This is a genomic window from Streptomyces sp. NPDC004721 (assembly GCF_053601495.1).
In genome coordinates, this window is record NZ_JBSGBZ010000042.1 from 1 (window position 1) to 55,653 (window position 55,653).

The 55,653-nt window shown below is 72.3% G+C and carries 55 protein-coding genes, 1 tRNA gene and 1 riboswitch (1 of these 57 only partly in view); of the genes, 27 read left to right on the top strand and 29 right to left on the bottom strand.

The features are described 5' to 3' along the window. The first annotated feature begins 452 nt into the window (after positions 1-452). Entirely contained in the window at positions 453-2,426 is a 1,974-nt protein-coding gene (locus ACWEK3_RS30260; protein ID WP_453251071.1) for a HelD family protein, read from the top strand. On the opposite strand, the gene ACWEK3_RS30265 is transcribed toward ACWEK3_RS30260, so the two are convergent. The 3 genes from ACWEK3_RS30265 to ACWEK3_RS30275 all read right to left on the bottom strand — a co-directional run bounded on the left by ACWEK3_RS30265 (position 2,414) and on the right by ACWEK3_RS30275 (position 5,711). Beyond that, a complete protein-coding gene (locus tag ACWEK3_RS30265; RefSeq protein ID WP_453251051.1) occupies positions 2,414-4,129 on the bottom strand; it encodes a CPBP family glutamic-type intramembrane protease in 1,716 nt (571 codons plus the stop codon). The genes ACWEK3_RS30260 and ACWEK3_RS30265 overlap by 13 nt on opposite strands. 89 nt (positions 4,130-4,218) lie before the next feature. Next, the gene (locus tag ACWEK3_RS30270; RefSeq protein WP_453251052.1) at positions 4,219-4,941 is read right to left on the bottom strand and encodes a copper homeostasis protein CutC; all 723 of its coding nucleotides are present in this window, start codon (positions 4,939-4,941) and stop codon (positions 4,219-4,221) included. A gap of 89 nt (positions 4,942-5,030) precedes the next feature. Further along, on the bottom strand, positions 5,031-5,711 hold the full coding sequence (locus ACWEK3_RS30275) for a maleylpyruvate isomerase family mycothiol-dependent enzyme (protein WP_453251053.1): 681 nt from the start codon (positions 5,709-5,711) through the stop codon (positions 5,031-5,033). 203 nt (positions 5,712-5,914) lie between these two features. Here ACWEK3_RS30275 and ACWEK3_RS30280 point away from each other — a divergent pair, with 203 nt between their 5' ends. Continuing rightward, the gene (locus ACWEK3_RS30280; RefSeq protein ID WP_453251054.1) at positions 5,915-6,559 is read left to right on the top strand and encodes an HD domain-containing protein; all 645 of its coding nucleotides are present in this window, start codon (positions 5,915-5,917) and stop codon (positions 6,557-6,559) included. 27 nt (positions 6,560-6,586) lie between these two features. Beyond that, positions 6,587-7,654, top strand: coding sequence for a GNAT family N-acetyltransferase (locus ACWEK3_RS30285; RefSeq protein WP_453251055.1), 1,068 nt, complete (start codon positions 6,587-6,589; stop codon positions 7,652-7,654). Here ACWEK3_RS30285 and ACWEK3_RS30290 read toward each other — a convergent pair. Together ACWEK3_RS30290 and ACWEK3_RS30295 are read right to left on the bottom strand one after the other, a co-directional pair. Next, positions 7,636-7,914, bottom strand: coding sequence for a DUF4031 domain-containing protein (locus ACWEK3_RS30290; RefSeq protein ID WP_453251056.1), 279 nt, complete (start codon positions 7,912-7,914; stop codon positions 7,636-7,638). The two genes, ACWEK3_RS30285 and ACWEK3_RS30290, sit on opposite strands and share 19 nt — an antisense overlap. Positions 7,915-7,939: 25 nt before the next feature. Then, complete coding sequence (locus tag ACWEK3_RS30295; protein ID WP_365416774.1) at positions 7,940-8,323, bottom strand: hypothetical protein; 384 nt, start codon at positions 8,321-8,323, stop codon at positions 7,940-7,942. A 194-nt stretch (positions 8,324-8,517) separates the two neighbouring features. On the opposite strand from ACWEK3_RS30295, the gene ACWEK3_RS30300 reads away from it, so the two are divergent. The 7 genes from ACWEK3_RS30300 to ACWEK3_RS30330 all read left to right on the top strand — a co-directional run bounded on the left by ACWEK3_RS30300 (position 8,518) and on the right by ACWEK3_RS30330 (position 13,859). Then, on the top strand, positions 8,518-9,144 hold the full coding sequence (locus ACWEK3_RS30300; protein WP_390723729.1) for a DUF3887 domain-containing protein: 627 nt from the start codon (positions 8,518-8,520) through the stop codon (positions 9,142-9,144). Between the two features lie 37 nt (positions 9,145-9,181). After that, entirely contained in the window at positions 9,182-9,400 is a 219-nt protein-coding gene (locus ACWEK3_RS30305) for a PLD nuclease N-terminal domain-containing protein (RefSeq protein WP_450544875.1), read from the top strand. Further along, positions 9,397-10,404, top strand: coding sequence for an ABC transporter ATP-binding protein (locus ACWEK3_RS30310; RefSeq protein WP_453251057.1), 1,008 nt, complete (start codon positions 9,397-9,399; stop codon positions 10,402-10,404). The genes ACWEK3_RS30305 and ACWEK3_RS30310 overlap by 4 nt, the downstream gene beginning before the upstream one ends. Beyond that, positions 10,401-11,168 (top strand): hypothetical protein, encoded by a 768-nt coding sequence (locus tag ACWEK3_RS30315; protein ID WP_450544872.1) that lies wholly within the window; start codon positions 10,401-10,403, stop codon positions 11,166-11,168. The genes ACWEK3_RS30310 and ACWEK3_RS30315 overlap by 4 nt, the downstream gene beginning before the upstream one ends. A gap of 50 nt (positions 11,169-11,218) precedes the next feature. Further along, positions 11,219-12,163, top strand: a complete 945-nt coding sequence (locus ACWEK3_RS30320; RefSeq protein ID WP_361412688.1) for a MurR/RpiR family transcriptional regulator — start codon at positions 11,219-11,221, stop codon at positions 12,161-12,163. 91 nt (positions 12,164-12,254) lie between these two features. Next, the gene (gene murQ, locus ACWEK3_RS30325; RefSeq protein ID WP_450544870.1) at positions 12,255-13,190 is read left to right on the top strand and encodes an N-acetylmuramic acid 6-phosphate etherase; all 936 of its coding nucleotides are present in this window, start codon (positions 12,255-12,257) and stop codon (positions 13,188-13,190) included. Positions 13,191-13,274: 84 nt separating this feature from the next. After that, positions 13,275-13,859, top strand: a complete 585-nt coding sequence (locus tag ACWEK3_RS30330; RefSeq protein ID WP_453251058.1) for a hypothetical protein — start codon at positions 13,275-13,277, stop codon at positions 13,857-13,859. Between the two features lie 208 nt (positions 13,860-14,067). On the opposite strand, the gene ACWEK3_RS30335 is transcribed toward ACWEK3_RS30330, so the two are convergent. From ACWEK3_RS30335 to thrC, 6 genes are all read right to left on the bottom strand, one after another. Beyond that, complete coding sequence (locus ACWEK3_RS30335; RefSeq protein ID WP_453251059.1) at positions 14,068-15,543, bottom strand: MFS transporter; 1,476 nt, start codon at positions 15,541-15,543, stop codon at positions 14,068-14,070. A 236-nt stretch (positions 15,544-15,779) separates the two neighbouring features. Then, positions 15,780-16,922: an NADH:flavin oxidoreductase gene (locus ACWEK3_RS30340; protein WP_453251060.1), complete on the bottom strand. Its 1,143-nt coding sequence runs from the start codon at positions 16,920-16,922 to the stop codon at positions 15,780-15,782. A gap of 200 nt (positions 16,923-17,122) precedes the next feature. Beyond that, entirely contained in the window at positions 17,123-18,745 is a 1,623-nt protein-coding gene (gene groL, locus ACWEK3_RS30345; protein ID WP_365436971.1) for a chaperonin GroEL, read from the bottom strand. Positions 18,746-19,126: 381 nt separating this feature from the next. After that, entirely contained in the window at positions 19,127-19,330 is a 204-nt protein-coding gene (locus ACWEK3_RS30350; protein WP_004986573.1) for a cold-shock protein, read from the bottom strand. 430 nt (positions 19,331-19,760) lie between these two features. After that, entirely contained in the window at positions 19,761-20,036 is a 276-nt protein-coding gene (locus ACWEK3_RS30355; RefSeq protein ID WP_361412694.1) for a MoaD/ThiS family protein, read from the bottom strand. Further along, positions 20,033-21,316, bottom strand: coding sequence for a threonine synthase (gene thrC / locus ACWEK3_RS30360; RefSeq protein ID WP_450544862.1), 1,284 nt, complete (start codon positions 21,314-21,316; stop codon positions 20,033-20,035). Before thrC ends, ACWEK3_RS30355 begins: the two co-directional genes overlap by 4 nt. Before the next feature lie 18 nt (positions 21,317-21,334). Further along, a riboswitch (SAM riboswitch) is annotated at positions 21,335-21,504 on the bottom strand. Between the two features lie 130 nt (positions 21,505-21,634). On the opposite strand from thrC, the gene ACWEK3_RS30365 reads away from it, so the two are divergent. Together ACWEK3_RS30365 and ACWEK3_RS30370 are read left to right on the top strand one after the other, a co-directional pair. Then, entirely contained in the window at positions 21,635-22,615 is a 981-nt protein-coding gene (locus ACWEK3_RS30365; RefSeq protein ID WP_453251061.1) for a glucosyl-3-phosphoglycerate synthase, read from the top strand. 83 nt (positions 22,616-22,698) lie between these two features. Further along, the gene (locus tag ACWEK3_RS30370; RefSeq protein ID WP_453251062.1) at positions 22,699-24,129 is read left to right on the top strand and encodes an alpha,alpha-trehalose-phosphate synthase (UDP-forming); all 1,431 of its coding nucleotides are present in this window, start codon (positions 22,699-22,701) and stop codon (positions 24,127-24,129) included. A 12-nt stretch (positions 24,130-24,141) separates the two neighbouring features. Here the strand turns inward: ACWEK3_RS30370 and otsB are convergent, their stop codons facing one another. Next, positions 24,142-25,017 carry a trehalose-phosphatase gene (gene otsB, locus ACWEK3_RS30375; RefSeq protein WP_453251063.1) on the bottom strand — a complete coding sequence of 292 codons (876 nt, stop codon included), beginning with the start codon at positions 25,015-25,017 and terminating at the stop codon, positions 24,142-24,144. A 53-nt stretch (positions 25,018-25,070) separates the two neighbouring features. Then, a complete protein-coding gene (locus ACWEK3_RS30380; RefSeq protein WP_141360135.1) occupies positions 25,071-25,313 on the bottom strand; it encodes a DUF3263 domain-containing protein in 243 nt (80 codons plus the stop codon). Between the two features lie 203 nt (positions 25,314-25,516). Here ACWEK3_RS30380 and ACWEK3_RS30385 point away from each other — a divergent pair, with 203 nt between their 5' ends. The 3 genes from ACWEK3_RS30385 (at position 25,517) to ACWEK3_RS30395 (ending at position 28,656) form a co-directional block, all read left to right on the top strand. Then, the gene (locus ACWEK3_RS30385; RefSeq protein ID WP_453251064.1) at positions 25,517-26,461 is read left to right on the top strand and encodes an ROK family protein; all 945 of its coding nucleotides are present in this window, start codon (positions 25,517-25,519) and stop codon (positions 26,459-26,461) included. After that, positions 26,461-27,603, top strand: a complete 1,143-nt coding sequence (gene nagA, locus ACWEK3_RS30390) for an N-acetylglucosamine-6-phosphate deacetylase (protein WP_384428839.1) — start codon at positions 26,461-26,463, stop codon at positions 27,601-27,603. Before ACWEK3_RS30385 ends, nagA begins: the two co-directional genes overlap by 1 nt. A gap of 120 nt (positions 27,604-27,723) precedes the next feature. After that, positions 27,724-28,656: a 1-phosphofructokinase family hexose kinase gene (locus tag ACWEK3_RS30395; protein WP_450544882.1), complete on the top strand. Its 933-nt coding sequence runs from the start codon at positions 27,724-27,726 to the stop codon at positions 28,654-28,656. Between the two features lie 3 nt (positions 28,657-28,659). Here the strand turns inward: ACWEK3_RS30395 and ACWEK3_RS30400 are convergent, their stop codons facing one another. Then, positions 28,660-29,568 (bottom strand): carbohydrate-binding protein, encoded by a 909-nt coding sequence (locus tag ACWEK3_RS30400; protein WP_450544849.1) that lies wholly within the window; start codon positions 29,566-29,568, stop codon positions 28,660-28,662. Between the two features lie 117 nt (positions 29,569-29,685). Next, positions 29,686-31,344, bottom strand: a complete 1,659-nt coding sequence (cdgB, locus tag ACWEK3_RS30405; RefSeq protein WP_450544847.1) for a diguanylate cyclase CdgB — start codon at positions 31,342-31,344, stop codon at positions 29,686-29,688. A gap of 417 nt (positions 31,345-31,761) precedes the next feature. On the opposite strand from cdgB, the gene ACWEK3_RS30410 reads away from it, so the two are divergent. Continuing rightward, positions 31,762-32,280 carry a flavin reductase family protein gene (locus tag ACWEK3_RS30410; protein WP_361412704.1) on the top strand — a complete coding sequence of 173 codons (519 nt, stop codon included), beginning with the start codon at positions 31,762-31,764 and terminating at the stop codon, positions 32,278-32,280. 43 nt (positions 32,281-32,323) lie between these two features. Here ACWEK3_RS30410 and arfB read toward each other — a convergent pair whose 3' ends face one another. Then, positions 32,324-32,761 carry an alternative ribosome rescue aminoacyl-tRNA hydrolase ArfB gene (gene arfB, locus ACWEK3_RS30415; protein WP_361412705.1) on the bottom strand — a complete coding sequence of 146 codons (438 nt, stop codon included), beginning with the start codon at positions 32,759-32,761 and terminating at the stop codon, positions 32,324-32,326. Between the two features lie 165 nt (positions 32,762-32,926). Between arfB and ACWEK3_RS30420 the strand changes: the two genes are divergently transcribed. Both ACWEK3_RS30420 and ACWEK3_RS30425 read left to right on the top strand, forming a co-directional pair. Further along, complete coding sequence (locus ACWEK3_RS30420) at positions 32,927-33,502, top strand: TerD family protein (protein ID WP_361412706.1); 576 nt, start codon at positions 32,927-32,929, stop codon at positions 33,500-33,502. 133 nt (positions 33,503-33,635) lie between these two features. Beyond that, positions 33,636-34,151: an N-acetyltransferase family protein gene (locus ACWEK3_RS30425; RefSeq protein ID WP_450544844.1), complete on the top strand. Its 516-nt coding sequence runs from the start codon at positions 33,636-33,638 to the stop codon at positions 34,149-34,151. Positions 34,152-34,187: 36 nt separating this feature from the next. Here the strand turns inward: ACWEK3_RS30425 and ACWEK3_RS30430 are convergent, their stop codons facing one another. After that, positions 34,188-35,603, bottom strand: a complete 1,416-nt coding sequence (locus tag ACWEK3_RS30430; protein ID WP_450544842.1) for a M1 family metallopeptidase — start codon at positions 35,601-35,603, stop codon at positions 34,188-34,190. Positions 35,604-35,643: 40 nt separating this feature from the next. Here ACWEK3_RS30430 and ACWEK3_RS30435 point away from each other — a divergent pair, with 40 nt between their 5' ends. After that, entirely contained in the window at positions 35,644-36,144 is a 501-nt protein-coding gene (locus tag ACWEK3_RS30435; RefSeq protein ID WP_450544840.1) for a hypothetical protein, read from the top strand. 51 nt (positions 36,145-36,195) lie between these two features. On the opposite strand, the gene ACWEK3_RS30440 is transcribed toward ACWEK3_RS30435, so the two are convergent. Next, positions 36,196-36,873 (bottom strand): pentapeptide repeat-containing protein, encoded by a 678-nt coding sequence (locus ACWEK3_RS30440; protein WP_390874938.1) that lies wholly within the window; start codon positions 36,871-36,873, stop codon positions 36,196-36,198. A gap of 103 nt (positions 36,874-36,976) precedes the next feature. Here ACWEK3_RS30440 and ACWEK3_RS30445 point away from each other — a divergent pair, with 103 nt between their 5' ends. Continuing rightward, the gene (locus ACWEK3_RS30445; RefSeq protein WP_450544838.1) at positions 36,977-38,476 is read left to right on the top strand and encodes an MFS transporter; all 1,500 of its coding nucleotides are present in this window, start codon (positions 36,977-36,979) and stop codon (positions 38,474-38,476) included. A gap of 24 nt (positions 38,477-38,500) precedes the next feature. Here ACWEK3_RS30445 and ACWEK3_RS30450 read toward each other — a convergent pair whose 3' ends face one another. Beyond that, positions 38,501-39,154: a rhomboid-like protein gene (locus ACWEK3_RS30450; protein ID WP_450544836.1), complete on the bottom strand. Its 654-nt coding sequence runs from the start codon at positions 39,152-39,154 to the stop codon at positions 38,501-38,503. Positions 39,155-39,463: 309 nt separating this feature from the next. On the opposite strand from ACWEK3_RS30450, the gene ACWEK3_RS30455 reads away from it, so the two are divergent. From ACWEK3_RS30455 to ACWEK3_RS30465, 3 genes are all read left to right on the top strand, one after another. After that, on the top strand, positions 39,464-40,354 hold the full coding sequence (locus tag ACWEK3_RS30455; RefSeq protein ID WP_453251065.1) for an aminoglycoside phosphotransferase family protein: 891 nt from the start codon (positions 39,464-39,466) through the stop codon (positions 40,352-40,354). A gap of 90 nt (positions 40,355-40,444) precedes the next feature. After that, the gene (locus ACWEK3_RS30460) at positions 40,445-41,503 is read left to right on the top strand and encodes a right-handed parallel beta-helix repeat-containing protein (RefSeq protein ID WP_450544833.1); all 1,059 of its coding nucleotides are present in this window, start codon (positions 40,445-40,447) and stop codon (positions 41,501-41,503) included. A 52-nt stretch (positions 41,504-41,555) separates the two neighbouring features. Continuing rightward, complete coding sequence (locus tag ACWEK3_RS30465) at positions 41,556-42,584, top strand: methyltransferase (RefSeq protein ID WP_361412713.1); 1,029 nt, start codon at positions 41,556-41,558, stop codon at positions 42,582-42,584. A 131-nt stretch (positions 42,585-42,715) separates the two neighbouring features. Here the strand turns inward: ACWEK3_RS30465 and ACWEK3_RS30470 are convergent, their stop codons facing one another. From ACWEK3_RS30470 to ACWEK3_RS30500, 7 genes are read right to left on the bottom strand one after another with little or no spacing between them, the layout of a single operon-like run. Then, entirely contained in the window at positions 42,716-43,039 is a 324-nt protein-coding gene (locus ACWEK3_RS30470) for a TcmI family type II polyketide cyclase (protein ID WP_361424673.1), read from the bottom strand. Between the two features lie 19 nt (positions 43,040-43,058). Next, the gene (locus ACWEK3_RS30475) at positions 43,059-43,541 is read right to left on the bottom strand and encodes an SRPBCC family protein (RefSeq protein ID WP_376406201.1); all 483 of its coding nucleotides are present in this window, start codon (positions 43,539-43,541) and stop codon (positions 43,059-43,061) included. 2 nt (positions 43,542-43,543) lie between these two features. Beyond that, positions 43,544-43,801, bottom strand: coding sequence for an acyl carrier protein (locus ACWEK3_RS30480; RefSeq protein ID WP_141360117.1), 258 nt, complete (start codon positions 43,799-43,801; stop codon positions 43,544-43,546). A gap of 44 nt (positions 43,802-43,845) precedes the next feature. Beyond that, the gene (locus tag ACWEK3_RS30485) at positions 43,846-45,096 is read right to left on the bottom strand and encodes a ketosynthase chain-length factor (protein ID WP_450545880.1); all 1,251 of its coding nucleotides are present in this window, start codon (positions 45,094-45,096) and stop codon (positions 43,846-43,848) included. Then, positions 45,093-46,361 carry a beta-ketoacyl-[acyl-carrier-protein] synthase family protein gene (locus tag ACWEK3_RS30490; RefSeq protein ID WP_376551435.1) on the bottom strand — a complete coding sequence of 423 codons (1,269 nt, stop codon included), beginning with the start codon at positions 46,359-46,361 and terminating at the stop codon, positions 45,093-45,095. Before ACWEK3_RS30490 ends, ACWEK3_RS30485 begins: the two co-directional genes overlap by 4 nt. Further along, positions 46,358-46,801 (bottom strand): cupin domain-containing protein, encoded by a 444-nt coding sequence (locus ACWEK3_RS30495; protein WP_225074558.1) that lies wholly within the window; start codon positions 46,799-46,801, stop codon positions 46,358-46,360. The genes ACWEK3_RS30490 and ACWEK3_RS30495 overlap by 4 nt, the downstream gene beginning before the upstream one ends. Before the next feature lie 41 nt (positions 46,802-46,842). Further along, positions 46,843-47,985 (bottom strand): SchA/CurD-like domain-containing protein, encoded by a 1,143-nt coding sequence (locus ACWEK3_RS30500; protein ID WP_450545883.1) that lies wholly within the window; start codon positions 47,983-47,985, stop codon positions 46,843-46,845. Positions 47,986-48,218: 233 nt separating this feature from the next. Here ACWEK3_RS30500 and ACWEK3_RS30505 point away from each other — a divergent pair, with 233 nt between their 5' ends. Then, a complete protein-coding gene (locus ACWEK3_RS30505) occupies positions 48,219-49,871 on the top strand; it encodes an FAD-dependent oxidoreductase (RefSeq protein ID WP_450545909.1) in 1,653 nt (550 codons plus the stop codon). 61 nt (positions 49,872-49,932) lie between these two features. Here the strand turns inward: ACWEK3_RS30505 and ACWEK3_RS30510 are convergent. Continuing rightward, positions 49,933-50,010: transfer RNA gene (locus tag ACWEK3_RS30510), tRNA-Thr, on the bottom strand. Positions 50,011-50,246: 236 nt separating this feature from the next. Between ACWEK3_RS30510 and ACWEK3_RS30515 the strand changes: the two genes are divergently transcribed. The 3 genes from ACWEK3_RS30515 (at position 50,247) to ACWEK3_RS30525 (ending at position 53,277) form a co-directional block, all read left to right on the top strand. After that, positions 50,247-51,383 (top strand): ABC transporter ATP-binding protein, encoded by a 1,137-nt coding sequence (locus ACWEK3_RS30515; RefSeq protein WP_225074556.1) that lies wholly within the window; start codon positions 50,247-50,249, stop codon positions 51,381-51,383. 244 nt (positions 51,384-51,627) lie between these two features. Beyond that, positions 51,628-52,083: a hypothetical protein gene (locus ACWEK3_RS30520; protein ID WP_453251066.1), complete on the top strand. Its 456-nt coding sequence runs from the start codon at positions 51,628-51,630 to the stop codon at positions 52,081-52,083. 462 nt (positions 52,084-52,545) lie between these two features. Further along, positions 52,546-53,277, top strand: a complete 732-nt coding sequence (locus ACWEK3_RS30525) for a nucleotidyltransferase family protein (protein ID WP_450545885.1) — start codon at positions 52,546-52,548, stop codon at positions 53,275-53,277. Positions 53,278-53,317: 40 nt separating this feature from the next. Here the strand turns inward: ACWEK3_RS30525 and ACWEK3_RS30530 are convergent, their stop codons facing one another. After that, the gene (locus ACWEK3_RS30530) at positions 53,318-55,057 is read right to left on the bottom strand and encodes a DoxX family membrane protein (protein ID WP_450545887.1); all 1,740 of its coding nucleotides are present in this window, start codon (positions 55,055-55,057) and stop codon (positions 53,318-53,320) included. Positions 55,058-55,204: 147 nt separating this feature from the next. Further along, positions 55,205-55,653 carry the 3' portion of a 23S rRNA (guanosine(2251)-2'-O)-methyltransferase RlmB gene (gene rlmB, locus ACWEK3_RS30535; RefSeq protein ID WP_450545889.1) on the bottom strand. Its footprint extends 493 nt past the window's final position, so the window shows 449 of its 942 coding nt (coding positions 494-942); the start codon falls outside the window, past its right edge — the gene reads right to left on this strand; the stop codon is at positions 55,205-55,207.

The window sequence follows — 55,653 nt, forward strand, 5'->3', positions numbered from 1 at the left end:
ACAACGCGGCGTGGGGGTACCCCCGGCCGAAGGCTGGGGGAGTGCCGTGCCGGGCGTCGCGAGCCGGTGAACCTTTCCGGTCGCAGCACTAGGGGATGGCGATCACGGCATCTCGGCGGGCGCGGCGGGGGAAAACCGGTTGGCTTCCGCGCGCAGCCACGCCCTAGAATCCACCCTCTTGCCCGCCTCCCTTCACGGAGTGCCGCCGTCCGGACGGAAACCGGTCGGCAGATCCCGCCGCCGCGCGGCGCAGCCACACGGCACCACCCCACGGCACCCGCATGCCCCGAAGGCCTTCCGGAGGCACCCCCTTGTCGTCCCTGTCGTCCTCATCGACCTCATCGACCTCGTCGCCCTCGTCGCCCTCGTCGCCTTCCTCTTCGCTCTTGCCCGCCGACCCCCTCGCCCGTGAGCGCGCCCACCTGTCCGCCTCCCGAGCCGCGCTGCGCGCCATGCGCGAGGACGTGGAGTCGCTCGACATCCGGGACGTCACCGCGAACTGGGTCAACGCCGAGGTCCTCGCCCGCCAGATCGACGAGCGCATCAAGGCGCTGGCCGACCTCAGCGACACCCCGCTGTTCTTCGGGCGGCTCGACTACCTGGACGCCCCGGGCGCGGACCGGGCGGAGGGCGCCGAGGGCGAACGCTTCTACATCGGGCGCCGGCACGTGCACGACGGCGAGGGCGACCCCATGGTCATCGACTGGCGCGCGCCGGTCTCGCAGCCGTTCTACCGGGCCGCCAGGAAGGACCCGATGAACGTCGCGCTGCGCCGCCGCTTCGGCTACACCGGCGGCGACCTCACCGCGTACGAGGACGAGCACCTGTCCGACCCGGCTGAGCCGTCGGGGGCCGCCACCACGAGCAAGCTGCTCCAGCAGGAGATCGAGCGCCCGCGTGTGGGCCCGATGCGCGACATCGTGGCGACCATCCAGCCTGAGCAGGACGAGATCGTGCGGTCCGGGCTGTCCGGCACCGTCTGCGTCCAGGGCGGTCCCGGCACCGGAAAGACCGCCGTGGGCCTGCACCGGGTCGCCTACCTCCTCTACGCCCACCGCGAGCGGCTCGCCCGCACCGGCACCCTCGTGATCGGACCGAACCGGTCCTTCCTGCACTACATCGAGCAAGTACTGCCCGCCCTCGGCGAGTTGACCGTCCAGCAGGCCACCGTCGGCGATCTGGTGGCGCATGTGGAGGTGCGGGGCGCGGACGACGCGGCGACCGCGATCGTCAAGGGCGACGCACGGATGGCGGAGGTGCTCCGCAGGGCGCTGTACTCCCACGTGACCATGCCCACCGAACCGGTCGTGGTGGTGCGCGGCTCGCGGCGCTGGCGCGTACCGGCGTACGAACTGGAGGACATCGTCAGGGAGTTGCTGGACCGCGGCATCCGCTACGGCGCCGCCCGCGAGGCACTGCCGCAGCGGATCGCGCACGCCGTGCTGGTGCAGATGGAGCGGGCGGGCGAGGCCCCCGACGACCGCGTGCAGGACGCGGTGGCCCGCAACGCGGCGGTCAAGGCCGCCGTCAAGGCCGTCTGGCCCCCGGTCGACCCGGCGAAACTGGTGCTGCGGCTGCTGACCGACGCGGACTTCCTCGTGGAGCACGCGGACGGGATCCTCACCGAGGAGGAGCGCAAGACACTCCTGTGGGCCAGGCCCGTGCGGTCGGTGAAGTCGGCCAAGTGGTCCGCCGCCGACGCCGTACTGGTCGACGAGGCCGCCGACCTGGTGGAGCGCACCCACTCCCTCGGGCATGTCGTCCTGGACGAGGCACAGGACCTCTCCCCCATGCAGTACCGGGCGGTCGGCCGGCGCTGCACCACCGGCTCCGCGACCGTCCTCGGCGACCTGGCCCAGGGCACCACGCCGTGGGCCACCCGCACCTGGGAGGAGGCCCTGGCCCACCTCGGCAAGTCCGACGGCCTGATCGAGGAGCTGACGGCGGGCTTCCGCGTGCCGACGGACGTCATCACGTACGCCTCCCGGCTGCTGCCCCACATCGCCCCCGGGCTCACCCCCGTCGTGTCGGTGCGCGAGAACCCCGGCTTCTTCGAGATCCGTACGGCCGCCGGGGACGCCGAAGTGGTCTCCGCCTGCGAGGAGTTGCTGCGCAACGAGGGGTCCGTCGGCCTGATCGCCGCCGACGCCCGCGTCCCGGCCGTGGCCGAGGCGCTGACGGCGGCCGGCCTGCCGTACCTCGCCCCCGGCGAGGAGACGACGGCCGAGACCCGCCTCACCCTGGTCCCGGCCTCGCTCGCCAAGGGCCTGGAGTACGACTACGTCGTCCTGGACGAACCCCAGGCCGTCGTCGACGGCGAACCCGACGAACGCACCGGCCTGCGCCGCCTGTACGTGGCCCTGACCCGAGCGGTCTCAGGCCTGATCGTCACCCACACGGCCCCGCTGCCGGATCAGCTTTCCTGAGGCCCACTGGACCGCCGGGAGGGCGGGTCGGCAGGGGCGGGGACGGCGGGGCTGGCCCCATCGGGGCTGGGTGCGTCACCGGGCGCGGCGGAACCGGGTTCGGCGGAGTCGGACGCGGCGCCGGGCGCGGCATGGCTGGCGCCATTGGGGCCGGACAGGTCGCCAGACGCAGCCAGGCTGGACCCATCAGGGCCGGGCAGGTCGCCAGACGCAGCCAGGCTGGCCCCGTCAGGGACGGGTGCGTCGCCGGGCGCGGCATGGCTGGCCCCGTCAGGGACGGGTGCGTCGCCGGGCGCGGCATGGCTGGCCCCATCAGGGCCGGGTGCGGCGCCGGGCGCGGCATGGCTGGCCCCATCAGGGCCGGGTGCGTCGCCGGGCAAGACGGGGCTGGACGCGGTAGACCCGAGTGCGGCGGGACTGGGCCCATCGGGGCCGGACGGCGCGGCGGGACCGGGCGCGTCGGCGCCGGATGGGGCAGATCCGGGCCCGTCAGGGCCGGACGGCGCGGCGGCCGGGCCGGGGACGGCCCCGTTCGAGGGCGGCGGCGCGTACGGACCATGGCTGCCCTGCGGTGACGCGTACGGCCAAACCGCGCCCGGCGGCGGAGCGTACGCCCCGTGTGCGCCCGGCGGCGGGTACGCCCCATGCGATCCGGGCGGCTGCGCGTGCGGCCCGTACATGCCCTGCGGCTGCGGGTACGGCCCGTACGCACCCGGCGCCTGCGCGTACGGCCAATACGCGCCCTGCGGCGGTACGTACGGCAGGAGGTGGGGTGGGATCGGCTCGGGGACCGGGGCTGACAGGTTCTGCGGATGGCGCCGCCGTGCCAGCCACAGCACGATCGCGGCGAAGAGCAGCACCGAGGCCATGTCGACGAGGGCCAGTTGCCAGGGGGCGTCCGCCGCCGTCTCGTCGGACGCCAGTCCGTCCACGTACATGGCGGACAGACCGAAGGCCAGCAGGTTGTTCAGCGCGTGCAGGGCGATGGACGCCTCGAGGCCGCCCGTGCGGATGGTCAGCAACCCCGCCACCACACCGAAGACCAGGAGGTCGGCGAATCCCCAGGGCGTGCCCCAGCCGTGCGCGGCCGCGAAGAGCACCGCCTGCGGCAGCACCGCGAGCCACGGGGATCGGAGGAAGGCCCCGGCCGCTTGGAGCAGCCAGCCGCGGAAGACGTACTCCTCCGCCGCCGACTGCAACGGCACGAGGACAACCAGCATGGCCAGGGAGAGGAGGAACGTCTGCCACCCGACCCACACGTCGGACCCGCCACCGTCGCCCTGGTCGTCCGGCAGGAAGATCGCGACCATCGGCAGCAGCACCATGGGGGGCACGGCGGCCAGCAGACACCAGGCCAGCCATCGCCAACGCGGCCGCCCGGTGACGGAGGCCACCGTGCCGGCCGGACGCCGGCCCAGCCAGAGCACGGCCAGCAGGACCAGCGGCAGGTCCACGGCTATGAACGCCAGGTCCAGCCCCGTGCCCAGAACCGGGCCGAAGTCGACGCCGCCGTCCGGCAGTTCCGGATAGCCGGCGGCCGTGCCGATCCCGTCGGTGAGGATGTAGAGGAACACGGTGGCCAGGACCGACCCGAAGACCAGCACCACAGTGCCGAGCAGCGGCCGCCACCAGCGGTGGTGAGGTGAGTACCGGGCCATACGGTGATACGGAAGCCCGGTGGGGTCAGGGGACGTTGCTGTCATGAACGACATCGTGCCCGGTCGGAATGAACCAGGCGTACGAATTACCCGGACCGGCCCGAACCCACCTCACCCCGGTCAGGCACCGTGTCTCAGCCCGCGGGCTGCCGAACCGCCACCCCGTCCAGCACCGCGCGCCACTCCGCGACCGCCGCGACGGAGACCGGTCCGTCCCAGCCGCCGGGGCGGGCCGCACCGCCGATGTGGAAGGCGTCGATCCCCTCCGCGAGCAGCGCGGGCACATGGTTCAGCCGCAGGCCGCCGCCGACCATGATCTGTTGCTCGTAGCCGGGCTCGCCGCCGCGCGCGGCCTCCGCGATCAGCGTGGGCAGCCCCTCGTCCACGCCCGAGGCGGCGCCCGCCGTCAGATACGTGTCGAGCCCCGGCAGCCCGTCCAGCCGCTTGCGCAGCACGTCCCGGTCGGCGGCACGGTCGATCGCCCGGTGGAAGGTCCACGGGCAGCCGTCCAGTGCGGCGACCACCCGCTCGACAGCCCCCAGGTCCACCCCGCCCTCCTCGTCCAGGAACCCCAGTACGAACTCCTCGGCGCCGGCCACCCGCATCTCGCCCGCGACCTCGGCCAGCCGGTCCAGCCCCCGGGCACCCCCCGCGCCGAACCCGTCCGCGAGCCGCAGCATCACGCGCAGCGGAATGTCCACGGCGGCACGGATCCCGGCGACGGTACGGGTCGGCGGGGTGAGCCCGTCGGCCACGATGTCGGTGACCAGCTCGAGGCGGTCCGCGCCTCCGGCCTGAGCGGCGACCGCGTCCTCGACGTCGAGGGCGATCACCTCCAGGACTGCACGCATGCTCATAGGAGCCCTTCCCTCGGTTTCCCCTGAAGCGGACAGGTCTAGTCCAATATCAGGGTACGCCGGTCGGGGGACCCGCTGCCGGGAACCGGTCACCCGAAGATGTTCAGCTCCGCCTTCCCGGCCCCCGCCAGCTCGTACCCCGCCCCGGTCACCGGCACGGGACGCCCGGCGTAGAGCCGTACGAGGGTGGCGGCGTCGCCGATGTACCGCGCCGGAGTCCGCTCCCCGCTCACCTCCCCGAACCTCAGCGGCTCGTCCACGTCGTCGAGGTCGGCGTGCAGCGGCAGATGCCCCTTCTCGCGGGTCACGTACGCCAGCAGGCCGAGCGCGTACGGCAGCCTGTCCCCCGCGTACGCCTCCGGCTCGCCCAGGGTCTCGCGCACGTCGCCGGCGTGTACCCACTCGCCCAGCGCGAGCACGTCCAGCGCCCCGCCCGCCCGCGCGATCAGCGGCCCGGCCTCGGTCATGCCGCGCTCCAGCTCGTCCACCACCCGGGCGTTGGTCCACTCGCCCCGTTCGGCGATGTCCCGCTTGTTGGACTCGGGCGAGAACACGCCCTCCTCGAACCGGCGCTCCACCACTCGCATCAGCGCGGCGGAACAGTGTGCGAGCACATCCCGCACCGTCCACCCCGGACAGGCCGCGGTCGGCAGCGCGAAGTCCGCGTCCGGCCGGGCCCGCAGCAACGGGATCAGCACGTCCCGCTCCATGGTGAGCAGCCGTCCGGGCAGCTCCGGATCCCGTACCTCGTGCACATCAGCAGAAGTCATGCCCACCACGCTAGTGCCCCGGCAGGCAACGTTCGCCCGTCAAGGAGCGGCGTCCGGTGCGTGCTCTGGGGGTACCCCCTGTTCGAAGAGCTCGGGGGAGCGTGCCGGGCGTCGCGACGGGGCGAACGTTGCCTGTTGGGGCACTAGTGCCGCTCGACGGCCCACCGGCAGAACGGCCGGGGCGAGGTGGGGACAATGGCCGTATGGCCGATCTCGACGCCCTGCGCTCCCGCTGGACCCGTGCTCTCGAAGGTGCCCGTGGTCCCCGCGGCGGCCCCGACCCCGTGCCGTACGCCGACAACCTGCTCGCCCGCTGGCAGGAGCCGCAGCGGCACTACCACACGCTCACGCACCTGACCGCGGTCCTCGATCACATCGATGTACTGGCTGCATACGCCGCCGACCCGGACGTGGTGCGGTTGGCCGCCTGGTTTCACGACGCCGTCTACCTGCCCGAGCGCTCCGAGAACGAGGAGCGGTCCGCCCGCATCGCCGAGCGCGCGCTCCCCGAGGCCGGGGTCGGCGACGCGAAGACCGCCGAGGTCGCACGGCTGGTCCGGCTCACCGTCACCCACGATCCGGTCGACGACGACCGCGACGGCCGGGTCCTGTGCGACGCCGACCTGGCGATCCTGGCCGCCTCCCCGTCGGCGTACGCCGCCTACGCGGCCGGCGTCCGCGAGGAGTACCACTTCGTCCCGAGCGACGCCTTCCGCGAGGGCCGTGCCGCCGTCCTGCGGCAGCTCCTCGCCCTGCCCCGGCTGTTCCGCACCCCGTACGGGGCGGAGCACTGGGAGGCGACCGCCCGCTACAACGTCACCTCCGAGCTGGAAATGCTGTCGCCCTGAGGCCCCGCCGCGCCTACCCTGCGCCGTATGCGTACATGGGGCGGGGAGCAGGTGGAGCAGGCCGTCGCGGGCGCCGTGGCACTGCTGCGGACGGCGACGGACCGGGACTGGGACGGGGTGATGGCCGGACGGCTGGAGTGGAGCTGCCGGCGGACGGCCGAGCACATCGCGGGCGATCTCATCGCGTACGCCGGGCAGTTGGCCGGGCGGGCGCAGAGCGCCTACGTGCCCTTCGAGATCACCCTCGACGAGGGCACCAAAAACGCGGACGTCCTGAACGTGATCGAGACGACCGGCGCCCTGCTCGCCGCCGCCGTCCGCACCACCCCGCGCAGGGTCCGGGCCTTCCACCCGTACCCCTTCCGCAGCGCGAACCGCGAGGGATTCGCCGCGATGGGCGTCGCCGAGGTGCTGCTGCACACGCATGACATCGCGACCGGCCTGCACCTGGCCTACGAGCCGCCCGCCGAGCTGTGCGAGGACGTGCTGACCCGGCTCTTCCCGCACGTCCGGCCGGGCTCCGCACCGTGGCCGACGCTGCTGTGGGCCACCGGCCGTGGCGACCTCCCCGGTCGGCCGCCGGTCACCGAGTGGCGCTGGAGCAACCCGCCGGCCATACCCGCCGACCGGCTGACCCTGGAGGGCGTCACCCCCGCCGCCGCCCGCGATCTCAGCGACGGTGGTGACGGCGGGTTCCCGTGGGTCGAGGGCGGGCCGTACGAGGGCACGCAGGGCGCCGCCGGGATGACCGTGAAGGCGTACGAGGGCGGGGCGTACCGGCCCGAGTGGGGGATGTTCGTGCTGGTGCGGCAGGAGGACGGGCGCGCGGTCGGCGGGATGGGCTTCCACGGTGTACCCGACGAGGAGGGGCGCGCGGAGGTCGGTTACGACCTCGCCGTGTCCGCCCGCGGCCACGGCTACGCGACCGAGGCCCTGCGCGCGCTGTCGGACTGGGCGCTGGCCCGGGACGACGTACGGCTGCTGGTGGCAACCGTGGACCGCGCCAACCTTCCCTCCCAACGCGTCGTCACCCGCGCCGGTTTCGTCGCCGTACGGAAGGGCGAGGAGGAGATCTTCTACGAACTCCGCCCCTGAACGCGGCGCTTGGGGCGGCGCAGCCCCGCCGCGTACAGCAGCCGCACCACCTCGCGGCTGCTGACCTCGACCGCGCCGGCCGCCACCGCGTCGGCGTACCGGGGGGAGGGCAGGTCGTAGTGGTCCCGCTCGAAGGCCCGGCGGGGCACGCCCAACCCCTCGGCGAAGGTGTGGAGTTCGTCGTACGAGACATCGCTGACCAGGTGGGACCACATGCGGCCGTGACCCGGCCAGGACGGTGGGTCGATGTAGAGGGTCACAGTGCGACCGCCGGGCGCGGCGCCGTCACGACGTCGTGCTCCGGCCGGTGGCCTCCGCCAGCGCGCCCACCGGCGCCACCTTCACGCCCGCCTTGGAGCACACCCAGTGCGGGTCCGGCCCGAGTTCCGGCTCGACGTCCAGCGCGTGCGGGTCGCCGTAGCCGCACACCGGGCACAGCGGCCAGCGGCCGTACCGCTCCAGAAGCGCGTCCTGGACGTCCTGCGCGACCAGGCCCGCCACGTACTGCGCGCCTTCCGGCCACTGCTCCACCCACCAGCGGCGCTGGGCGACGGAGTCCTCCACGAGCGAGACCACGTCCGCGTCGGCGACCTCGCCGGCGACCAGATCGGCGAGCACCAGGGCGCGGGCGGCGTGCAGGGCCTGCTCCAGGGGGCTGATGGGTTCCATGCCTCCCATTGTCACCCGGAAGTCACGGACCGGACACCGGTGACGGATCACGCACCGACGGGTTCCGCGCCGCCGGGGACCCGTGCTCTCCATCTCCCGTGTACCGCTGGGCTGTTCACGGGAGCCGGGCCGGCGCCGTCAGGGTTGTAAAGAGTTCCTTGACACGACTCTGGACGTAAAGGCATCCTTTACATGTGACCGATTCCCTCCCCCTCGCTTCCCTGAGTGCCCGGCTCGCCGAGCACTCCGCGGCCCTGGCCTCGGCGGTGGGCAGCCCGTTGGCCCCACCGGCCTACCTCGACCTGATCCGACGCGCCCAGGACGTCGACGTCTTGGCGGAACAGGTGCTCAAGCTCTGCGTGCAGCAGTGCCGGGACGCGGGCCACACCTGGCAGGAGGTCGGGGACCTGCTCGGAGTCACCCGCCAGGCCGCCTTCCAGCGGTTCGGCAAGCCCATCGACCCCCGAACGGGAGAACCCATGGACAAGACAGTGCGCATGACCGACGCCCCGGAGCGCGCCCTCGGGATCGTCACGGCCGTCCTCGAAGGCCGCATGGACGACGCCAGGCCGTCCTTCAACGCCGAGGTCCTCGCGGCCTTCACCGACAAGGTGCGGGGCGACGCGCTGGCCGGCGTCGCCGGACTCGTCGGCGCGTTCGAGGGCTTCGGCGAGGGCGAGCCCTTCGTCCGGCGCATCGGCGATCACACCGTGGTGGACATCCCGCTGCGCTACGAGGCCGGTGAGATGAAGGCCCGGGTCGCGTTCGACACGGACGAGAAGGTCGCCGGATTCTTCGTCCTCCCGCCCGAGACGCCGTGATCCGGCCGATCCGACACCCCCACAGAGAGTCCGTCCCGTGATTGCCTCCTCCCTCAACGCCTCGGCGGTCCCCTGGGCCGCGATCGCGCCCCTGCTGGTCGCCGAGCTCGCTCTGCTCGTCCACTGCCTCGTCGACGTCGCACGGCACCGGAACACCCGTCACCTGCCTCGCTGGGCCTGGGTGCTGATATGCCTGTTCGTGAACCCCGTGGGTCCGATCGCCTACCTGGTGGCGGGGCGGAGCGAGGACCGGTGAGCGGGGGGCCGGCCGTGGTGACCGCGGGCCTGGTGCGCGACTACGGACACGGCGCGGGGCTGCACGGCGTGGACCTGGAGGTGCCGCGCGGCGGTGTCTACGGTCTGGTGGGCCCGAACGGCGCCGGGAAGACCACGCTTCTGTCCATCGTGGCCGGTCTGCGCCGCTTCGACGCGGGCGAGGTCCGGTTGTCGGTCGACGCGGGACGGATCGGGGTCTGCCCCGACACCCCCGAGTTCGAACCCTGGCTCACCGCGGCGGAGGTGGTGCGCCAGTCCCGCGGCCTGGCCGCACGCGGCGGGCACCGGCGCCGCGGCGGCACGGCGCCCGACACCGGCGGGTCCCCCGCCGACCCGGTCGCGGCCGTGCTCGCCGAGGCCGGCCTGACCGAGGCGGCCGGCCGGCGCACGGGCGGCTTCTCCCGCGGCATGAAGCAACGGCTGGGCCTCGCGGTGGCGTTGGCACTGGACCCCGAGCTGCTCATCCTCGACGAACCGTCCAGCGCGCTGGACCCGTCCGGGCGTGCGGAGGTGCTGTCCCTGGTCGCCGGGCTCGGCCGGACCCGCACCGTGATCTTCTCCAGCCATGTCCTGGCGGACGTCCAGCGGGTCGCCGACACGGTGGGCGTCCTCGACCGGGGCAGGCTCCTGTTCCAGGGGCCGGTGGGCGACCTGATCGACCGGTTCCTCCAGCCGGCCTGGGAGGTGCGTCTGCGCGCGGGCGGCGAGCAGCGGCTGGCCGAACTGCTGCGGCAGCAGGAATGGGTCACCTCGGTGGTGGTGAACTCCGACGGATCCGTGCGGGTCGAAGCGTCGAGCACGGAGGTCGGTGAACGCCGGCTGCCGCAGGCGATCGCCGCGGCGGACGCCGCTCTGATCAGCCTTCACCCGGTCGACGCCGACCTGGAGGCCGCGTTCCTGGCACTGACCGGCGGTCGCCACGGACGGGACGGACAGCAGGTACAGCACGAACAGCGGGAAGCGGATCGGACGGGTGCGGCGTGAACGAGCTTTCGCTGTGGCGGGTGGAGTGGCTTCGGCTGCTGCGCACCAAGAGGCTGATCGCGCTGCTGGGCGTCTTCGTGCTCTTCGGGTTCACCGGGCCGCTGCTCGCCCGGTACTCCGGGCAGTTGCTCGACCACGCCGGCGGCTCGGCCCAGCGGGTGAAGATCGTCTTTCCGCCCCCGGTCCCGGCGGACGGTGTCGCCCAGTACGTGAACAACGCGTTCGGGATCGGCCTGATCGTGGCGGTCGTCGTAGCGGCGTACGCGTGCTCGATCGACGCCAGGCCCGCGCTCGCGGTCTTCTACCGGACCCGCGCCCGGCGCTTCGGCGATCTGCTGGTGCCGAGGTTCGCGGTCAGCGCCGCCGGGGTCGTGGGCGGCTACCTGGCCGGGCTGCTCGCCGCCTGGTACGAGACGGCCGTCCTGCTGGGGAATCCCGGTACGGCGGCCATGGGCTGGACCGCGCTCACCGGCTCGGTGTTCCTGGTGTTCGCCGTGGCGGTCACGGCGCTGGCCGCGACACTGGCCCGCAGCACGCTCGGCACCGTCGGGTACGCGCTGCTCGCGCTGTTCACGCTCCCGCTGCTCGGAGCGCTGCCGGGGGTGTCGCGCTGGCTCCCGACCGAGCTGACGAAGGCGCCGGACGCGTTCCTGCGACACACGGCGGCCGACCACGCGCAGCGGGCCCTGGCCGTCGCCGTGGTGCTCGCGCTCGGCTGCGTGGCGGCAGCGATCCTGCGGGGCGCGCGCAAGGAGGTACGTTGACGTCCGCGCGGCCTTGACCACGTGACGGTACGGAAAATACCTTTCACAGTGTGACCCAGGACGTGAAGGAAATTTTCGCAGGCGTGGGCGCCCCGGGCCTCACGCCCCCCGCACCCGCCGCCCTCGCGGCCAAGGTACGCACGCTCGCGCCCTCGATGACCCGCTCCATGCAGCGGGTCGCCGAGGCCGTCGCCGGCGACCCGGCCGGCTGCGCGGCCCTCACGGTCACCGGCCTCGCCGAACTCACCGGCACCAGCGAGGCGACCGTCGTACGCACCGCCCGCCTGCTGGGCTATCCGGGGTACCGGGACCTGCGCCTGGCCCTCGCGGGCCTGGCCGCCCAGCAGCAGTCGGGGCGCGCGCCCGCCATCACGACCGACATCGCGGTGGACGACCCCATCGCCGACGTCGTCGCCAAACTCGCCTACGACGAGCAGCAGACCCTGGCCGACACCGCCGCCGGCCTCGACACCATCCAGCTCGGCGCGGCCGTCACCGCGTTGGCCACCGCCCGCCGCACCGACGTCTACGGCATCGGCGCCTCCGGTCTGGTCGCCCAGGACCTCACGCAGAAGCTGCTGCGCATAGGTCTGGTGGCGCACGCGCACAGCGACCCGCACCTCGCCGTCACCAACGCGGTGCAGCTGCGCGCGGGGGACGTGGCGATCGCCATCACCCACTCGGGTTCGACCGGGGACGTGATCGAGCCGCTGCGGGTGGCCTTCGAGCGCGGCGCGACCACCGTGGCCATCACCGGCCGGCCCGCCGCGCCCGTCACGCAGTACGCCGACCACGTCCTGACCACCTCCACGGCCCGCGAGAGCGAGCTGCGCCCGGCGGCGATGTCCTCCCGGACCAGCCAACTGCTCGTGGTGGACTGCCTGTTCGTCGGGGTGGCACAGCGGACGTACGAGACGGCGGCGCCCGCGCTCGCCGCGTCCTACGAGGCGCTCGCCCACCGGCACAGCCCGCGGGGCGGGACCCACCGCTCGTAGCACTCGCAGCGCTCGCAGTAAGCCGAGAACCGAACAAGCCCGGATCCGCACGGTCAGCCGTACCGCCACGCACGAAGAGAGCCGCCCCCTCATGACCTCCACGCCCCACTACCGCGAGCTGCGCACCGAGTTGGAGTCACTGACGACCGAGGCGTTCCGCCCCGAGCTGGCGGAGATCGACCGGCTGCCGACGCTGGAGATCGCCCGGCTGATGAACGCCGAGGACAGCACCGTGCCCGCCGCCGTGGCCGAGCGGCTGCCGCAGATCGCCGCCGCGATCGACGCGGTGGCCGAGCGGATGGCGCGCGGCGGCCGGCTGGTCTACGCCGGCGCGGGCACGGCCGGACGGCTGGGGGTCCTGGACGCCTCGGAGTGCCCCCCGACCTTCAACACTCGCCCCTCCCAAGTCGTCGGGCTGATCGCGGGTGGCCCGCCGGCCATGGTGACCTCGGTCGAGGGGGCGGAGGACTCGAAGGAGCTGGCGGCCGAAGCGCTCGACGCCCTCGGGCTCACGCCGGACGACACGGTGGTGGGCGTCTCCGCCTCCGGCCGCACCCCCTACGCCATCGGCGCGGTGGAGCACGCCCGCGCCCTGGGCGCCCTGACCATCGGCCTGTCCTGCAACGCGAACAGCGCGCTGGCGGCCGCCGCCGAGCACGGCATCGAGGTCGTCGTCGGCCCCGAGCTGCTGACCGGCTCCACCCGCCTGAAGGCCGGCACGGCGCAGAAACTGGTCCTCAACATGCTCTCGACGATCACGATGATCCGCCTGGGCAAGACCTACGGAAACCTGATGGTCGACGTACGGGCCTCCAACGACAAGCTCCGCGCCCGCTCCCGCCGTATCGTCGCCCTGGCCACGGGCGCGGCGGACGACGAGATCGAACGGGCCCTGACGGCCGCGGACGGCGAGGTGAAGACCGCCATCCTCACCCTCCTCGTCGACACCGACGCCCCCACGGCAACCCGCCTCCTGAAACAGTCCGACGGCCACCTGCGCACGGCACTGGAGCGGGCGGGGGACTGAGGCCGGCGGGCCCGGGACCAGTGGCGGGAGCGAGCGGGCAGGCCGGTGAACCTTTCCGGTCGCAGCACTAGGCTGGAGGACACCATGAACCACGCCCAGCTCACCGCCCTAGGACGGGCTCTGCGTCTGCTCGGCGAGCATGGCGAGGCGCTGTCCGCGGAGACGCCCGACGCCAGGCTGCACGAGCTGAAGGCGGATCTCCGGCGCGCTCTCGACCTGCTGGACGAGACCGTCACGACGGCCGCGCCCGCTACCCGCTGCCCCGAGCATCCGAACGGGCCCGTCGACGAGAGCGCCCCCGACCTGTGCCTCCTGTGCGAGACCCGGCGCCGGGCCGCCCGCCGCTCCGAGGTCGACGGGGCGTACGCCTCGTACGCGCGCCGCGCCGCCGAGCCCGCCGGCCCCGCCCCGTCCCGCTACGGCGTCCGCGAGGACCGGCCGCAGCCCCAGCAGCGATGGCTGCCGGAGCTGTGGAACGGGCGGGAGTGGCAGTTGTGCGGGTCCCCGCGCCGGGACCGGCGCGAGGCCGAGCTGTTCATCGCCGCCCAGCGCCGGGCACCGCGCGCCGCGCCCACCTACCGGCTCGTGCACGAGTTCACCGACTACGAGGTGGTCCGGGTCTGGGGCCATCCCGCGCGGACCGACATCGAGCCCATGGGCAACCCGTAGGGCCCAGGTCCTGTCGTCAGATTCCCGTCGTCCGCCCGAAGGGCGGGCCGCGCGGCGTCTGGTGCGTGCGATCGCAAGGCGCCGGAGTGCCCTCGTGGCGGAGCCACGTGGGCGGTTCGGCAACGCGGCTGGGGGTCCCCCCTGCTCGAAGAGCTTGGGGGAGGGCGTGCCAGACGCCGCGCGGCAGGCGGGAATCTGACGACAGGGCCTACGGCACCTTCGCCCCGGCGGGCGCGGGCTCACCGGCCGCCGACGGCTCCCCCAGGGCCGCGATGCGCGGGCGCGGGATGAAGGACGCGACCAGGAAGCCGAGCAGGGCGGCGCCCGCGCCGACGGCGAGGACCGTGCGGAAGCCGTTCTCGGAGGGCAGCTGGTAGGGGCCGAACGCGGTGGTCATATGGGCCAGGACCACGCCCGCCACCGCGCTGGCGACCGACGTGCCGATCGAGCGCATCAGGGTGTTGAGGCTGTTCGCCGCGCCCGTCTCGGACGCGGGGACGGCGCTCATGATGAGCGCGGGCATCGAGCCGTAGGTGAAGCCGATGCCGGCGCCGATCACGCAGGACGTCAGGACGAAGTGCCAGACCTGGCTCATCAGGACGATGTTGAGGCCGTAGCCGGCGGCCACGATCAGCGCGCCGATCATCAGCGTCACCTTGGGGCCCCTGGTCCGCGAGACGATCGCCGACACCGGGGCGACGGCCATCATCACCAGGCCCGAGGGGGCCATGACCAGGCCGGAGGCCAGCAGCGACTTGCCGAGGCCGTAGCCGGTCTGCGCGGGCAGTTGCAGCAGTTGCGGGATGACCAGGGACATCGAGAACATCGCGAAGCCGATCGCCACCGAGGCGAGGTTGGTCACCAGCACCTGGCGGCGGACCGTCGTGCGCAGGTCCACCAGGGGCGCCTCGACACGCAGTTCGAACAGGCCCCAGGCGACCAGGACCACGACCGCCGCCGCGAACAGGCCCAGGGTCGTGCCGCTGCCCCAGCCCCAGTCGGCGCCCTTGGAGATCGCCAGCAGCAGGCAGACCAGGCCCACCGCCATACCGACCGCGCCGGGAAGGTCGAAGCGCCCGCCGGTGCGCACCGCCGACTCGGGCACCAAGCCCAGCACCAGCACCGCCGCCACGATGCCCAGGCCGGCCGAGACCCAGAACAGCATGTGCCAGTTGAGGTTCTCGGCGATCAGCGCGGCGGCGGGCAGCCCGAGGGCACCGCCGACACCGAGCGAGGCGCTGATCATCGCGGTCGCCGAACCGAGCCGCTCGGCGGGCAGTTCGTCGCGCATGATGCTGATGCCGAGCGGGATGACACCGGAGGCGAGGCCCTGCAGGGCGCGGCCGACGATCATCGGCGTGAGGGAGTCGCTCAGCGCGGCCGTGACCGAGCCGGCCACCAGCATGGCGAGGCTCAGCAGGAGCATGCGGCGCTTGCCGTACATGTCGCCGAGGCGGCCCATGACCGGGGTGGCCACGGCCGCGGCGAGCAGCGTGGCGGTGACGGCCCAGACGGTGTCCGACGCCGAGGCGTGCAGGAGCCTGGGCAGCTCGGGAATGATCGGGATCACGAGGGTCTGCATCAGCGAGACCACGATGCCGCCGAAGGCGAGTACGGCCACGACGGCGTTGGGCCGGGGCGCGGATTGCCCGGCCGTGGCGGGCCGGGCGAGTGCGTCGGACATGAAGGAAGGTCTCCGTCGGAGAGAGGGGGGTACTTGACTCAGGCAACTTTAATTGGAATTGTTTGACTCAAGCAAGCGAAATCCCGCCGGGAAGACCCGTCGGGCGAGGACCCGGCAGGCAATGACCCGCCGGACGAAGGCCCGGCAGGCAGAGGGGGCGGCGCCCGCCCTCCGGCAGCCACCGCCCCCGCATCCGGGCCCGAGCCCCCGGGCCCGGTCCGGCTCAGCTCAGCAACTCAGCTCAGCGTCTTCAGCGCCGCCGCGTCGTACGGCTTCAGCTCCTCGAAGCGACCGCCGAGGACCTTCGCCGCCCACTCGGGGTCCTGGAGCAGCGCGCGGCCCACGGCCACCAGGTCGAACTCGTCGCGCTCCAGCCGGTCCAGCAGGTTGTCGAGGCTGCCGAGCTCCGCGCCCTCGCCCTGGAACGCCTTGATGAAGTCACCGTCCAGACCCACCGAGCCGACGCTGATGACCTGCTTGCCCGTCAGCTTCTTCGTCCAGCCCGCGAGGTTGAGGTCCGAGCCCTCGAACTCCGGCAGCCAGTAGCGGCGCGTGGAGGCGTGGAAGACGTCCACTCCGGCCGCCGCCAGCGGCGACAGGATCGCCTCCAGCTCCTCGGGGGTCTCGGCCAGGCGGGCGTCGTAGGCCTCCTGCTTCCACTGCGAGTACCGGAAGAGGACCGGGAAGCCGGGCGAGACGGACTCGCGCACCGCCGCCACGATCTCGGCCGCGAACTTCGTACGGGCCACCGGATCGCCGCCGTAGGCGTCGGTACGGCGGTTGGTGCCCGTCCAGAGGAACTGGTCGAGCAGGTAGCCGTGGGCACCGTGCAGCTCCACGCCGTCGAAGCCGATGCGCTCCGCGGCGGCGGCCGCCTCGGCGAACGCGCCGATGACGTCGTCCAGGTCCGTCCGTGTCATCGCCCTGCCGGTGACCTCGGACTCGCCGATGCGCAGCCCGGAAGGACCCACCGCGGGCGCGTCCGGGAACGGCTGCTGGCCCGGCCGGCGCACCATGCCGATGTGCCACAGCTGCGGCACGATCGTGCCGCCCGCCGCGTGTACGGCCTCGGCCACCTTGGCCCAGCCCGCGAGCTGCTCCTCGCCGTGGAAGCGGGGCACGCGGTCGCTCTGCCCGGCCGAGTCGTGCCCCACGTAGGTGCCCTCGGTGACGATCAGGCCGACGCCCGCGGCGGCGCGGCGGGCGTAGTACGACAGCACGTCCTCGCCGGGGACGCCGCCCGGCGAGAACATCCGGGTCATCGGCGCCATCACGATCCGATTGGGGACGGTGAGGCCGTTCAGAGTGACGGGGCGGGAGAGGATCTCGGCCGCGCGGGACGCGGACCCGGAAGCGGACTCGGAGGCGGTGACGGTCACGTGGGGGGGCTCCTCGGAATCGTGGTCGGTACCGGCCGGCGCGCACGCGCGTCAGCCGGGCACCGGCGTCAACTGCCCTGCCTGCCACGGCATTCCACCGAGCCACTCCTGTGACCCGGAACACGCCCGAGGGCGGCACCCCCTGTCTCCAGGGAGTGCCGCCCTCGGTACGTGAAGGACGGATCCGATCCTCGAGAGGATCAGAAGTCCATGTCACCGCCCGGCATGCCGCCGCCGGCCGGCGCGGCGGCCTTCTCCGGCTTGTCGGCGATGACGGCCTCGGTGGTGAGGAACAGCGCGGCGATGGAGGCGGCGTTCTGCAGCGCGGAACGGGTCACCTTCGCCGGGTCGATGATGCCCTCGGCGACCAGGTCGACGTACTCACCGGTCGCGGCGTTCAGGCCGTGGCCCGGGGTGAGGTTGCGGACCTTCTCCACCACGACGCCGCCCTCGAGGCCGGCGTTGACGGCGATCTGCTTGAGCGGGGCCTCCAGGGCGAGCTTCACGGCCTGCGCGCCGGTCGCCTCGTCACCCTCGAGCTCCAGCTTCTCGAAGACGTTGGTGGTCTGGAGCAGGGCCACGCCACCACCGGCGACGATGCCCTCCTCGACGGCCGCCTTGGCGTTGCGCACGGCGTCCTCGATGCGGTGCTTGCGCTCCTTGAGCTCCACCTCGGTGGCGGCACCGGCCTTGATGACCGCGACACCGCCGGCGAGCTTCGCCAGGCGCTCCTGGAGCTTCTCGCGGTCGTAGTCGGAGTCGCTGTTCTCGATCTCGGCGCGGATCTGGTTGACCCGGCCGTTGACCTGGTCGGAGGAGCCGGCACCGTCGACGATGGTGGTCTCGTCCTTGGTGATGACGACCTTGCGGGCGCGGCCCAGGAGGTCCAGGGTCGCGTTCTCCAGCTTGAGGCCGACCTCCTCGGAGATGACCTCGCCGCCCGTGAGGATGGCGATGTCGCCGAGCATGGCCTTGCGGCGGTCGCCGAAGCCCGGGGCCTTGACGGCGACGGACTTGAAGGTGCCGCGGATCTTGTTGACGACCAGGGTCGACAGGGCCTCGCCCTCGACGTCCTCGGCGATGATCAGCAGCGGCTTGCCCGACTGCATGACCTTCTCCAGGAGCGGGAGCAGGTCCTTGACCGAGGAGATCTTGGAGTTGGCGATGAGGATGTACGGGTCCTCGAGCGACGCCTCCATGCGCTCCATGTCGGTCGCGAAGTAGGCGGAGATGTAGCCCTTGTCGAAGCGCATGCCCTCGGTGAGCTCGAGCTCCAGACCGAAGGTCTGCGACTCCTCGACGGTGATGACGCCTTCCTTGCCGACCTTGTCCATGGCCTCGGCGATGAGCTCGCCGATCTGGGTGTCGGCGGCGGAGATGGAGGCGGTGGAGGCGATCTGCTCCTTGGTCTCGACCTCCTTGGCCTGGTCGAGCAGGGCGGCGGAGACGGCCTCGACGGCCTTCTCGATACCGCGCTTCAGGGCCATCGGGTTGGCACCGGCGGCGACGTTGCGCAGGCCTTCCTTGACCAGGGCCTGGGCAAGCACGGTCGCGGTGGTCGTACCGTCACCGGCGACGTCGTCCGTCTTCTTGGCGACTTCCTTGACCAGCTCGGCGCCGATCTTCTCGTACGGGTCCTCGAGCTCGATCTCCTTGGCGATGGAGACACCGTCGTTGGTGATCGTGGGGGCACCCCACTTCTTCTCGAGGACGACGTTGCGGCCCTTGGGGCCGAGGGTCACCTTGACGGCGTCCGCGAGCTGGTTCATGCCGCGCTCGAGGCCTCGCCGCGCCTCCTCGTCGAACGCGATGATCTTGGCCATGTGAAGTGGTCCTCCCAGGACTGGGGGTGATTACTTCGGACCGCGCCCGCGCCCGCGACGGACGGCCCCGACCGGTGGTTCCTTGCCCCACCCGGCCCGTGGCCTCACCGACCCGGTCCTTCGTTGTCACTCTCACCTTCAGAGTGCTAACGCCAATGATTAGCACTCGACCCCTTCGAGTGCAAGCGCCTTCGGCGGTCGGCGGGGCACTCAGCCGGGCGCGAACACGGGTGTGCCGGGCCGTGCGAGCGCGCGGTGCGCGGACCCGGGCGTGCCGACCGCCGGACGGGGCGGTGCGCCGGCACAGCGAAGGGCCCGCACCCCGGCAGCGGAGGTGCGGGCCCTTCCGAAGAAGAACGTCGCTTGCGGTGGTCGCGCGATTCAGGCCGTGACACGGACCATGTCGGCCTGCGGACCCTTCTGGCCCTGCGAGATCTCGAACTCGACCCGCTGGCCCTCTTCCAGCGTGCGGTAGCCGTCCATCTGGATCGCGCTGTAGTGGACGAAGACGTCCGCACCACCGTCGACCGCGATGAAGCCGTACCCCTTCTCCGCGTTGAACCACTTGACGGTGCCCTGAGCCATGCCTAACTCCCCTATTACTGGCCCTTGCACAGATCCACACTTCGCGGACCCGGGTCAGACCTCACCCCCCGTGGATCGGGGGCGTGCGCCGGAACGCGTCGACCGCGGCTGAATGTATCTGTCCAACTGCCGTCTGCAACAGGTCAATCGGACGAGAAATCTGGACGTACGCGGTCCGGAATATAGGAAGAATTCACGCAAATTCAGGGCAAGTCGGGCCCCACAGACAAGGCAAATGCCGCAAAAGGCCCGCAGACTTTGGCTACTTCTTGCCGGGCTCGCGGCAGGAATCCATGGCCCCGGATTCGGAGTTCGAGGGCGCGTTCCCCAACTGTACCGCGCTCAATCACACAGAATTGCCCCCTCCGCTTCTCTCACGGAGGGGGCAATTCGATGAACTCTGCGTAACCGGGATTACCGAAGGCAATGATCAGCCGCCGGCGACCGCCGGGATGATCGAGACGCCCGCGCCGTCCGGGGTGGCCGTCTCGAGGCCCTGCTCGAACCGGACGTCGTCGTCGTTGACGTACACGTTGACGAAGCGGCGCAGCTTGCCCTGGTCGTCCAGAACCCGTGCCGCGATGCCCGTGTGGTTCTTCTCCAGGTCCGAGATGACCTCGGACAGGGTCGCGCCCTCGGCGTTCACCTCGGCCCGGCCGCCGGTGTAGGTGCGCAGGATGGTGGGGATGCGAACGGTCACGCTCATGCCAGGCCAGCCTCTCGGAAGGAGTCCAGGGTCGGACGGATCGTCGCGGTCAGGCCGGTGCCGGCCACCGCGTCCAGCGTCTTCAGCCCGTCGCCGGTGTTGAGGACGACGGTGGTCTTCGTCGGGTCGAGGACGCCGTCCTCGACCAGCTTCTTCGTCACGCCGACCGTCACACCGCCCGCGGTCTCGGCGAAGATGCCCTCGGTCCGCGCCAGCAGCTTGATGGCGTCGACGACCTGCTCGTCGGTCACGTCCTCCACCGCGCCACCGGTGCGGCGCGCGATGTCCAGAACGTACGGGCCGTCGGCCGGGTTGCCGATGGCCAGGGACTTGGCGATCGTGTTCGGCTTCTGCGGCCGCACGACCTCGTGGCCGGCCTTGAAGGCGGTGGACACCGGCGAGCAGCCCTCGGCCTGGGCACCGAAGACCTTGTACGGCTTGTCCTCGACCAGCCCCAGCTCGATCAGCTCCCGCAGGCCCTTGTCGACCTTGGTGAGCTGGGAGCCCGAGGCGATCGGGACGACGATCTGGTCCGGCAGCCGCCAGCCGAGCTGCTCGCAGATCTCGTACGCCAGCGTCTTGGAGCCCTCGGCGTAGTACGGCCGCAGGTTGACGTTGACGAAGCCCCAGCCCTCGCCGGCCGGATCGCCGATCAGCTCGGAGCAGAAACGGTTCACGTCGTCGTAGTTGCCCTCGATGCCGACGAGTTCGCCGCCGTAGATCGCGGCCATCACGACCTTGCCCTGCTCCAGGTCGTGCGGGATGAACACGCAGGAGCGCAGCCCGGCGCGGGCGGCCGCGGCGCCGACGGCACCGGCCAGGTTGCCGGTCGAGGAGCAGGAGAGGGTCGTGAAGCCGAAGGCGCGGGCCGCCTCCAGCGCCTGGGCGACCACGCGGTCCTTGAAGGAGTGCGTCGGGTTGCCGGAGTCGTCCTTCACGTACAGGCCGCCGGTCACCCCCAGTTCGCGGGCGAGGCGGTCGGCCCGGACGAGCTTGGTCCAGCCCGGGTTCAGGTTCGGCTTGCCGGCGACGTCCGCGGGGACGGGCAGCAGCGGCGCGTAGCGCCAGATGTTCGCGGGGCCCGCTTCGATCCTCTTGCGCAGCTCCTCGGTGTCGTAGGCCGAGAAGTCGTAGGCGATCTCCAGCGGGCCGAAACACTCCTCGCAGGCGAAGACCGGGCCGAGGGGGACGCGGTGACCGCACTCGCGGCAGCTCAGCGCCGCTGCGGGACCGAGGTCCACGGTGGAGTCGGTGCTGCTTACAACGGTCTGCACAGCCATGTGAGGCGAGGCCCTTTCTCCTCATCTTCCTCACGACGCATCTCGCCGTGAGACGGATTTGGCACCTTCCCTAGCCGGGAGCCTCGCGAAGACGATCGGCTGTGCACGCACAGCAGTCGATACGAGAACCGGCTGGAGGGTTGCCGGGGCTTCATCGGGCCGTGTCCCTCTGCCCCTCTGGATGAGCTGTATTCGGTTGTGACGCGGAGGTGACCCCCGGCATGGGATGGTCGTCCGCGTTGTTCAGACTGTAACGGAAGGCCAGGACGGCTGAGTCAGTCGTCCGAAGCGCGAGACAACAGTGAGGAGCCGCTGACCGTGCTGGAAGAAGTCGAGCGCTGGCTGGCCACCCGCTCCTGGTCCGTGGCCGACCGGCCGCTCCACCAGATCCTGGCGGCCAAGCAGCGCACCGGCCAGTCGGTCTCCGTCGTGCTGCCCGCGCTGAACGAGGAGGCGACGGTCGGCGACATCGTCGCGGTGATCCGCCGCGACCTCGTGGAGCGGGCGCCGCTCGTCAACGAGATCGTCGTCGTCGACTCGGGCTCCACCGACCGCACCTCCGAGGTGGCCGCCGCCGCGGGTGCCCGCGTGGTGCACCGCGACGAGATCCTGCCGCGCCTGCCGGCCGTGCCGGGCAAGGGCGAGGTCCTGTGGCGCTCCCTGCTGGTCACCCGCGGGGACGTCATCTGCTTCGTCGACGCCGATCTGCGGGAGTTCTCCTCCGACTTCGTCACCGGCATCGTGGGCCCGCTGCTCACCGAACGCGACGTCGACCTGGTCAAGGCGATGTACGACCGGCCCTTCACCGTGCCCGGCGGGCACACCTCCGAACCGGCCGCGACCGGGCAGGCCGGACAGGGCGGGCGGGTCACCGAGCTGATGGCACGCCCGCTGCTCAACATGCACTGGCCGCAGCTGGCCGGCTTCGTGCAGCCGCTCGGCGGCGAGTACGCGGCCCGCCGCTCACTCCTCGAACAACTGCCCTTCCCGGTCGGCTACGGCGTCGAGCTGGGCATGCTGGTCGACGCGCTGCACCTGGTGGGCCTGGACGCCCTCGCCCAGGTCGACGTCGGGGTGCGCAGGCACCGGCACCAGGACGGACAGGCGCTCGGCCGGATGGCCGCCGCGATCTACCGCACCGCGCAGCTGCGCCTGGCCCGCGGCCACCTCGTGCGCCCCTGCCTCACCCAGTTCGTCCGCGGCGAGAACGGCTTCGAGCCGCGGACGTACGACGTGGACACGGAGGAGCGTCCGCCGATGGCCGAGATCGCGGAGTACGCGGCCCGGCAGGTGGCGTGAAACACCGGCCCCACTCGCCGTACGCCGGCTACGAAGCGGAACCGTACGTTTGAGCGTTTCGGGGCCGGGCTAAGTTGAGGCGTATGGCTTCTACGCACGGTGCCGAGGTACTGGTCGCGTCCAATCGCGGCCCGGTTTCGTACGAGGTGCGCGAGAACGGCTCGCTCCACTCCCGGCGCGGAGGCGGAGGGCTGGTGTCCGGGCTCTCCGCGATCGGTCCGGAGGCGGGCGCGGTGTGGGTGTGCGCCGCGCTGAGCGACGCCGACCGGGAGGCGGCGGTCCGCTTCGAGAGCGGGCGCCGGCTGCCGTCGGAGGCGACCGGCGGGCAGCAGGTGCGGATGCTCGACATCGACGCGAAGGTCTTCTCCGACGCCTACAACGGCATCGCCAACTCGGTGCTGTGGTTCGTCCACCACATGCTGTACCAGACCCCGCTGGAGCCGGTCTTCGACGCGGACTTCCGGCGCCGCTGGAAGTCCTACGAGGCCTACAACCTGGCCTTCGCCGAGGCGCTGGCGGAGGAGGCGGCCGAGGGGGCGGCCGTGGTGGTGCAGGACTACCACCTGACGCTCGTGCCGGGGATGCTGCGCGACTTCCGGCCCGATGTGCGCATCGGGCACTTCTCGCACACGCCCTGGGCGCCGGCGGACTACTTCCGGATCCTCCCCGACGACATCGCCGAGCAGGTGCTGCGCGGGATGCTGGGCGCGGACCGGCTGGGCTTCCTCACCCAGCGGTGGGCGGACGCGTTCGCCGGCTGCTGCGACGCGCTCGTCGGCGGGCTCGGGGGCACCCGGATCGGGGTGCACGGGCTGGGCGCGGACGCGGAGTTCCTGCGGGAGCGGTCGCACCGTGCCGACGTCGAGGAGCGGATGGCGGCGCTGCGCGAGGAGGTCGGCGCCGGACCGGACGGGGGCCCGCGCCGGACGGTCGTGCGGGTGGACCGGACCGAGCTGTCCAAGAACATCGTGCGGGGGCTGCACGCGTACCGGCAGCTGCTGGAGGACCGCCCCGAGTGGCGCGAGCGGGTGGTGCACGTGGCGTTCGCCTACCCCTCACGGCAGGACCTCGCGGTGTACCGGGAGTACACGGAGGAGGTGCGGCGGGTGGCCGAGGAGATCAACGCGCACTACGGGACGCCCGGCTGGACCCCGGTCCTGCTGCACGTGGAGGACGACTTCGCGCGCTCGCTCGCGGCGTACCGGATCGCCGACGTGGCGCTGGTCAACCCCATCCGGGACGGGATGAACCTGGTCGCCAAGGAGGTGCCGGTCGTCTCCGACTCGGGGTGTGCGCTGGTGCTGTCGCGGGAGGCGGGCGCGTACGCGGAGCTGGGGGAGGACGCGGTCGTCGTCAACCCGTACGACGTGGTCGGGACGGCCGGGGCGCTGCACCGGGCGCTGAGCATGCCGGAGCACGAGCGGGCGGAGCGGACGAAGCGGCTGGCCGCCGCCGCGACCGCGCTGCCGCCCGCTCAGTGGTTCCTGGACCAGCTGGAGGAACTGGGCGGCTGAGCGGCCGAGCGGCTAGGCGAGGTGGTCCGCCAGGCTCCTCAGCAGTGCCACCACCCCGGCCGGGCCGTCCACCACCAGGTCGGCCCGCTCCGACACCTCCGTGACCTCCGTGCTGCCGCTGCAGACCAGGACGCCCGGAATCCCGTCCGAGCGGAGTTTGTCGACCGCGGCGAAGGCCGGCAGGTCGCCCAGGTCGTCGCCCGCGTACAGGACCGACGTGGCGCCCAGGTCGCGGGCGCAGTCCAGGAGGGCGACGCCCTTGTCCATGCCCGGAGGGCGCAGTTCGAGGACCATGCGGCCGGGCTCGACGATCAGCGCGTGGCGGCGGGCCAGGTCGGCGAGGGGCTCGCGCAGCGCCTCGAACGCGGCCTGCGGGTCGTCCGCGCGGCGGGTGTGGACGGCGACCGAGCGGCCCTTCTCCTCGATCCAGGTGCCGTGCCAGGCGCCGATCCGGTCGAGGAGGCCGGGCAGTTCGGCGCGGACCGCGGCGACACCGGGGTGCGGGGGCGGGGCGGTGACCGTGCCCGTGGCGGCGTCCCAGCGCTCGGCGCCGTAGTGGCCGAGGACCACCAGGTGTTCCAGGCCGGGTACGCCCGCGAAGCCGCCGTGGCGCACCGCGACGCCGGGCGGGCGGCCGGTGACCACCGCGACGGCGGCCACCTTCGGGGCGAGCGCGGAGAGCGCGGGCACGGCGTCCGGGTGGGCGCGGGCCTGGTCGGGGTCGGGGACGATCGGGGCGAGCGTCCCGTCGAAGTCGAGCGCGATCAGCGCGTGCTCCGGCCGGGTGAGGATCGCGGCGAGCCCGTCCCGGCCCGCCGGAGTGGCGGGCGTCGGGAGGGAGGAGACGGGGGCGGTCGAGTCGGTGGCGTGACTGTCCTGGCTTCCCATAGGGCGAACCTATCCCTCCACGGCCGCGGGCACTCCTCCGTTCCGGGCGGGTCTCAGCGCTCTGCGCGCCGGGCCTCGCGCACCCGGCGCAGCCGGTTCACCGTGACCGGGTCGTGGGCGAGGGCACGGGTGTCGTCGAGGAGGGCGTTGAGGAGCTGGTAGTAGCGGACGGGCGAGAGGCCCAGTTCCTCGCGTATCGCGCGCTCCTTCGCGCCGGGGCCGGTGAAGCCGCGGCGCTCCAGGGCGAGGATGTCCCGCTCCCTGCGGCCGAGCCCCTGCTCCTCGTCGTCGTCCATACCAGGCACCGTAGCCTCCACCACCGACAGCGGCCCTCGTCGGGACCCGACTGGCACGGCTGGGCCGACTGGCCCGACTGGCACGGCTGGGCCGGCGCCGCCGCACCGTTCCGGCCGTACCGGTGTCACCATGTGGACACAATTGGTCTGCACCAAGTAAGTGGACTAGACCTCTCCCGGTCGACGGGTCCACACTGTTCCACGTGAAACACGTCATCGCCCTCGATGTGGGTGGCACCGGGATGAAGGCCGCCCTGGTCGCCGCCGACGGCTCGCTGCTGCACCGGGCCCGCCGGGCGACCGGCCGCGAGCGCGGACCGGACGCCGTCGTCGAGGGCATCCTCGACTTCGCCGCCGAGCTGCGGGAGCACGGCGTCCGGCACCTCGGGGAGGAGGCGGCCGCGGCCGGTGTCGCCGTCCCCGGCATCGTCGACGAGGCGCGAGGCGTCGCCGTCTACGCGGCCAACCTCGGCTGGCGTGACGTACCTCTGCGCGACCTGCTCGCCGAGCGGCTCGGCGCCCCCGTGGCCCTGGGCCACGACGTGCGCACCGGGGGGCTGGCCGAAGGCCGGATCGGGGCGGGCAAGGGCGCCGACCGGTTCCTCTTCGTGCCGCTGGGCACCGGGATCGCGGGCGCCATCGGCATCGACGGCCGGGTGGAGGCGGGCGCGCACGGCTTCGCGGGCGAGATCGGCCACATCGTCGTACGCCCCGGGGGCCTGGCCTGTCCGTGCGGGCAGCGCGGCTGTCTGGAGCGGTTCGCCTCCGCGTCGGCGGTCAGCCAGGCGTGGGCCGAGGCGTGCGGGGACCCGGACGCGGACGCGGCGGACTGCGCCAAGGCCGTGGAGTCCGGGGACGCGCGGGCGCGGGCGGTCTGGCAGGAGGCGGTGGACGCGCTCGCCGACGGGCTGGTCACCGCGCTCACCCTGCTGGATCCGCGCACGCTGATCATCGGCGGCGGGCTCGCCGAGGCGGGCGAGACGCTGTTCTCGCCGCTGCGCGAGGCGGTCCGGCGGCGCGTCACCTTCCAGAAGCTGCCGTCGATCGTCCCCGCGGCCCTCGGGGACACCGCCGGATGCCTGGGCGCGGGGCTCCTGGCCTGGGACCTGCTCAACACTTCTACGACTTTTCCGGAGGTAGCCACCTGATGGCCCCCAGCAAGGTTCTGACCGGAGCCCGGGTGGTGTTGCCCACCGGGATCGTGGACGGCGGCCGTGTGATCGTCGACGGCACGCGGATCGCCGACAACGCCCGGGAGGACGCCGAGATCCTCGACGTACGCGGGCACTGGCTGGTCCCCGGCTTCGTCGACATCCACAACCACGGCGGAGGCGGCGCCTCCTTCTCCGGCACGGCCGACGACGTGCTGACCGCCGTCCGCACCCACCGGGAGCACGGCACCACCACCCTGGTCGCCTCGACCGTCACCGACGACATGGGCCTCCTCGTCAAGCAGGCGGGGCTGCTGTCGGAACTCGCCGAGCAGGGCGAGATCGCGGGCGTCCACTTCGAGGGGCCGTTCATCTCGCCGTGCCGCAAGGGAGCGCACTCCGAGGAGCTGCTGCGCGACCCGGACCCCGCCGAGGTGCGCAAGCTGATCGACGCCGCCCGCGGCCGGGCCAGGATGATGACCCTGGCCACGGAACTCCCCGGCGGCATCGACTCCGTACGGCTGCTCGCGGAGCACGGCGTGATCGCGGCGATCGGACACACGGACGCCACGTACGAGCAGACGGTGGAGGCGATCGACGCCGGAGCCACCGTCGCCACCCACCTGTTCAACGCGATGCCGCCGCTCGGCCACCGTGCCCCCGGCCCGATCGCGGCCCTGCTGGAGGACGAGCGGATCACGGTCGAGCTGATCAACGACGGTGTGCACCTGCACCCGGCCGCCCTGGAGATGGCGTTCCATCACGCGGGCGCCGGGCGGGTCGCGTTCATCACCGACGCCATGGACGCCGCCGGGATCGGCGACGGCCGCTACCTGCTGGGCCCGCTCCAGGTCGAGGTCGACGGCGGGGTGGCGCGGCTGGTGGAGGGCGGCTCGATCGCGGGCTCGACCCTGACCCTGGACCGGGCGTTCCGGCGGGCGGTCACGGTCGACCGGCTGCCGGTCACGGACGTGGTCGCCGCGCTGTCCGCCAATCCGGCCCGGCTGCTCGGGATGGACGACCGGGTGGGCTCCCTGGAACCCGGCAAGGACGCCGATCTCGTCCTGCTGGACGAGGACTTCGCCCTGAAGGGCGTCATGCGGCGGGGCGCATGGGTGGTTGAGCCCCAACTGGGCTGATCCGTCCGCCCATCCGGCCACGGTGGCCGGTCGGAGGGGTGGGCGGTGGGCCAGGTCTTTGGCATGATCGAGTCTCCGGAACTTCGCGGCGGACGCGCTTACTCGGGGGAGGTCGGCCCGGTGATCCTCACGGTCACGCTGAACACCGCTCTCGACATCACCTATCGGGTGCCGTCCCTGCGGCAGCACGCCTCCCACCGGGTGTCCGAGGTGACCGAGCGGCCCGGCGGCAAGGGCGTGAACGTGGGCCGGGTGCTGGCGGCCCTCGGTCACGAGGTGACGGTCACCGGCTTCGCGGGCGGGGCCACCGGGCACGAGGTGCGTGACCTCCTCGCGTCCGAGGCACCGGGCGTCGTGGACGCGCTGGTCCCGGTGGCCGGTGCGACCCGGCGCACGATAGCCGTGGTGGACCAGCGCACCGGCGACACCACCCAGCTCAACGAGCCCGGCCCGGTCGTCACCCCGGCCGAGTGGTCCGCCTTCCAGGACGTCTACGAGGACCTGCTCGGCTCGGTGTCGGCGGTGGCGCTGTGCGGCAGTCTGCCGCCGGGGCTGCCGGTGGGCGCGTACGCCGGTCTGGTGCGCACCGCGCGCGCCGCGAACGTGCCGGTGCTGCTGGACACCAGTGGCGAGGCGCTGCGCCGGGCCGTGGCCGCCCGCCCCGACATCGTCAAGCCGAACGCCGACGAACTGGCCGAACTCACCGGCTCCCACGAGCCGCTGCGCGCCACCCACGACGCCCGCCGCCGCGGCGCCCGCGCGGTGGTCGCCTCCCTGGGCGCGGAGGGCCTGCTCGCGCACACCTCCGACGGCCTGTGGCGGGCCGCCCCGCCGTCCCGCGTCAAGGGCAACCCGACCGGCGCCGGCGACTCCGCGGTCGCGGGCCTGCTCTCCGGTCTCGCCCAGCACCTGCCCTGGCCGGACCGCCTGAGCCGCGCGGTCGCCCTGTCCACGGCGACGGTCCTGTCCCCGGTGGCCGGCGAGTTCGACCGCGCGGCCTACGAGGAACTGCTGGGGCGGGTCTCGGTGACCGGAGAGGCCACCGCGGCGTGAGCGTCAGCCCGACTTGACCCAGCCCTTGACCAGCCACAGCTGGTCAAGGTTCGCATCACACTGGTTACCCTGCTCGCACGAGATCTTGATGGTGTTCGTGCCCTTGTTGAGCTGGATCCAGTTGTAGGTCTTCGTCCAGCCCTTCTCGTAGTCGCCCTCGGCTGCGTTCGCCCAGTTCTTCAGGTTGATCGGCGTGCTGGACACGGTGCCGTTGACCGTCAGAGTGGCGGTGCCGTCCTTGCCCGGGACGCCGTAACCGACGAACACGGTGTACTTGCCGTCCTCGGGGATGCCGTCGACGCTCCAGGTGGCCGAGGCGCCGACGTTGTTGAAGTTCGCCACATAGACGCCGCCGGCCGCCTGGGCGCCCTTGATGTCCGAGGCTTTGGTGGCGCCGCCGTCCAGATGCAGGGCCTCGGCGTCGGTCTTCGGCAACTCGCCGTCGCTCGGTGCGCTGCTGCTCGCCGACGGGCTCGGCTCGGTGCTCTGCGTGGCCGTCGGGGGCGTATCGCCGGCCTGGTTGTCGTCCTTCTTGCCCGAGTCGTCGCTGATCATCGCCACGCCGATGCCGATGACGACCGCGGCGACCACCGCGATGGCGCCGATCAGCAGGCCCTTGGTGTTCGGACCGCGGCCACGGCCGCCACCACCCTGGGGCTGCTGCCGCGCCGGGGCGCCGCCGGGGAGGGTCTCGGGTGCGGCGTAATGAGCGCTCGGCTGGCCGTACGCGCCTTGCTGCTGCGGGACCTGGCCGTACTGCCGCTGACCGACCGCGCGGACACGGTTGACCGAGTTCGGGTAGCCGTAACCGCCGGAGGGCGGCTGGGCTCCGTTGGCCTGGCCGTCGGCGTACAGGTAGCCGAACGGGTCGTCGTCCTCGGGCGTGCTCGCGCCGCTGTTGCCGGGCGTCATCCCTTGGTACTCCTCAACAGGTGCGGGTGGTGCGGTACGTCGTGAGAAAGGCGAGCCTACCCGCTTCGCGGGGCCCAAACGGGTGACTCATGCCGCACAGGGTGGCTGACCTGCGGATCATCCGGCACGGCGATGCTGTTTGGGACGAGATCGTTTCTCGACGTACATCCGTTCGTCGGCTGATTTCAGCACTTCGTCCGCCGTCATGCCGCACTGGGCCCACCCGATGCCGAAGCTCGCCCCGACCCGGACGGCCCGGCCCTCGGCGCGGATCGGCTGGATGATCTCGTTCCGCAGCCGTACGGCGAGGTCCTGGGCGTCGGCCCGGCCGAGGCCGTCGGCGAGGATCACGAACTCGTCGCCACCGAGCCGGGCCACGGTGTCGCCGTCGCGCACGCCGTTGCTCAGCCGCCGGGCCACCTCGATGAGCACCGCGTCGCCCGCGTTGTGCCCGAACCGGTCGTTGATCGACTTGAAGCCGTCGAGGTCGCAGAAGAGGACCGCGAGGCCCTTGGCGCCGTCGTCGTGGTCGCCCTCGGGGGCGACGGTGTGCACGTGGTGGTCGTAGCCGTCGTAGGCCCGGGTGCCCGGCCGGAAGTCGAAGCCGTGGTCGCCGACGTCGTAGCCGGGGTGGCCGTAGGCGGTGTCCTGCGACTCGGCGTCGCCCGCGTGCGCGGACTGGGGCCGCCGGCACAGCCGGGCGGACAGGCGGGCACGCAGCTCGGCGGAGTTCGGCAGGCCGGTGAGGGAGTCGTGGGAGGCGCGGTGGGCGAGCTGGAGCTCGCGGCGCTTGCGCTCCTCTATGTCCTCGACGTGGGTGAGCAGGAAGCGGGGCCCGTCGGCGGCGTCCGCGACGACGGAGTTGCGCAGGGACACCCACACGTACGAGCCGTCGCGGCGACCCAGGCGCAGCTCCGCCCGGCCGCCCTCGGCCGAGGTCCGCAGCAGGGTGCCTATGTCCTCGGGGTGGACGAGGTCGGAGAAGGAGTAGCGGCGCATGGCGGAGGCGGGGCGGCCCAGCAGGCGGCACAGGGCGTCGTTGGTGCGCAGGATCCGGCCGTGCTGGTCGCCGCCCATCTCGGCGATGGCCATGCCGGAGGGCGCGTACTCGAAGGCCTGGCGGAAACTCTCCTCGCTGGCGCGCAGGGCCTGCTGCTCGCGCTCCAGGCGTATGAGGGCGCGCTGCATGTTGGAGCGCAGCCGGGCGTTGCTGATCGCGATGGCCGCCTGGAAGGCGTACATCTGGAGGGCCTCACGGCCCCAGGCGCCGGGCCGGCGGCCGTTGCGCGGGCGGTCCACGGAGATCACGCCGAGCAGTTCGCCGGAGGAGCCGCCGGACCCGCCGGGTACGTCCATGGGCGCGAAGAGCCGGTCGGCGGGGTGCCACTCGTCCTCGAAGCGCGGCGCGGGCCCGTCGGTGTACCACGTCGGGACGTCGTCGTCGTCGAGGACCCAGCCCTCGGTATGGGGTATGAAGACCAGGCCGCCCCACTGCTCGCCCATGGCCAGCCGGCGGTCCCAGGACTCCCGGGAGCCGACGCGGCCGGTGATCAGCGCCTCCGCGGCGGAGTTCCCGGCGAAGGCGGCGACCACGAGGTCACCGTCGGCACGCACGAGGTTGACACAGGCCAGCTCGTAGCCGAGGCCCTGCACGACGCCGTCGGCGACGGTCTGCAGTGTGTCCGCCAGACTCCTCGCGGTGTTCATGTCCGCCATGACCTGGTGCAGTTGCCGCAGGGACGCCAGGCGGACGTACGGCTCCGAGTCGGTCTCCATGCTCGCCCTCCCCCCGAGACCTCGCCAGCGAATCAAGGGTGCTGTTCGGCGTTCGTCTGCGCATTCTCCGCCACTGAATCACAGCGCGAAGCCCACTCGGTACACAGGGTCAACAATTCACAGCTCTTGTGACTCAAGTCACAGATGAACGTGAACAATTGAGTGCGGTTTCTGTCTTTTCCCTGTGCGTTTGGTGAACGCGGGCCACGCGGCCGTGGAGACATGATGCACGACATACTCGTCCGCTGGTCCTAGGTCCGGCTTCGGGCGGAGGCCCGATGCGGCGGCCACGGACCGGTGGTTAGCGTTCCGTGTGTGTTGAAGACTTCCTCCGTACCGCCCGCCTCCCCCACCGCCTCCGCCGAGCTCCGGGCTCCGCTCGGGCAGGGGGGACCCCTGCCCGGGCATGCTGAGGGGGTGACCAACGAGGAGTTCCGTGCCGCGATGTCCAGGCTGGCCGCCGGTGTGGTCCTGGTGACCGCGCAGGAGCCGCCGCTCGACCCGGACGACCCGCAGGCGCCGGCCGGCGAGGACGCGGGCATGACGGCGACGGCGTTCATGTCGGTGTCCCTGGACCCGCCGCTGGCCCTGGTCAGCCTGCGCGAGGGCTCCCGCATGGACGACCTGCTCGCCGAACAGCCCCTGTGGGCGGTCTCGGTCCTCACCGACAGCCAGCACACCGCCGCCGGCCGCTTCGCCATGAAGGGCCGGGTCAGCGACCGCCTGCTGTTCAGGGACCTCCCCCACACCCGCGGCGAGGTCTCCGGCGCCCCCCTGCTGACCGACGCCCTGGCCACCCTGGAGCTGCGCACCGAGCAGCGGGTGCCGGCGGGCGACCACACCCTGGTCATCGGCCGGGTCCTGACGGCCCGCCTGCCCGGCACGGGCGGCGAACCGCTGCTGTACTACCGCGGCCGCTACCGCCGGCTGGGCTGACGCCCCGCCCGCGTCCGGCGTCCCTCCGGCGCCGTACCCGGGGCTACCCCCAGTCCTTCCCGGAGCGCCCCCGCTTCGTCTCGGAGCGCTGCTTCTTCTCGCGCAGCCGCCGCTCGTTGATGCCGCGCGGGATCCTGGTGGGCCTGCGCGGCCTGGGCGGGGGCGCGGTCGCCTCGGCGAGGATCGCGGCGAGGCGCACGGCAGCGGCCTCGCGGTTGCGCCACTGGGAGCGGTGCTCGGAGGCGCGCACGCTGATGACGCCGTCGACGAGCCGGTCCGCGAGGCGCTCCAGCGCACGCTGCTTCCACACCTCGGGCAGCGCCTCGGTGCCGGCGAGGTCGAAACGCAACTCCACCTGGGAGTCCGTGGTGTTGACGTGCTGGCCGCCCGGCCCGGAGGACCGCGAGAAGCGCCAGGCCAGTTCGGCCTCGGGGAGCGCGACGGAGCCGCGGATGAGATGGGGACCGGACATGTCGTCCATGTTCCCCTTCCCCACCGTGTCACGTCATCATGTTTTCGCCGCGGACGTGTTCGATCGGGTGGGTAAAAAAGGTAAAGGGACGCGGAACCCGCAGGACCCCCTCGACGTTCCTATGGGTGGCGGTAGCTTCGTCCGCACACGCAACGAGGGAAGGGACTCCCAACAATGGCTGTAAGCCTGTCCAAGGGTGGCAACGTCTCGCTCACCAAGGAGGCTCCGGGCCTGACCGCCGTCACCGTGGGCCTCGGCTGGGACGTCCGCACCACCACCGGCACGGACTTCGACCTGGACGCGTCCGCGATCGCGGTCAACGCGCAGGGCAAGGTCTACTCGGACCAGCACTTCGTCTTCTTCAACAACAAGCAGACCCCGGACAACTCCATCGTCCACACCGGCGACAACGTCACCGGCGAGGGCGAGGGAGACGACGAGGCGATCAACGTCAACCTCGCCGGGCTCCCCGCCGACGTCGACAAGGTCGTCTTCCCGGTCTCCATCTACGACGCCGAGAACCGCGGCCAGAACTTCGGCCAGGTCCGCAACGCCTACATCCGCATCGTCAACCAGGCAGGCGGCACCGAGATCGCCCGCTACGACCTGTCGGAGGACGCGGCCACCGAGACGGCCATGGTCTTCGGCGAGCTGTACCGCAACGGCGCGGAGTGGAAGTTCCGCGCCGTTGGCCAGGGCTACGCCTCGGGCCTGGTCGGCATCGCCCAGGACTTCGGCGTCAACGTCTGACGGACGCGGTCCGCCGCCCGCAGCCCCGGCCCGCGAAGGGCCGGAGCTGCGGGCGCTGCTCCCCACCGCTCCGGCCGGCCGTCCTCCGCGCCAGAGGGCACCCGGGGCGTGTGGTGCGCGGTACGTTGCCCGGGTGTTCCTCGAGCCCCTGACCCTCCCGCCGGACCGCGGCCTCCCGGGCGAGCTGCTGACCGAGCTCACCACGCTCTACGCCTCCCAGCGCGACTTCCACGCCCTCAGCGGCGACTTCCCCGACCCGGACGACATCCGCCCGGAACAGGTGGCGACCGCGCTGGCGGACGAACTGGCCGCCCCGGACGCGGAGGTGCTGCTCGCCCGCAGCGAGGGACGGCTCGTCGGGATCGCGATCACGCTCGCCCACCATCCCGACCCGGCCGACCCGGACCCGTGGATCGGCCTGCTGATGATCGACGCGGGCGCACAACGGCACGGCTACGGACGCCGGTTGGCGTCCCTCGTCGAGGACCGCTTCCGTGCCGCGGGCCGGGCCGCCGTGCGCCTGGCCGTTCTCGGGAACAACCCCGGGGGCCTGGCGTTCTGGACCGCCCTCGGCTACCGGCACCTCGCCCACCGCCGGGACCGGCACATGGGCCGCCCGTGCGTGGTGCTGCGCAAGCGGCTGGACTGAGGGAACGGGCCGGCTGATGGGACCGGCCGGCCGCGGTCAGGGACCCGTCGGCTTGCCGTCCCCGTACAGCCAGTCGGCCCATATCCCGCCGAAGTCCGTGCCCGGGGCCTTCTTCTCCACGTAGGCGGTGAAGTCGGCGGTGTCCGCGTTGCCGTGGCGGTGGGCCGCGGCCCAGCCCCGGACGATGTCGTCGAAGGCGTGGTCACCGACCGCCTGGCGGATCCTGTGCAGAACCATCGCGCCGCGTTCGTAGACGGGCCGTTCGGAGATGTGCGCGGCGTCGACCGGCTTGGCGGGTGGAAAGGACCACAAGGCCCTGTTCTGGGCGTCGTCGGCGAAGTAGTCGCCTCGTTGGAGCGCGTCGAAGGCCTGCTGCGCGGTCCGGCCGCCGTGGTCCTCGTCCCACAGCCACCGCGCGTACGTCGCGAAGGCCTCGCTCAGCCACATGTCCCGCCAGCTCTTCGGGGTGACGGAGTCCCCGTACCACTGGTGGACGAGTTCGTGGACGAGGGTTCCGATGTCGGGGGCGCCGGGGAAGACGGGCCGGTTCTGGGTCTCCAGGGCGTAACCGGCGTCCTCGCGACGGCCGACGATCGCGCCGGTGGACGAGAAGGGGTACGGGCCGAAGCGGCGCTCCGCCCACTCGACGATTTCGGGAATCCTGGCCGTCACGGCCCCGCTCGCCCGCACCTGGGACGGCTCCACGGCGACGTACACCGGCAGACCGCTCCTCGTGGTGAAGCGGGTGATCTCGAAGCGGCCGATCGCGACGGTGGCCAGATAGCTCGCCATCGGCTCGGCGGTGCGCCACCGGAACGTCGTACGCCCCCCGCTGGTCGTCTCGCTCCTCAACTCGCCGTTGGAGACGGCCCGCAGACCCTCGGGCACGGTGACCGAGATGTCGTACGTGGCCTTGTCGGACGGATGGTGGTTCCCCGGGAACCACGCCATCGAGCCGACCGGTTCACCGAGGGCGAGAGCGCCGTCGGCGGTGGGCAGCCATCCCTCCCGCGCCCCGTCCGGGTCGACGACGGCCTGCGGCCGCCCCGAGTAGCGCACCGTCGCGGTGAACGTCTTCCCCTTCACCAGATCGTCGTGCGGGCGCACGGTGAGTTCCTGCCCGGCCCGGCTGAACCAGGCGGCCCTCCCCTCCACCGTGACGCTCCGGACGTCGAGCCCCACGAGATCGAGGTCGAAGGCGGACAGGTCCTTGGCGGCCCGGGCGGTGATCACCGCCGTACCCGTGAGGTGACGCCGGCCCGGGTCGTAGTCGAGGGTCAGGCCGTAGTGGCTGACGTCGTACCCGCCGTTGCCCGCCCTGGGGAAGTACGGATCGTGCACCCCGGCCCCGCCCGGGGTGCCCCGGACACCGCCGTCGCACCCGGTCAGCGTCAGCGCGAGCAGGGCGCAGCCGGCCGCGGCGGTCCGGACAAGCAGGGCAGATCGATGCACGCGCGCGATCCTATGCGGGGCACATGACACCATCGCCTACGTGCTCGACATCGGCTACGCCCTCTCCAACCGCTTCCCCGACCCGCCGCAGACGGACTACCGCCGCGCGGACGTGCGGGCGCTGCGGCACGACCTGTTCTGCGGCGACGTCTACCTGGCCGACACCGAGTCGGACCGCGAACTGGCCACGGCCTGGGGCTGGGTGCCCGTACTCGACTTCGCCTGGGCCCTGTGCGACATCGTCGAGCGGCTGGACCGGGACCCGGCCGGCTCCCGCGCCTCCCGTCCGCAGCGGGCGGAGCTGGACTTCACCGAGTCCACGGACCGCATGCTCTTCGAGCGCCGCTTCGGCTGGGTCGACATCGTGTCCGACTGGATGCCCGTCGAGGAGTCCCCGCTGAGCTTCTCGCACGCGGCGCTGCGCCGCGAGGCCCGTGACTTCCTGCACGATCTCGTCGCCGACCTGTGCGACCTGCACGAGGACCTGGCGGAGAACCCGGCGATCTGGACCCTCCAGGCCCGCTACCCCCGCGTCTCCTGAACCGTCTCTCGGCCGGAAGCCCCTTTCAGCCCTTCAGCTCTTTCAGTCCCCTCACCCCTCCACCCTGATCCCCAGCTCCGCCGCCAGCACCGGCGCCAGGTCCAGGAGCTGACCGGTGCTGATCACCGCGCCCGCCAGCCGGTCCAGCCCGCGCGCGATCTCCAGGGATGCGGCGCCCCGCAGGTCCACGTCCGAGAGCGTCGCCGCGCTGAAGTCGACGCCCTTGACCACGCAGTCCACGAACTCCACCCGCTCAAGCCGGGCGCCCCCGAAGTCCGGCTCGACGAGGACGCAGCCCTCGAAGACGACGTCCCGCAGCCGGGCCCTGCGCAGGTTCAGGTAGTCGATCTTGCCGCCGCGGATCCACACGCGCTCCAGGACCGCACCGTGGCACTGCACACCGCCGAGGCGGGCGTCGACCACCTCCACATCACGCAGGGTCGCCTCGGCGAGGTCGGTGCCGACACCCCGTATGCCGGTGAGGACCGAGTCCAGGAAGCGGGCGTGCCGCAGCGACGCGTCGTCCAGCGCGCAGCCTCCGAGCGCGCAGTCCAGGAACCGGGCCCCCGCCCCGTCCTGCCCGGCGAAGTCCTCCTCCCGGAACTCCAGCCCGTCGTAGTCCCCGTCCGGCGCCAGTCCCCCGCCGCCGTACGCCTCCAGCGCCGGCAACCGCACCTCGGGCCGCCGCGCGCTCTTCACACCGGCCCTACCGCTCGCTCCGCTCACCATGCCCCCATGCTGCCCCCCGCCACTGACAATCCCCCCTCCCGACCGCGGGGCGCCCTGCATGCACGAGGATGCGATACCTCCCGATTCATGGTCTTCTGGCCAGGTGAGCGTCGCCCGTCCAGGTCAATCCTCGTCCCGGGAAACCGACCGGCACCGCTGGTGGGCACTGGTCGTCATCGCGCTCGCGCAGCTGATGGTGGTCCTGGACGCGACGATCGTGAACATCGCGCTCCCCTCCGCCCAGCACGCCCTGCACATGTCCGACGGCAACCGGCAGTGGGTCATCACCGCCTACTCCCTCGGCTTCGGCGGGCTGCTCCTGCTCGGCGGGCGGATCGCCGACCTGGTGGGCCGCAAGCGCACGTTCCTCGTCGGGCTGGCCGGGTTCGCCGCCGCCTCCGTGTTCGGAGGCGCGGCCACCTCCTCGGGCATGCTCTACGGCGCCCGCGCCCTTCAGGGCGCCTTCGCCGCCGTCCTCGCCCCCTCCGCGCTCAGCCTGCTGACCACGACCTTCACCCACCCCAGGGAGCGCGGGAAGGCGTTCGGCATCTACGGCGCCCTGGCGGGCAGCGGCTCGGCGATCGGCTTCATCGTCGGCGGCGTGCTGACGGAGTTCCTGAACTGGCGCTGGTGCCTGTACGTCAACGTGCCCATCGCCGTCGTCGCGGTCCTCGGCACCCTGACCCTGCTGCGCGACAGGCCGGGTCGGGCGAGCGCCCGGCTGGACCTGCCCGGGGCGGCGCTGGGCTGCGGCGGCCTGGTCGCCGTCGTCTACGGGTTCAGCGAGGCCCAGCCGCGCGGCTGGACCGACCCGGTGGTCCTGAGCCTGTTCGCCCTCGGTGCGGCGCTGCTCCTGACGTTCGTGTGGTGGCAGAGCCGGGCGCCGGTGCCCCTGCTGCCGCTGCACGTCCTGCGGGACCGCAACCGGGCGGGGTGCCTCCTGACCATGCTGCTGGCGGTGATCGGCATGTTCGGGCTGTACCTGTTCATGACGTACTACCTGCAGGAGATCCTCGGCTACTCGCCGCTGCGCACCGGTCTCGCCTTCCTGCCGCTGACCGCCGCGGTCATCACCGGTTCGACGCAGATCTCGGCCCGGCTGCTGCGGCACGTGGCACCTCGCGTGCTCATGGTCCCCGGCATGCTCCTCGCCGCGGGCGGGCTACTGCTCCTGACCCGGCTCACGGTCGACTCGCGCTACCCGAGCGAGGTGCTGCCCGCGCTGGTGCTGATGGGCCTCGGCATGGGCCTGACCTTCATGCCGGTGTTCGCCACCGCCACCGCGGGCGTCGCCCCGCAGGACTCGGGGGTGACCTCCGCGACCGTGAACACCTCGCAGCAGGTCGGCGGTTCCATCGGCACCGCCCTGCTCAACACGGTCGCCACGACCAGCGGCGCCGCCTACGTCACCGCCCATCTGCGCGGCCGGGCGGACCGGGCCCGGGTGGTGCCGGAGGGCATCGTCCACGGCTACACGGTCGCCCTCTGGTGGGCGGCCGCCGTCATGCTGGTGGCCAGTCTGATCGCGGGCCTGATGGTGACGGGCAGGGCCCCCAAGCACGGGGCCCCGACGGAGGCGCCCGTATCGGAACCCGTGGCATGAGGCACGGGGCCCGAGAGCCGGGCGCTAACGCCTCAGGGCGAACAGCGCCTTCCTCGGGTTCCACGGCTCTCCCCGGCCCCTGACCAGCGGATAGCAGCCCAGGCCGACCAGGACGGCGGCGAAGTGCCCCAGATCGGTGAAGGTGTGCCTGGTCACCAGCGACACGGCGTAGAAGACGAGGACGGCGGCCAGGTACAGGTACCGCCAGGGCGGGGCGATCCGGTACGTCAGCACCCCCATCACCCCGGCCAGGGCGTAACTCACACCGACGTCCAGAGTGTTGACGGCCGACGCGGGCACCATGTACCGCTGGATCGCCCACAGCACGGCGCCCTCGCTGATCAGCGTCGCCAGCACGTGCGCGGTCAGGCACACCAGCAGCCAGCGCAGGGTGCCCAGCCAGCGCTCGGCCTGGGCGTGGAAGACCGTGTAGAGGACCGCGTACGGCAGCCAGTGGCCGCTGTCGATCCACATGGCGCTGGAGAAGAGCACCCGCACCGGGTCGTTCGACAGCTCGCGCAGGTTCGTCGAGCGGTGACGCAGGAAGTGCTCCTCGAACTGCGGCGACATGTGGTGCAGGGCGACGGTGGTCAGGAACAGGATCAGCAGCCAGACGTACGTCCCCGGAGCGCTGCGGACGTACGCCGTCGCCGCCCGGAGCCCACGCCGCATCCGCATGACCCCGTTCACCGGGAACCTCCGAGGACGCCCCCGGCTCCGGGGGCAAGATGAATCGGACTCCCGCGAAACAGGGCAAGGAACGGGGTTTCACCCAAAAGGTGCAAGACCGCCCACACGGTTGGGTAAGCTGACTGCCGTGCGTTGCGAGAGCCAAGCACGCGCAACTCCTTTGTCTTAACGGGCAACCGGGCAGGTTCCGTCCCGGCTGGTGCTGAGAGCGTCAGACTCGTTCGCCCGCCGAGCGAATGGGCTGCTTGAGCCAGGAATCCCCCTGCTTCAGCTGGGGGAGGGTTCAAACGCGCAAGTATGGTCGTAAGGGTGATCGAGGTGCCCGGCGCGCTGGCCGCTTCCCAGGAGAAATTCAACGGGGCGGCGGGCCGCGCGTTCGTCGCCGGTCTGCCCCGGCAGGTGGCCGGCTTCCTCGACCGGTGGCGGCTGCGGATCGACGGGCCGGCGATGCACGGCGTGTGCGCGCTGGTCCTTCCGGTCATCCGCGCCGACCTCCTGCCCGCCGTCCTGAAGCTCCAACTGCCCGACGAGGAGAGCGCGGGAGAGGCGCCGGCGCTGCGCGTGTGGGACGGTGCGGGGGCCGTACGGCTGCTGGAGCACGACGAGCCGACCGGCACGCTGCTGCTGGAACGGCTCGACTCCGCCCGCCCTCTGACGCGCCTGCCGGACACCCGTGAGGCCGTCCTGGTGATCGCCGGCCTGCTGGCCCGCCTGACCTCCGTACCGGCCCCGGCGGGGATACGGCGGCTGGGTGACATCGCGGGTGCCCTGCTGGAGCGGACTCCGAGCGCGTTGCGGCGACTGCCCGGCGGGGACGACCGCCGGCTGCTCGCGGACTGCGCCGCCGCCGTGCGCGAGGTCGCCCGTGAAAGCGGCGACCGGCTGCTGCACTGGGACCTGCACTACGACAACGTCCTCGGCGCCGACCGCGAGCCCTGGCTGGCCATCGATCCCAAGCCGCTCGCCGGGGACCCGGGCTTCGAGCTGTTCCCGGCGCTGTTCAACCGCTTCGAGCCCGCCGAGGTCGTCCCGCGCTTCGAGGCCATGACCTGGGCGCTGGGCCTCGACCGCGACCGGGCCCGCGCCTGGACGCTCGGCCGTGTGCTGCAGAACGCCCTGTGGGACCTGGAGGACGGTCGCCCGCTGTCCCCCGAACAGCTGAGGATCGGCCGCGCCCTGCGCCGGTGACACGCCGCCGGACCGCGCCCGCGCCGGTGACACGCCGCCGGACGGCCCATCGGGCGCTCCAGCCGACTATCGGGTCATACCGTACAGAATATGACGAAACGCCATATCGCTCTGCTCCTGAGCGCCGCCGCGCTGGTCGGCTCGGGCATCGCCGCCGCCCCACCGGTCCTGGCGCCCAGGACGCACCTGGTGCACCCGGGCCAGTCGATCCAGCGGGCGGTGGACTCCGCGAAGCAGGGTGACACCGTGCTGGTGCTGCCCGGCGTCTACCACGAGAGCGTCAAGGTGACGACACCCCGTCTGACCCTGCGCGGCAGCCGCGGCACCGTCCTGGAACCGGGCAGACAGAAGCCCACGAGCGACTGCGGCAAGCGGGGCAACGGCATCTGCGTGATGGGTACCAAGGCCAAGCGCCTGGAAGGTGTCACCGTCTCCCGTCTGACCCTGACCGGCTTCTCCCACACCGGCCTGATGGCCGTGGGCACCGACCGGCTGACCGTGCGGCAGGTGACCGCCGAGAAGAACGGGGTGTGGGGCATCGCCGAGGAGCGGTCCGTTCGCAGCGAGTACTGGAGCAACACCGCCCGGGGCAACGGCGACGCGGGACTCTTCCTGGCCAACACGGTCACCGCCGAGCAGGGCGCCGCCGACACCGGAGGAACGCTGATCGCCCGCAACCGGCTGGAGGGCAACCGGATCGGCGTCACCGTCCGCCGGCTGCGCAACCTCACCGTCGCGGGCAACGACGTCTCCGGCAACTGCGCGGGCGTGTTCGTCGTCGGCGACGAGAACAAGCCGCGGGCCGGCGCACTGACCGTGCGCGAAAACCGGGTCGCGGAGAACAACAGGTTCTGCCCGGCGACCGCCCGGCTGCCCTTCCTCCAGGGCTCCGGCATCGTCCTGACCGGCACTGAGCAGACTGATGTGTTCCGCAACCTCGTCGTCGGCAACGCGGGCAGGTCCCCCTTCTCCGGCGGCATCGTGCTGTTCAAGAGCATCGTCGGCGGGGCCGGCGAGCGGAACCGGGTGAGCCGGAACGTGCTCGACGGCAACTCCCCGGCGGACCTGGTCAACCAGGAGAGCGCCGCGCACCACAACACCTTCGCAGCGAACTCCTGCCGGGCCTCCAAGCCTGCGGGACTGTGCTGAGGCCGTAGCCACTCGTGGAACCCACGGGACCGAGAAGGAAGGAAGGCGGCACATGACGACCGCTCAGTCCGCCCCACCGCCGTCCATGCGGCTCAGGGAGCTCGCGTTCGGGGCGGCGTGCGCCGCCGCCCTCCGCGCGGCCGCCCGGCTCGGTGTGGCCGACGCGCTCGGGGACGCACCCATGGCCGTGGAGGACCTCGCGGCCGCCGTGAAGACCGAACCGAAGCCGCTGCGCCGGCTGCTGCGGGCGCTGACCTGCTACGGCGTCTTCACCGAGCAGCCCGACGGAACGTTCGCGCACACCGACATGTCCCGGCTGCTGCGCGAGGACGATCCGGGCAGCCTGCGCTACATCACCCTCTGGTGCACCGAGCCGTGGACCTGGGACGCCTGGCCGAAACTGGACGAGGCGGTGCGCACCGGCCGCAACGTGGTGGAGGACCTGTACGGCAAGGAGTTCTTCGTCCACCTCAACGAGGACGCCCCCGAGTCGGCGGACGTCTTCAACCGGGCCATGACGACCTCCAGCAAGCAGTCCGCTCGGGACGTCGCCGCGCTCCTCGACCTGTCCGGCGCCTCCTCGGTCGCCGACATCGGCGGCGGCCAGGGGCACGTGGTGGCGAGCCTGCTGGAGAAGTACCCGCACATGCACGGCACCCTGCTGGACCTGCCGCGGGTGGTGGACAACGCCGACCCCCGGCTGCGCGCGGGCGGCTCGCTGGCGGACCGGGTGCGGATCGTGCCCGGCGACTGCCGCGAGGCCATCCCGGTCAGGGCCGACGTCTACATCATCAAGAACATCCTGGAGTGGGACGACGACTCCACCGCCCGCTGCCTGCGCAACGTCATCGAGGCGGGCGGGCCCGGGGCGCGGGTCGTGGTCATCGAGAACCTCGTCGACGACACCCCCTCGATGCGGTTCAGCACCGCCATGGACCTGCTCCTGCTGCTGAACGTCGGCGGTGCCAAGCACACCAGCGCCAGCATGGCCGACCGGCTGAAGGCGGCCGGCCTGGTCATCGACGACATCAGCCCGGTCAACGCCTATCTGCACGCCTTCGACTGCGCGGTGCCCGCCTGACCGGACCCCGCCGGCGGCGCCGCCGCGACCTCCTCGGACACCGGCCGCCGGGCCCGCGACAGTGCGGGCCCGGCGGCCGGTGGCCGTCCGTGAGGGACCGGACGGCGCGTCAGGTGGCTCGGTCCGGCGACTCAGTCACGCTCCCACAGGTAGAAGCGCTGGGCCATCGCGTCCTTCGGTGAGCGCCAGGTCTGCGGGTCGTAGGCGCTGACGTACGCCGACAGCCGCTCGCTGATGCCCCGGAACTCGGGGTGGTTCGCCACCTTGGCGATGGAGGGTCCCGGGTCCCGGTCCGCATCGATCAGGTGCATGTACACATCGCCGAACTGGTAGAGGCTGCGTCGGGTGACACCGACCAGGTGCGGCAGCTCCCCCCGGTCGGACTCCTCGAAGATCCTGGCGATGTCCGGGGCCGACCCCGGGGCCATTCGGGCGACGATCAGTTCTTGGTGCACGGTCCTCTCTCCGTCCGGCTCAGTCGGTGGTCAGGGCCGGCTCGGCCCGGTGCCCGGCGGCGGCCTTCTCGATCCTGTCGCGGATCAGGGCCATCTGGACCTTGGAGTTCTTGTTGATGTTGTCGGTCATCCAGTCGTCGTCGACCGGCGCTTCCGGCTTCATCGCGAAGTCCTGGGTCCAGATCATCCGCGTGCCCCCGGGGACCTCCTCGTACCTCCAGTGGATGTTCATGTGGTCGAAGGGGCCCGTCTCGACCCGGCGGGCCCTGACAGAGAGCGTGGCCCGGTCGGGCTCGCGCTCGGAGACCCAGCTCCACACGGTGCCGTTCTCGTCCGGATGCATGGTCAGGCGGAAGGTGCACTTGTCGCCGTCCTGGGACAGGATCTCGGCGGAGGCGTACTCGCTGAACAGCCGCGGCCAGTTCGCCACATCGTTGGTCATGTCCCAGACGAGATCCACCGGCGCGGCGATGGTGACCTCGTTCTGCGTGTGTCCCGCCATGTCTACGCTCCTGCCAGAAGAGTGCTGTTGACGAGGTCGAGGAACTTCCTGGGCGTCTTGCAGCGCTCCGCGTCGGCCGGCATCGGGATACCGTGCCGGTTCTCCAGTTCGCCCACGATGCCGAGCAGGCCGAGCGAGTCGATGCCGATCTCGTCGAATCCGGTCTCGGACCGGTCTGCCAGCTCCTGCGGGCTGACGGTGATCCCGGCGGCCTTCTTCATGAGTTCGGCCAGTTCCTCCACTGTGATTCGGTCACTCATGCGGTTCCTCTCCTTGTTGCTCCCGGTTGATCCTGGCTGCCTCGCTACGAGGCGTCGGCGGCGCCGTGCCGCAGCACCAGCGCCGAGTTCGAGCCCATGAGCCCCCGGCTGAGGACCAGTGCCGTGCGCACCTCGGCGGCACGGGCACGACCGGTCACCAGGTCGAGGTCATGGCAGATGTCGGAGACGTTCGGGGTGGGCGGGATCAGGCCGTGCTCCATCGCGAGGACCGCCGCCGCCGTGTCCAGCACCGGAGCGGCGCAGTACGCCCGGCCGGTGCCCGTCTTGGGTGCCGTGACCGGCACGCGCCGGCCGTGCGCGCCGAGCGCGTCGGCGATGGCCAGCGCCTCGGCCCGGTCCGCCTCGGGGACGCCGAGGGCGTCGGCGAAGACGACGTCGACCTCCTCGGGTGCGCACCCGGCCTCGGCCAACGCGCCGCGGATCGCCTCCGCCAGCCCCTCCCGGGACAGCTCCCAGCGGGAGGCGCCGGTGAAGGTCGCCGCGTGCCCGGCCAGGACGGCCCGTACGGGCACGCCCCGCTCCCGGGCCGCGTCGGCCGCCTCCACGGTGAGCATCGCGCCGCCCTCGGCCGGCACGAACCCGCAGGCGTCCTCGGTGAACGGGCGGTAGGCGCGCTTCGGATCGGCCACCGGGCTCAGCTCCCGGTAACCGAGCTGGCAGACCATCGAGTACGGGGCCAGCGGCGCCTCCGTCGAACCGGCCACGATCACGTCGGTGCCGCGCTTGACGGCACGGGCCGCGTGCGCCAGGGCGTCCAGGCCGCCCGCCTCGTCGGCGGCGACCACCGAGCAGGGGCCCTTGAAACCGCGCCGGATGGAGACCTGGCCGGTGCTGGCCGCGTAGAACCAGGCGATGGACTGCCAGGGGCCGACATAGCGACTGCCCTTGCTCCACAGCTTCTGCAGCTCCCGCTGGCCGAACTCGCCGCCGCCGGACCCGGCCGCGGTGACCACGCCCGCGGAGAACGGGGCCGCGTCGGTGTCGGCCTGCCCCAGCCGGGCGTCCTGGAGGGCGGCGTCGGCCGCGGCCATCGCGAAGTGCGTGAAACGGTCGGTCTGGACGAGATAGCGCTCCTCGACCGCCGCCGAGGGTTCGAAGGACCGCACCTCCCCGGCCACCTTCAGCGGCAGGTGCTCGCAGCCCTCACGGGTCACGCGGTCCAGGACGCTCACGCCCTCCTGGGTGGACTTCCAGAAGGTCTCGGTGCTCGTGCCGCCGGGCGCGACGACACCGATGCCGGTGACAGCGGCCCGCCGCTCGCGCTGTGCGCTCATCGTGTCCTCTCCCTCTGCCGGGTCAGGATCACCGCGGACTGGAAGCCGCCGAAGCCGCTGCCCACGGAGAGCACGCTGCCCAGCTTCCGCTCACGGGCGACCCGCGGGACGTAGTCCAGGTCGCACTCGGGGTCGGGGGTCTCGTAGTTCGCGGTCGGCGGGACCATCTGGTGGGCCAGGGCCAGCACACAGGCCACCACCTCGATCGCCCCGATCGCCCCGAGCGAGTGGCCCACCATCGACTTGATGGAGCTCATGGGGGTGCCGTAGGCGTGGTGGCCCAGCGCCCGCTTCACCGCGGCCGTCTCGTGCCGGTCGTTCTGGCGGGTGCCGGAGCCGTGCGCGTTGACGTAGTCGATCGCGGAGCCGTCCAGTCGGGCGTGGTCCAGCGCGGTCTCTATCGCCCGCGCCATCTCCAGGCCCTCGCTGGTCAGTCCGGTCATGTGGTAGGCGTTGCCGAACGTGGCGTAGCCGCTGAGTTCGCAGTACACATGGGCGCCGCGGGCCCTGGCGTGCTCCAGCTCCTCCAGGACGAGCACCGCGCCGCCCTCGCCCATGACGAACCCGTCACGGTCGTTGTCGAAGGGGCGGGAGGCGTGGGCGGGGTCGTCGTTGTTCGGCGACGTCGCTTTGATCGCGTCGAAGCACGCCATGGTGATCGGTGATATCGGCGAGTCCGACGCTCCGGCTATGCAGATGTCCGCCCTCCCCTCTTCCACGGTGTGCAGCGCGTAGCCGACCGCGTCGAGCCCGGAGGTGCAGCCGGTGGAGACGGTCTGCACCGGCCCGCGGGCCCCGAACCGCTCGGCCACCGTGGAGGCCAGCGTGCTCGGGGTGAACGCCCGCTCCAGATGCGGCCGGGCCCGCTCGTGGTCCACGTCCCAGCGCTCGCCGCGGTGGCTGACCAGGACGTAGTCGTTCTCCAGCCGGGTGGTGCCGCCGACCGCGGTACCCAGCGAGACCCCGACCCGCCAGGGGTTCTCCCCGGCGAGGTCGAGTCCGGAGTCCGACACCGCCTCCTGGCCGGCGGCCAGGGCGAACTGGATGTAGCGGTCGCAGCGCGCGACCTGCTCCTCGTCAAGCCCCGAGGCCGCCGGGTCGAAGTCGCACTCGGCCGCGATCCGGGACCGCAGACCGGCCGGGTCGAAGAACGTGATGCCCCGCGTCGCGGTGCGCCCGTTCGCCAGCAGGTCCCAGAAAGCGGGGGCGCCGATACCGCCCGGCGCCACGATGCCTATGCCGGTGACCGCCACCCGCCTGGTCATGATCGGACCTCTGCCACGCCCGCCGGCGGCGCCTCCGCACCGGCCGCCGCCGGCTCGGTGCCCTCCGTGTCGACGTGGCCGAGCTGCGGGCGCGGGGCCAGCGGCCCCAGGTGGAAGACGATCCGCGCCTCCACGTCGCCCACGTTGCGGAAGCGGTGGCGCATGTAGGCGGGGATCATCAGGCCCTGTTCCGGCCTGAGCGGGTGCGGCTCGCCGTCCAGGTCCACCTCGAGGTCGCCGCAGACGACGTACACGAACTCCTCGGAGTACGGGTGGTAGTGCTCCCCGATGCGGTCGCCGGGCTGCACGATGGCCACGCCCATGAAGCCGCTGGTGGAACCGACCGTGGCCGGGGTGAGCATGGCGCGAAGATCGCCTCCGCGCTTCGTGTTGGGCTCGGTCTCGCCGAGCTCCACGATCCTGGGCCTGGGTTTGATCACGTCGTTCCTCCGGTGGTGTGGTACGTCGGCTTCGGAATGCGTCAGGCGTCCGGCGCGGACCGGCGGTCGGTGATGAGGTCCATACGGGCGAGGGTGAGCAGACTGGCCAGGTCGCCGTCCTTCTTGGCGGCGCCCGCGTCGAGCAGGGCGGACAGCTCCGACACCTTCGCGGCATCCGCCACGCCCAGCGCGGCGGCCGGGTCGGCGTCCAGCCCGCCACGGATGTCGATCAGGCGGACGACGACGTCGTCCCGCTCGAAGACCGTGCTGCGCAGCACCGGGCTGCCCGGGTCCGCCGCGGCCCGCTCGTCCTGATGGGACAGCAGCTCCGCCAGCTTCATGCCCATGCCCTGCCGCGCCGGGTAGTACAGCGCGTGCCGCTCCGCCTCCGGACTCTCCTGGTCGGCCGTCACGTGGTGCACCGCGGGCAGCGCCGCCCGGGTGAAGAACACCCGTGCGGACTCCTGGTCGTTGAGGTCGCGGTCCTGCTCCAGGTAGGGGTTGAGGTCCTCCTCGACCTTCCGGATCTGCGGCTGCTGGGCCACGTGCCGCAGCGCCGCGAGGAGGTCGCCGCGCACCTCGATCGCCCGCACGACCCGGTTGCCGTGCATGAACAGGGAGGTACGGCACAACCGGGTGGTGCCGTCCACGTTCGCCTCGGGCGGCTCGTAGTCGGCCAGGATCTGGGCCACCTTCCGCTCGCTGCCCGGCTTCACCGTGAAGGTCAGCGCGTGCCGGATCACACCGTCCCCGATCCGCGGCGAGGCCTGCAGCCGGCGCTCGGCGGAAGCCTCGCCCACCGCCGTGTGGCCGGTCTCACGGACGATGTGGAAGCGCAGCGACCGGGTGTCCCGGATGCAGCCGTGCATCGGCTGCACCATCCGCACGTGCTCCTCGCTGTTCACCCAGGCGAGGAACGGCGGGGCGCTCTCCCACTCGCTGGTGATCAGCCACTGGGAGGGGTTCTCGATGGACTGGCACAGCTGGTCGCTGACGTGCCCGGGGACGGACGCGACCTGCTTGCACATCTCCTCGTACGCCTCCAGGAACTGCTGCTGGGCGCCGTCGTAGACGTTCACCAGCAGGATGACCCGGAGCCGGGAACCGTCGAAGACGGACTGGGAGACACGTTTCGCGGCCTGCTGCTCGGTCGGTTCTGAAACTCGCTCAGAGATGGCGGTCATCTGCGTACGTCTCCTTGGCGGTGCGTGGCGGGGCAGAGGAAACGCCGGCCGCGGGTGACGCGACGTCAGCGTGATCTCGATCCTGAGCCGGTCCCGATCGGTGCGCGACTCGTGTGCACCACGCGGGTGATCACACGGGTGATTGGTGCCGTGGACGTACGCACGACGGCCTCCGGGAGGGCATGGACACTCCGACGCGCCCCGCACCCGCACCCCCGCTCCTGGAGGCATCGATGCGCCGAGAAGCCGACCACCGGGTACCCGTCCTCATCGTCGGCGGCTCCCTGGTGGGCCTGTCCGCCTCCCTGTTCCTGGGCCGCCACGGCGTGCCGCACCTGCTGGTCGAGCGGCACTCCGGCACGTCCATTCACCCGCGTGGACGCGGCAACAACGTGCGGACGATGGAGCTGTTCCGGGTGGCCGACGTCGAGCCGGAGATCAAGACGGCGGCATCGCTGCTCGCGGACAACCACGGCATCCTCCAGACGCCCACCCTGGCCGGCGACGCGGGCGAGTGGCTGTTCAAGCACATCGACCCGGACGGCGGCCTCGCCAGGTTCAGCCCCACCTCCTGGTGCCTGTGCAGCCAGAACGACCTGGAGCCCGAGCTGCTGAGGGGTGCCCGGAGGCTCGGCGGCGATCTGCGCTACTCCCACGAGATGGAGTCCTTCGAGCAGGACGGCGAGGGCGTGACCGCGGTGGTACGGGACCGGGGCAACGACGAGCGGTACACCGTCCGCGCCGACTACCTGGTAGCCGCCGACGGCCCGCGCAGCCCGGTCCGGCGCCGCCTCGGCATCGGGCACAGCGGGCCCGGCGACCTGTTCGCCAACGTCAGCGTCACCTTCCGCTCCAAGCTGCTCGCCGAGGTGGTGGGCGAACGCCGCTTCATCTGCTGCTACCTCACCGGCCCGGACGCCGACGGGGCCCTGCTGCCCGTCGACAACAAGGAGCACTGGGTCTTCCACGCGCCCTGGCACCCGGAGCGGGGCGAGACGGTGGAGGAGTTCACCGAGGACCGGCTCCAGCGGCACATCCGCCGCGCGATCGGAGCCCCCGACCTGGATGTGGAGATCACCGGCAAGGCGTCGTGGCGTGCCGCCGAACGGGTCGCCGACCGCTACTCGGCCGGACGGGTGTTCCTCGTCGGGGACTCCGCGCACGAGATGTCCCCCACCGGCGCCTTCGGCTCCAACACCGGCATCCAGGACGCGCACAACCTGGTCTGGAAGCTGGCCGCCGTGCTCGGCGGCTGGGCCGGCCCCGGCCTCCTGGAGACCTACGACACCGAGCGCCGCCCCGTCGCCACGGCGACCAGCGCCCGCGCCTCCGCCCGCTCCGTCGAGCACAGCCACCCCGGCTTCGCCCCGGCACCCGGCATCGGCGGCGGCAAGCGCGGCGGCATTCTCAACGTCGTCCTCGGCTACCGCTACCCGCACGGCGCCGTCGTGGGCGCCGACCCGGACCAGGAGGTCGTGCCCGAGGCGATGCGCCTGACCGGCGAGCCGGGCAGCCGGGCGCCCCACCTGTGGCTGCGCCGCGGCGGCGAGCGGATCTCGACGCTCGACCTGTACGAGCGCTCCCTGGTGCTGCTGAGCGACGCCCAGTCGACGGCGGGCTGGCACACGGCGGCCCTGCGCCTCGCCGAGAGCGAGAGCGACGGCGTGCGCCTGGACTCGTACCGCGTCGGAGCCGAGCTGATGTACGACCCGCACGGCGGCGCGGACGGGGCGGCACCCGACTGGGCGCGGGCCCACGGCACGACGCCCGACGGGGCGGTGCTGGTCCGCCCGGACGGGTTCGTCGCCTGGCGGGCGGCAGCTGCCGCACCGGACCCCGAGGCGACGCTGCGTCAGGTCGTACGGACGCTGCTCAGAACAGCCTGACCTGACCTGCGAAAACGAACGGAGGCCACCCGCACCTCGCGGCGCGGGTGGCCTCCGTGTGTGGAGCCCCCTGTCGGATTCGAACCGACGACCTGCTGTTTACAAGACAGCCGCTCTGGACCAGCTGAGCTAAGGAGGCCTGTATGGGTGTGTCCGTGCAGTGTACCCAGGTCCCCGAGGCGGCCCGGCAGGAATTTCCGTGAAGTTCACCAGCCCCCGAGTACTGACAGACCAGGTGAACGCCAGGTACCGTCCTGTGCCAGTTCACCCGTGTGGACTACACCATCACCACAACGGATTCACCCGTAGTGGCAACCACCTTCCTACAACGGATCGTCCGGCACGTTCCTGCCGGTAGAAGGGGGCCCATTCATCATGGCCACTGTCCAGTTCGACAAGGCGACCCGGATCTACCCGGGTTCCGACAAGCCCGCCGTCGACGCGCTCGAGATCGACATCGAGGACGGTGAGTTCCTCGTCCTGGTCGGCCCGTCCGGTTGCGGCAAGTCCACCTCCCTGCGGATGCTCGCGGGCCTGGAGGACGTCAACGGCGGGGCCATCCGGATCGGTGACCGCGACGTCACCCACCTGCCGCCGAAGGACCGGGACATCGCCATGGTGTTCCAGAACTACGCGCTGTACCCGCACATGACGGTCGCCGACAACATGGGCTTCGCGCTCAAGATCGCCGGTGTCAACAAGGCGGAGATCCGGCAGAAGGTCGAGGAGGCCGCGAAGATCCTCGACCTGACCGAGTACCTCGACCGCAAGCCGAAGGCGCTCTCCGGCGGTCAGCGCCAGCGTGTCGCCATGGGCCGCGCGATCGTGCGCGAGCCGCAGGTGTTCCTCATGGACGAGCCGCTGTCCAACCTGGACGCCAAGCTCCGGGTGAGCACCCGTACGCAGATCGCCTCGCTCCAGCGCCGGCTCGGCATCACCACCGTCTACGTCACCCACGACCAGGTCGAGGCCATGACCATGGGCGACCGGGTGGCGGTGCTCAAGGACGGTCTGCTCCAGCAGGTCGACTCGCCGCGCAACATGTACGACAAGCCCGCGAACCTCTTCGTCGCCGGCTTCATCGGCTCGCCCGCCATGAACCTCGTTGAGGTGCCGATCACCGACGGCGGTGTGAAGTTCGGCAACAGCGTGGTGCCGGTCAACCGGGAGGCGCTCAAGGCCGCCTCGGACAAGGGTGACCGCACGGTGACGGTGGGCGTGCGCCCCGAGCACTTCGACGTGGTCGAGCTGGGCGGCGGCGCGGCGGCCTCGCTGTCGAAGGACACCGAGGACGCTCCGGCCGGCCTCGCGGTCTCCGTGAACGTGGTGGAGGAGACGGGCGCCGACGGGTACGTCTACGGCTCGGTCGAGGTCGGCGGCGAGCAGAGGGACCTCGTCGTCCGCGTCAGCAGCCGTTCCGTCCCGGAGAAGGGCTCCACGCTGCACGTCGTGCCGCGGCCGGGCGAGACCCACGTGTTCTCGACCTCCACGGGCGAGCGCCTGTCGGACTGACGCGTCCGCGGCTGACGCCTTACGGCTGAAACCTCGGGACACTCCCGGGGGGATTCACCCAAGTTGACGAGAAGGGCCCCGCGACCTGGCCGCGGGGCCCTTCTCCATGCCTCCGAACCACCCTGGCGCACCGGACATTTCGAGCGGTGTGCGTCAACACGTCACCCGGGAGAGAGCGTCTGACCATCCCCCGAAGGGGTGACTAAATGTCGCCAAATCATTACCGGGCGCTACCCTCACTCGCGTGAAGCACTCCACCAACCACCCCACGCGACGCGGCCCGGGCCCCGCCCGCCGGATCGGCCGCTCCCTCGCCCTCGTCCTGCCCGTCGTCCTGGTGCTCTCCGGAACCCTCGCGGTCACCCGGGTCAACTGGTCGGGGAGCCCCTCGAACTCGGTGCTGGCCGCGTCGGACGCCGTGGCCGTCGGCTCCCCGGCGAAGTCCCGCGCCCGCGCCCCCCAGGACGTGCTGCGCGACCAGTTGCTGACCGAGTTGCAGGACCGGAACCCGGGCGTGGTCCTCACCCACCTCCAGGAGGCGGTCAACGGCCGCCCGTCGCTGGCCGGCCACTGCGCCTCCATCGCCCGCACCCTGGGCCGCGCGGCCGTCCGCATCTACGGCCCCGCCCGCGCCCAGTCCTACGCCCGCCCGGTCTGCGACACCTCCTTCGCCTCCGGCATCCAGTCCACCCACAACTGACACGCCGCGGCCCCCTGGCCGTTTGAGCGAGTCCCTCGTGTCCAGGGCGGGCCACCCCTCGCGGGGGCCCGCCCTGGACACGACCGGGCAAGCCCACAGAGCGGCCTGTGGCAGTCCCGGGGCCAGGGCGAGGCCGCCCCGCGGAAACCGGGCAACCCACGCGGCCCGAGAGGGCCCAGGCCACGGCACAGCACGGCAGCGCGGAGGGCCGAGCCCACGCCTTGGCCCGATAACTCAGCGGGCTGCCCCGGGCCTGGACACGGGCACTCGTGACGCGCGCCCCGAACGCCAGGTCCACCGACCGACGGACCTGGCGCAGACACCGCTCCCCCACATCTGGGCCCGCCGGGCCGACCCGCCCCCGCGCGAAGGGCCGGATCCGGGTCGGAAGTCGATTATCGGTGCGCGGGGAATTCCTTGGCGGCGGACGGGGCCCGAAGCGTGGGTCGTACAGTGCGGGGCATGACCCATCCGAATGCGGCGTCCCGCCCCACTCAAGCCGTCGTCCTGGCCGGAGGCCAGGGCTCCCGGCTGCGGCCCTACACCGACGACCGGCCCAAGCCGATGGTCGAGATCCCCGGCACGGGCACCCCGATCATCGGCCACCAGCTCGCCTGGCTGGCCGAGGAGGGTGTGACGGACGTGGTGGTGTCCTGCGGCCACCTCGCCGAGGTGCTCCAGGACTGGCTGAAGACGGCGGACCTGCCGGTCCGTGTCTGCACCGTCGTGGAGCCGGAGCCCCTCGGCCGCGGCGGCGGCCTGAAGTTCGCCGCCGCCCAGCTGCCCCACCCGGACCAGCCCTGGTACGCCACCAACGGCGACATCTGGACCCGGTTCTCGCTGCGCGACATGGCCGACTTCCACACCGAGCGCGACGCGGTGGCCACCCTCGCGCTGGCCCGCCCGCGGATTCCGTGGGGCGCCGTGCGGACGGACGGCTTCGGCCACATCACGGACTTCATCGAGGCCCCGCCCTCGACCTTCGAGATCAACGCGGGCGTCTACGTGTTCTCGCCCGAGTTCGCCACCCTCCTCCCGGAGCGCGGCGACCACGAGCGCACCACCTTCCCACACCTGGCCCGCGAGCGAAGGCTCGCCGGCTTCCCCATCCCCCAGGGCGCCTACTGGCGCGCCATCGACACCGCGAAGGACCTCACGGAGGCCGCGAAGGAGCTGGCGGCGCTGGGGAGGTGAACCCGCAGCGCCGCACCCGTACGGCGAACCGGGGAGCGGGCTACCCCAGCAGTCCGCCCACCAGCCCCGGCTGACCCGAGGACGAGCTACCGCCGTTGGAGCCGCCGCCACTGGAGCTGGGGCCCCCGGAGCCACCGCCCGATCCTGTGCTGCCACCGGTCTCGGTACCGCCGGAGGTCGGCCCCGAGCTGGTGCTGGGTGCCTGCTGCGCCGGGGCGGAGTGACGCGGCGGGGTCTGGCCGGTGCCCTGGGTCTCGCTGGGCACGCCGCCGGTCGCGGTACCGCTCTCGCGGGTCGCGCCCGGCGTGCTCGCGGGGCCGCGGGACGGGCCGGCCGAGGAACCGTGCCGGGCGGTCGGCGAGGTCGACGCCGACGGCGGCTTCTGCTGCAGCTCGCCCGTCTCCTTCGGCAGCGGAGAGCCGGGCAGCTCGTTGCGCGGGGCCTCGCCGGGTCGGGGCACGACCACCCGGTCGGCGTCGCGGACGGCGCCCCCGAGCAGCGAGCCGACGAGCAGCGTCAGACCGGTGACGACCACCGTGACCAGGGCGCCGCGACGCAGCACGAACCGGCGCAGCTCCCAGATGTCGGAGCGCGGTCCGAGCCGTCGCCAGGCGGAGGCGGCGAGGCGGCCGTCCACGGAGTACACGGGCGCGCCGGCGATGACCAGCGGGGACCAGGCGGCGAGGTAGATGATGTCCGGTGCGTCGTAGACGGGCACCGTCTTCCAGCTCACCGTCACGATCAGCGCGGCCGACAGCAGCGCGCCGATCGCCGCGGCGACCCGCTGCCAGCAGCCCAGGACCGTGAGGATCCCCACGATGACCTGGAGGAAGGCGATGACGAGCCCGGAGCCGACGGGGTGCTGGAGCGCGAACTGACGGAGTGGCTCGGCGACTTCCCAGGGGTGCAGGGTGTTGAGCCACTTGACCATGGAGCCGCGTTTGCCGCCGTCGAAGTAGAGCGGGTCGCACAGCTTGCCCATGCCGGCGTAGAGGGAGATGAACCCGAGGAAGATGCGCAGCGGGAGCAGCACGACGCCGAGGTTCATGCGCCGGCCCGGGTAGTACGCGTGCCGGGACAGGTCGTCGGCGTGGCGCCTGCCCTGCCGGTGCCCGCCCTGCTCGCCGTACGCGTCGTACGCACCGTGCTCGTCGTCCGCGAAGTCGGCGTCGTCGTACGGCGGTTGGCCGTACGACGGGGTGCCGTACCCGTTCCCGCCGTACCCGGCAGCGCCGCGGGCGGACTCCTCGTAGGCGCTGCCCGCGGTCCGCATGTGCGGCAGCAGCCGGGTCTCGCCGGGCCGGGGCGTGCGCTGGGCGCCGACGACGGGGGTCTCGACCGTCTGCGCGAGGTCGTAGGGGTCGTGGCCCGGCGCGCCGCCGATACGCGGCATGACCTGCGTGGCCCCGGCGTCCGCGGACGGCTCCTCGGAGTGCCACACGCTTCCGGTCCGCACGGCCTGGAGCAGTCGGTGGGCGCCGGTGTCGTCCGGGGCTGACCGGCCGCTCCAGACGACCGGGCGGCGGTGGGTCGCGGCCCCGGCCCGGCTCGCGGCGAAGGCCACGCGGCCGGTGTTCTGGGTGCCGCCGGGGTACCGGGTGATCCGCAGGGACTGGGCGCGCCGCGAGGTGGCGCCCAACTGCACGCGGAAACTCGCGTGGTTGACGATGACCTGCGCCGGATCGCTCGGCACCTTCACCATGCTCAGCGCGGGAGCGTCGTCGTATCCCGACGAGCGGTCCCCCGTGGGTGTGCGGGGTGTTCTGGTGTCCACACTCATCTAACCGAGTGACGACGAGTTAGGACACTGCCGTGACGCGTCGGATCTGTCCGGACCGCGTCAAGGTTGTACGGATCGCCCGGTTCCACCCGGGCGGGTGATCGTACGGATGACCGTTCGACCACCCGCCCGGGTCCGGACGACCGGTCAGGCGCGCCTGCGCGCCGCCTCGTAGAGCACGATCCCGGCCGCGACACCGGCGTTCAGCGACTCCGCGCCGCCCGGCATCGGGATCCGCACCCGCAGGTCGCAGGTCTCGCCGACCAGCCGGGACAGGCCCTTGCCCTCGCTGCCGACGACGATGACGACGGGCCCCTCCAGCGCGTCCAGGTCGCCGAGTTCCGCCTCGCCGTCCGCCGCGAGGCCGACCACCGTGATGCCCGCCTTCTGGTACGTCTCCAGGGCGCGGGTCAGGTTGGTGGCACGGGCCACCGGCGTACGGGCGGCCGTGCCGGCGGAGGTCTTCCAGGCGCCCGCGGTCATACCGGCCGCGCGCCGCTCGGGGACGACCACGCCGTGCCCGCCGAAGGCGGAGACGGAGCGGACGACCGCGCCGAGGTTGCGCGGGTCGGTCACCCCGTCGAGGGCGACGATCA

Coding starts and splice junctions, on each gene's coding strand:
- ACWEK3_RS30260 (WP_453251071.1), top strand. CDS start 453: ATGCGCGAGGACGTGGAGTCGCTCGACATCCGGGACGTCACCGCGAAC.
- ACWEK3_RS30265 (WP_453251051.1), bottom strand. CDS start 4,129: ATGACAGCAACGTCCCCTGACCCCACCGGGCTTCCGTATCACCGTATG.
- ACWEK3_RS30270 (WP_453251052.1), bottom strand. CDS start 4,941: ATGAGCATGCGTGCAGTCCTGGAGGTGATCGCCCTCGACGTCGAGGAC.
- ACWEK3_RS30275 (WP_453251053.1), bottom strand. CDS start 5,711: ATGACTTCTGCTGATGTGCACGAGGTACGGGATCCGGAGCTGCCCGGA.
- ACWEK3_RS30280 (WP_453251054.1), top strand. CDS start 5,915: ATGGCCGATCTCGACGCCCTGCGCTCCCGCTGGACCCGTGCTCTCGAA.
- ACWEK3_RS30285 (WP_453251055.1), top strand. CDS start 6,587: ATGCGTACATGGGGCGGGGAGCAGGTGGAGCAGGCCGTCGCGGGCGCC.
- ACWEK3_RS30295 (WP_365416774.1), bottom strand. CDS start 8,323: ATGGAACCCATCAGCCCCCTGGAGCAGGCCCTGCACGCCGCCCGCGCC.
- murQ (WP_450544870.1), top strand. CDS start 12,255: ATGACCTCCACGCCCCACTACCGCGAGCTGCGCACCGAGTTGGAGTCA.
- ACWEK3_RS30330 (WP_453251058.1), top strand. CDS start 13,275: ATGAACCACGCCCAGCTCACCGCCCTAGGACGGGCTCTGCGTCTGCTC.
- ACWEK3_RS30335 (WP_453251059.1), bottom strand. CDS start 15,543: ATGTCCGACGCACTCGCCCGGCCCGCCACGGCCGGGCAATCCGCGCCC.
- groL (WP_365436971.1), bottom strand. CDS start 18,745: ATGGCCAAGATCATCGCGTTCGACGAGGAGGCGCGGCGAGGCCTCGAG.
- ACWEK3_RS30350 (WP_004986573.1), bottom strand. CDS start 19,330: ATGGCTCAGGGCACCGTCAAGTGGTTCAACGCGGAGAAGGGGTACGGC.
- ACWEK3_RS30355 (WP_361412694.1), bottom strand. CDS start 20,036: ATGAGCGTGACCGTTCGCATCCCCACCATCCTGCGCACCTACACCGGC.
- thrC (WP_450544862.1), bottom strand. CDS start 21,316: ATGGCTGTGCAGACCGTTGTAAGCAGCACCGACTCCACCGTGGACCTC.
- ACWEK3_RS30370 (WP_453251062.1), top strand. CDS start 22,699: ATGGCTTCTACGCACGGTGCCGAGGTACTGGTCGCGTCCAATCGCGGC.
- otsB (WP_453251063.1), bottom strand. CDS start 25,017: ATGGGAAGCCAGGACAGTCACGCCACCGACTCGACCGCCCCCGTCTCC.
- ACWEK3_RS30380 (WP_141360135.1), bottom strand. CDS start 25,313: ATGGACGACGACGAGGAGCAGGGGCTCGGCCGCAGGGAGCGGGACATC.
- nagA (WP_384428839.1), top strand. CDS start 26,461: ATGGCCCCCAGCAAGGTTCTGACCGGAGCCCGGGTGGTGTTGCCCACC.
- ACWEK3_RS30400 (WP_450544849.1), bottom strand. CDS start 29,568: ATGACGCCCGGCAACAGCGGCGCGAGCACGCCCGAGGACGACGACCCG.
- cdgB (WP_450544847.1), bottom strand. CDS start 31,344: ATGGAGACCGACTCGGAGCCGTACGTCCGCCTGGCGTCCCTGCGGCAA.
- arfB (WP_361412705.1), bottom strand. CDS start 32,761: ATGGACGACATGTCCGGTCCCCATCTCATCCGCGGCTCCGTCGCGCTC.
- ACWEK3_RS30420 (WP_361412706.1), top strand. CDS start 32,927: ATGGCTGTAAGCCTGTCCAAGGGTGGCAACGTCTCGCTCACCAAGGAG.
- ACWEK3_RS30440 (WP_390874938.1), bottom strand. CDS start 36,873: ATGGTGAGCGGAGCGAGCGGTAGGGCCGGTGTGAAGAGCGCGCGGCGG.
- ACWEK3_RS30450 (WP_450544836.1), bottom strand. CDS start 39,154: ATGCGGATGCGGCGTGGGCTCCGGGCGGCGACGGCGTACGTCCGCAGC.
- ACWEK3_RS30455 (WP_453251065.1), top strand. CDS start 39,464: ATGGTCGTAAGGGTGATCGAGGTGCCCGGCGCGCTGGCCGCTTCCCAG.
- ACWEK3_RS30460 (WP_450544833.1), top strand. CDS start 40,445: ATGACGAAACGCCATATCGCTCTGCTCCTGAGCGCCGCCGCGCTGGTC.
- ACWEK3_RS30465 (WP_361412713.1), top strand. CDS start 41,556: ATGACGACCGCTCAGTCCGCCCCACCGCCGTCCATGCGGCTCAGGGAG.
- ACWEK3_RS30475 (WP_376406201.1), bottom strand. CDS start 43,541: ATGGCGGGACACACGCAGAACGAGGTCACCATCGCCGCGCCGGTGGAT.
- ACWEK3_RS30480 (WP_141360117.1), bottom strand. CDS start 43,801: ATGAGTGACCGAATCACAGTGGAGGAACTGGCCGAACTCATGAAGAAG.
- ACWEK3_RS30485 (WP_450545880.1), bottom strand. CDS start 45,096: ATGAGCGCACAGCGCGAGCGGCGGGCCGCTGTCACCGGCATCGGTGTC.
- ACWEK3_RS30490 (WP_376551435.1), bottom strand. CDS start 46,361: ATGACCAGGCGGGTGGCGGTCACCGGCATAGGCATCGTGGCGCCGGGC.
- ACWEK3_RS30500 (WP_450545883.1), bottom strand. CDS start 47,985: ATGACCGCCATCTCTGAGCGAGTTTCAGAACCGACCGAGCAGCAGGCC.
- ACWEK3_RS30505 (WP_450545909.1), top strand. CDS start 48,219: ATGCGCCGAGAAGCCGACCACCGGGTACCCGTCCTCATCGTCGGCGGC.
- ACWEK3_RS30515 (WP_225074556.1), top strand. CDS start 50,247: ATGGCCACTGTCCAGTTCGACAAGGCGACCCGGATCTACCCGGGTTCC.
- ACWEK3_RS30525 (WP_450545885.1), top strand. CDS start 52,546: ATGACCCATCCGAATGCGGCGTCCCGCCCCACTCAAGCCGTCGTCCTG.
- ACWEK3_RS30530 (WP_450545887.1), bottom strand. CDS start 55,057: ATGAGTGTGGACACCAGAACACCCCGCACACCCACGGGGGACCGCTCG.